This window comes from Micromonospora sp. NPDC047670 (assembly GCF_043204915.1).
Taxonomy (GTDB): domain Bacteria; phylum Actinomycetota; class Actinomycetes; order Mycobacteriales; family Micromonosporaceae; genus Micromonospora.
Genome location: NZ_JBIDDA010000001.1, coordinates 708524 through 763453, shown reverse-complemented (window position 1 = coordinate 763453; position 54930 = coordinate 708524). Strand labels below are relative to the sequence as shown.

The window sequence follows — 54930 nt, the reverse complement described above, 5'->3', positions numbered from 1 at the left end:
GCCAGGTCGGCCTCGGCGAGCTGCTGGCCCGGCTGGAGAAGCTCAAGAAGCTGCTCGCCGCCGAGGGGCTCTTCGACCGGGCCCGCAAGCGCCGGCCGCCGTTCCTGCCCAACCGGATCGGGCTGATCACCGGCCGCGCGTCGGCCGCCGAGCGGGACGTGCTGACCAACGCCCGCCGGCGCTGGCCGGCCGTGGAGTTCCGCACGGTCAACGTGGCCGTGCAGGGGCCGAGCGCGGTCCCGCAGATCGTCGACGCGCTCAAGGTGCTGGACGCCGACCCGACCATCGACGTGATCATCATCGCCCGGGGCGGCGGCGGCATCGAGGACCTGCTCCCCTTCTCCGACGAGGCGCTCTGCCGGGCGGTCTTCGCCTGCCGCACGCCGGTGGTCAGCGCGATCGGCCACGAGACGGACGCGCCGCTGGTCGACTACGTCGCCGACCTGCGCGCTTCCACGCCGACCGACGCGGCGAAGCGGGTGGTCCCGGACCTCACCGAGGAGGTGCGCCTCATCCGGCAGGCCCGGCACCGTCTGGAGCGCGCGGTGCACAACCTCGTCGACCGCGAGTCGCACCGGCTCGACGGGCTGCGCTCCCGGCCGGTGCTGGCCCGGCCGCAGGTGATGGTCGACCAGCGGGCCACCGACCTGACGGCGCTCAGCCAGCGGGCCCGGCGCTGCCTGGACCACCGGCTCGCCGCCGCCGACGACGACCTGCGGCACACCCTGGCCCGGTTGCGGGCCCTCTCGCCCGCCGCCACCCTCGACCGGGGCTACGCGATCGTCCAGCGGGCCGACGGCCACGTCGTGCGCGCGGCGTCCGAGGTGGGCAAGGGCGACGCGCTGCGGGTCCGCCTCGCCGACGGCGAGCTGGCCGCCACGGTCGACGGGTGAACGGGGTACGCAAGCGGATGTGGTGGGATGGCAGCGATGACTGACGAGAACAAGGACGAGCGCCTCAGCTACGAGCAGGCCCGCGCCGAGCTGGCGTCGGTGGTCGAGCGGCTGGAGGCGGGCGGCACGACGCTGGAGGAGTCGCTGGCGCTCTGGGAGCGCGGCGAGAAGCTGGCCGGGATCTGCCAGCGCTGGCTGGACGGCGCCCGGGCCCGGATCGACGCCGCCCGGCAGGAGTCTGCTTCTTGACGTCCGCGCCGGGCGGGCCGGGGACGCCGAACGGGGCGGCCGGAGCCGCCCCGCGCCCGCGTCGACCGCGTCAGTTGAACAGGTTGTAGAGCTCGGCCGGCGCCTCGACCACCTGGTCCGCCGGCGGCTTCCGCGCCGCGGTGGCGCTGCCGTAGTCCGAGTAGGTGATCCGGATGTCCTGGGCCTTCGTCTGGCCGGCGGCCGGGATCTGGATGACCATCTCGCTCAGCCGCCCCTGCGGGTCGAGCTTCGCGGTGAAGGGCACCGACTTCGCCTGCGCCCCGAGGGCCGTGATCACCGTCGGGTCCACCGAGCCCGCCTCCGCCGCCTTCGACACGTCGATGGTGCCGGCGTACGCGCCCTCGCCCGTCTGCCGTACCTCCGTGATGCCCTGGGTCAGCACCTCGCTGCCGGCCGGGTCGACCTTGTCGAAGTCGAAGCCCAGGTTCCGGTTGCCCTTGATCCGGGTCTGGTCCAGGTGCTGGTACTTGCCGAGGTTCAGCTTCTGCACGCCCGGCAGGCTGCCGGCGGTCGTGCCGCCGAGGTCCACCTTCACCCAGCTGTCCGGCTTGTAGTGGACGAGGTCGAGCTTCATGAACAGGTCGTCGGTCGGCTTGCCGACCGTCACCCGCATCTCGGCGCTCTGGCTGGGCTCGTGCACCTGCCCCTCGGCGGTGGAGCCGGCGCCGGACATGGTGAACCGGAAGTTGCCGTTGCTGATCTCGCGGGTGGAGGCCAGCAACGCCTGCTTGGCGTCACCGGGGACCGGGGTCGCGGCACCGGAGGGTGCCGCGGTGCCGGACGCCGAGACGGTCGGGGAGGCGGACGATCCCGCCTCCGGGGTCCCGGTGGCGTTGCAGGCGGCCAGACCGGGAGTGAACAGCGCGGCGGCCACCAGGCCGGCGCTCAGGCGTCGAACAGTCATGCGTGTCTCCCACGTGGGTCACCCGACGCACCTGGCGGCGGCCGGAAACCGGGCGACGCACCACGCCGGCTGCGTCGCACGGGCCCCGGTTGCCGGGGCGGCCGGCCGGGCCCGCCCCCCTGTTGTTCCCTGCCGTCGCGTCGCACAATCACCGTTCTGTCCGGTTGCCCCGGTCGGCTGACCCGGAACGCGAAAACGGGCGGCCGGAGCCGCCCGTTTCCCGTCGTGCCGCTCGTTACTTGAGCATCTCGTACGTCGAGGCCGGGGCCTCGACCACCTTGTCCGCGGAGGGCTTCTGCGGGGTGGTGGCGTTGCCGTAGTCGGCGTAGGTGACCGTGATGTCGTGGGCCTTGGTGTCACCGGCCGCCGGGACCGAGATGACCAGCTCGGTGAGCCGGCCCTGGGCGTCCAGCTTGGCGGTGAAGGGCAGCGACTTGGCCTGCGCGCCGAGCGCCTTGACCAGGTCGGAGTCCAGGGCCGCCGAGTCGTCGCCCACGGCGGACGCGTCCAGCTTGCCGGCGTAGGTGCCCTCGCCGGTCTTCTGCACCTCGGTGATGCCCTTGGCGAGCGCCGCGCTGCCGGCCGGGTCCACGTCCTTCATGTTGAGGCCGAGCTCGCCGGCGTCCTTGACCTTGGACTGGTCGAGGTGCTGGTACTTGTCCTTCATCTTGTCCGCGCCCGATATCATCGCCCCCAGGTCGCCGAGTTCCAGCTTCACCCAGCTGTCCGGCTCGATGTAGATCATCTCCATGCCGAAGGTCGAGCCGGAGCCGTCGTCGACCTTCATCGTGAACTCGGCGCTGTTGCTGGGCTTGTGCACCGAGCCCTTGCCGCTGATGCCGCCACCGGAGATGGTGAAGTTGAAGTTCCCCTTCTCGATCTCCTTGGTGGAGGCGAGCACCGCCTCCTTCGGGTCGGCGGGGATGGCGTCGGCGGCCGACGCTGCCGAGCCGGCGGCGGCCGGCTCGGCAGCGTCCGACTTGCAGGCGGCCAGGCCGGGAACGAGCAGGGTGGCGGCAAGCACGCCGACGCTCCACCGTCGAATGTTCACAGTCGTCTCTCTTCGCAGAACGTAAGCACCGGGCCGACCACGGGCCGCCGGGCAGTGAGCCGGGGCAGCGTAGCCGATCCGGCCGACATCCGGGGGGTGCCTGGGAGCGGTCAGCGGATCGATCCGGCGAGGTGCCGCAGCTCGTTGTCCCGGGCGTCACCGACGACGATCACCGTGCGGTTCGGTTCGAGCAGCACCAGCGCCTGCTCGTTGGGCCGCCCGGTGTACCGCTGCCAGGTGCGGCCGCCCAGGTCGGTCTGCCCCTGCGGCTGCCCCTCGGCCGTCAGCTCGGTCGGCAGCAGCCGCTCCGGCGGCACGCTGCTCTGCACCAGCTGGGCACCCCGCCCCTCGGGGGTCACGTAGCCGAGGCGCAGGCTCGCCCCGCCCTCGACGGTCTGGAAGTTCGCGCTGACCGTCTGCCACCCGTCGCCGAGCTCCACCGGCTCGCTGACCGGGAAGGCGTTGGCGGCCCGGGCCGACTCGACGGCGGGCGCCGGGTCGACCGTGACCGGCTGGTCGCCGCCGAGGAACCCCCGGTGGAAGGCGAGCAGCAGGGCGATCGGGACCAGCAGGATGAGCAGCGAGAGCGCCATGTCCTTCGGCGACCGCTCCGACTTGCGGGCGTCGACCGCGGGCGGCGGCGCGGGCAGCTCGCCCGTCTCCGCCGCGCCGTCGGCCGGCACGCGCCCCGCCGCGCCGGCGGGTTCCACCAGCGCCGGCTCCCCCTCGGGTACGGCGGCGGCCGGGGTCGGGGCGGCCGGCGGCTGGCCGTCCGGCGGGGTCTGGTCGGCGGGTACGCGATCGGCAGGCTGTGCGGGTTCCACCCCGCCATCTTCCCGCACCGCCCGACCGGCCGTATCCGGGCCATCACCGCCCCGGCCCGGCGCCCGGTCAGCCATCGTGTGAGGATCAGCGACACACCCGGCAGCGGCGACGCCGCATCCTGCCGCCCCGCAACGTCGCGAGGAGGAGCCGTCATGACGAACACCACCAGGACGCGGATCCCACAGGATCTCGACCGCAACCTCGCCCTCGACCTGGTCCGGGTCACCGAGGCCGCGGCGATGGCCGCCGGCCGCTGGGTCGGCCGGGGTGACAAGGAGGGCGGCGACGGCGCCGCCGTCGACGCGATGCGCAAGTTGATCAACTCGATCCCGATGCGGGGCGTCGTGGTCATCGGCGAGGGCGAGAAGGACAACGCCCCGATGCTCTTCAACGGCGAGGAGGTCGGCGACGGCACCGGGCCGGAGGTGGACGTCGCGGTCGACCCGATCGACGGGACCACGCTGATGAGCAAGGGCATGCCGAACGCCCTGGCCGTGCTCGCGGTCGCCGAGCGCGGGGCGATGTTCGACCCGAGCGCCGTGTTCTACATGGAGAAGCTCGCGGTCGGCCCGGCCTACGCGGACGTGGTGGACATCAACGCCGGGGTGGCCGACAACCTGCGCCGCATCGCCAGGGTCAAGGGCACCGACATCTCCGAGGTGACGGTCTGCGTGCTGGACCGGTCCCGGCACGACGACCTGGTCGCGCAGATCCGGCGCGCCGGGGCCGGCATCCGCTTCATCTCCGACGGCGACATCGCGGGCGCCATCGCCGCCGCCCGCGGCGAGTCGGACGTCGACGTGCTGATGGGCATCGGCGGCACCCCGGAGGGGATCACCGCGGCCTGCGCCCTCAAGTGCATGGGCGGGGTGATGCAGGCCAAGCTCTGGCCGCGCGACGCGGAGGAGCGGGAGAAGGCGCTCGCCGCCGGGCACGACCTGGACCGGGTGCTGACCACCGACGACCTCGTCACCGGCGACAACTGCTTCTTCGTGGCGACCGGGGTCACCTCCGGCGACCTGCTGCGCGGCGTCCGCTACCGGGCCGGTGGGGCGTACACGCAGTCGATCGTGATGCGCTCGAAGAGCGGCACCATCCGCGTAATCGACTCGTACCACCGGCTGGAGAAGCTGGCCCTCTACTCGGCGGTGGACTTCGACGGTCGTCCCCTGGCAGAGCAGGAGTGACCGTCACCGGGACGCCGGCCCCGCCGACTCCGTCGGCGACGCGCCGGATCGCCGGCGTGGGCCTCGCGACCGCCTCCGGGGTCGCCGTGGCCGTGCAGTCCCGGATCAACGGCGAGCTGGGCGTACGCCTGGCCGACGGGATCGCCGCCGCGGTGGTCTCGTTCGGCGTGGGCCTGCTCGTGCTGCTGGTGCTGGTCCCCGCCACCCCGGGTGGGCGGCGGGGCCTGGTCGCCCTGCGTGCCGCGCTCGCCGACGGCGCGCTGCGCCCGTGGCAGTGCCTCGGCGGGGTCTGCGGCGCGTTCCTGGTGGCCACCCAGGGGCTGACCATCGGCACCCTGGGTGTGGCGGTCTTCACGGTGGCGGTGGTCGCCGGCCAGTCCGGCAGCAGCCTGGCCGTCGACCGGGCCGGGGTCGGCCCGAACGGACGCCAGCCGGTCACCGCCCAGCGGCTGGCGGGCGCGGCGCTGACCGTGGTCGCGGTCCTGCTGGCCGTCGGCGACCGGCTCGGCGACCCGGGCACCCTCGGGCTGGCGCTGTTGCCGCTGCTCGCCGGGGTGGCCATCGCCTGGCAGCAGGCGGTCAACGGCCGTGTCCGGATGGCCTCCGGCAGCGCCCTGACGGCCACGCTGGTCAACTTCGCCGTCGGGATGGCGGCCCTGCTGGCGACCTTCGCCGTTGACGTCGCGGTCCGCGGCTGGCCGGCGGGCGACCTGCCGACCGAGCCGTGGCTCTATTTCGGCGGCCCGATCGGGATCGTGTTCATCGCGGTCGCCGCCGCGATCGTCCGGTTCACCGGCGTGCTGTTGCTCGGCCTGGCCAGCATCGCCGGTCAGATCGTCGGCGCCGTGCTGCTGGACGTGCTGCTGCCCACGACGGCCTCCCACCCGAGCGTCACCACCCTGCTCGGCGCGGCGCTGACCATGGTCGCGGTCCTCGTCGCCGCCCTGGCCCCGCCCGCGCCCCGCCGGCCGGGTCACCCGGCCTGAGGCGTCCCACCGCCGGCCACCCGGCCGTCGCGCCGCATGCCGTCGCGCCGCGTGCCGTCGCCCCCGTCGCGCCGCGTGCCGTCGTGCCGGAAGGCTGTCGCGCCGCATCGTGGTCGTGCCCCGCCGCCGGGGTCAGGGGGTTCGCGCCGGCCGGGTGGCGGGGGCGCGGAGGGCCGCGACGGTTTCGGCGAGGACGTCGTCGAGGGGGGTCGGGTCGATGCCGAAGGTGACGGTGGCGGCGGTGGAGTCCAGCACGAACGGCCGGTCGAACTGGTAGGCCACCTCCCGCATCTCCCTGGCCGTCGGGTCGAACAGCCCGCCCAGCCACAGCACCAGCCCGGGCATCCGGGCGAGCTTCGGCGCGGGCGCCCCGGCGAGCGTCGCCGCGCGGACGGCCAGCTCGCGGATCGGGACGGCCGGCGTCGTCGGCACGTGCCAGGCCCGGCCCCAGCCGCGCTCGTCGGTGGCCGCGGCCACCAGCGTGCGGGCCACGTCGCCCACGTACGTCCAGCTGTGCGGCGCGTCGAGGTCCGCCGGCACGAGCGCGCGCCGGCCCGCCACGACCCGGGGCAGCACCAACATGCTCACCAGCGACTGGGCGCCGGCGCCCAGGTAGTCCGAGCCCCGCACCTCGGTGATTCGGGCCCGGCCCGCCCCGTGGGCGGCGAGCGCGTCGGCCCACATCCGCACCCGCACCTGCCCCTTCACGCTGCTCGGCCGCAGCGGCGTCGCCTCGGTCATCGGGGCGTCGACGGGACCGTAGCCGTAGAGGTTGCCGACCGTGGCGAGCACCGCCCCGCTTCGCTCGGCGGCGGCGAGCAGTGCGGCCGCCAGCGGCGGCCAGTCGGTGCTCCACCGGTGGTAGGCGGGGTTGGCGCAGTTGTAGAGCGCCGCCGCGCCGGTGGTCGCCGCGGCCAGCCGGTCGGCGTCGGTGGCGTCCGCGGCGATCCGCTCGACCGCCGGGTGCTCCGGCCCGCTGCCCCGGCGGGTGACCAGCCGCACCCGCTCGCCCCGATCGGCGAGGAGGCGGGCGGTGGCGGTGCCGACGGGGCCGGCGCCGACGATCACGTGCAGTGCCATCAGGGGTCACCTTTTCAGGGCGGCGATACGTTTCGAGAGCGGTGCTCTCGTTCGACACCAGCATGCACCCACCGCCACGCCCGCGTCAAGAGCAGCGCTCTCGATTTTGATCTGCGCTCTCGTTCGTGGCAGGGTGGGGGCATGGCTGCACCCTCGATCCGCGCCCGGGTCCGCGCCGAGATGATCGACGAGATCAAGGCCGTCGCGCGGCGCCACCTCGCGACCGACGGCGCCAACCTGTCCCTGCGCGCGGTCGCCCGGGACATGGGCATGGTCTCGTCGGCGATCTACCGCTACTTCCCCAGCCGCGACGACCTGCTGACCGCGCTGATCATCGAGGCGTACGACGCGCTCGGGGACGCCGTGGAGGCGGCCGACGCCGGCCGCGACCGCCTCGACCTGCGCGGGCGCTGGCACGCCGTCTGCCGCGCGGCCCGGGAGTGGGCGCTCACCCACCCCGCCGAGTACGCCCTGCTCTACGGCAGCCCCGTGCCCGGCTACGCCGCGCCGGCCGACACCATCGGCCCCGCCCAACGACCTCCACTGGCCCTGGTCGGCATCCTCCGCGACGGGTACGCCGCCGGCCGGATCGACCCGCCGCCCGCCAGCGAGCCGCCCGAGCCGCTCCGGGCCGACCTCGCGGACCTGGGCGGGACCCTGGGCGGCGGGCTGCCCGAGGCGTTGCTCGCCCGGGGCATGGCCGGCTGGACGCAGCTCTTCGGGCTCATCAGCTTCGAGCTGTTCGGCCGGATCAACGACGCGCTGCCGCACCGGGACGCCTACTTCGACCACCAGACGGCACTGATGGCCGACCTGATCGGCCTCCCCCGGGCGGCCTGACGCACGGGCTTGACGGCGTCAGCGCGGCGGCCCGGCGGGGGGCGGCGGCTGGGGCGGACCGGCCGGGGCGGGTGCTCCCACCAACCGGGCCGCCCGCCAGCCCAGCAGCAGCCCCGGCACCGTGGCCGCCACGGCGAGCAGCAGCGCGGTGCGGGTGTACGCGGGGCGGCCGTAGAGCCAGCCGACCAGCGGCAACGCGGTCAGCGCCAGGGTCAGGGCGGCGGCCAGCAGCACCTCCAGGGCCCACCGACCTCGCGCGCCCCGCAGCCCGCCCAGCGCCCAGGCGGACAGCAGCAGCACGCCGAACAGGAACACGAGCGACGCGACGAGACCAAGTTCCGCGATGACCAGCTCGCGCGTCCAGACCATGGCCAGCGGCGCCCAGGCGACGACGGCGGGCACGGCCAGGACGCTCGGCAGCCAGGGCCCCGCGCCGGCAGGCAGCCGCGCCCGCACCGCCGACACGGCCAGCACGAGCGCCGCCAGCGTGAGCCCCACGAGCAGGGCCAGCAGCGGATCGTCGCCCCGGTCCGCCGGGGTGCTGCGGCCCAGCGCCGGCGGGCGTCCGCCGAACGGGTACCCGCCCACCCGGGCGTCGACGAAGCCGAGCCGTTCCCAGGTCCCGTCCGGCCGACGGATGGCGAAGCCGTCCCGGCCGTTGGCCACCAGCACGACGTGCCGGCCGTCGCCATTGTCCCACACGGTCAGCTCCTGCGCGGCGATGCGCTCCCCGCGCGGCCCCGGGTCCGGGTACTGGCGGCGCAGCACGGCGCGCTGCGCCTCCGTGGCCGCCCAGGCCGGTCGCCAGCTCCGCCCCGCGTCGTCGCTCTGCTGCACGGCGAGCCGGCCGGGGATCAGCCGGTAGCAGCGCGTCGGCGTGGCGGTCGAGCAGCCCCGGCTGACCGGTCCGGCCGCCGACCCCTTCCTGCCCTTCAACGCCTCGGCCTCGCCCCGCGTCGGGTCGCGCCACGTCGCCCCCGCGTCGTCGCTCACCCGCCAGGAGGGCGCGCTGTCGAATGCCCGGTCGGCGTAGCTGTGGCCGATGCCGGCCGCCAACCGTTCGTCGAGGACCGCCGCCCGGACGGCGTCGGGGTAGTGGACGGCGCTGGTCGCCGCCACCGCCAGCGTCGCCGCCGGCAGCAGCACCAGCAGGCGGACCAGCCGGGCGGAGCGCCGCCGCACCGGCTCCCGCCGCGACCGTGACCAGGTCCAGCCCGCGAGGGCCAGCGCCGGCAGGGCGAGCAGGTCCGTGCGGTCCGCCCGCACCAGCGACGGCCCGCTGACGGCGCTCCAGAGCGCCGAGGCGCCGGCGGCGGCGTACCCGCTGGACTTGACGGCGGTGAAGCCGGCGGCGACGAGACCGAGCCCGACCGCGACGGCGGTACGGGCCGGCAACCGCGGTGCCAGCAGGGTGAGCAGCACCGCGACCAGCGGCGGCGCGAGGACCAGTCCGGCGACGTCGCTGAGCTTTCCGGTCAGCGGGCCCGGAAAGGCAGCCTTGAGCAGGTGGTCGTTCACCACGAGCAGGACGAGGGCGGCGACCGTCGCGGGGTGCCCCAGCCAGGCCAGGGTCGCCGGCGCACCGTCGCGGTGCGGGGCCGGGTCGCTCATCGACCCACCGTCGCAACAATTGATCTCGATCCGGCCACGGCCGGGGCAGCATCCGGTACCGGTGCGTCAGGTGCCGTCCGAGGAGTGCCCGGGGAACAGGTGCGCGCTCGGGTCGATGGCCACCGCGGCATTGTTCACCGCCGTGGCGGCCTCGCCGAAGCCGGTGGCGATCAGGCGCACCTTGCCCGGGTACTCGGTGATGTCCCCGGCCGCGAAGACCCGGGGCAGGTTCGTCGCCATCGCGCTGTCGACCACGATGTGCCGGCGGTCCAGCCGCAGCCCCCACTCGGCCAGCGGGCCGAGGTCGGCGGTGAAGCCGAGGGCCGCGACCACCGTGTCCACCGGCAGCAGCTCGACGGCGCCGCCGCGTACGGTGATCTCGGCGCCGGTCACCGCGCCGTCGCCGTGCAGCCCGGTCACCTCGGCGTTGACGATCACCCGCACCGGCAGGTCCAGCACCCGGGCGACGGTGGCCGCGTGGGCGCGGAACTTCTCCCGCCGGTGCGCCAACGTCACCGAGCGGGCCAGGGGCTGGAGGGTCGCCGCCCAGTCGAAGGCGGAGTCCCCGCCGCCGACGATCAGCACGTCCCGGCCGGCCAGCTCCGTCGGCTGGGGCACGAAGTAGACGATCCCGGTGCCGACGAAGTGCTCCGCCACCGGCAACGGGCGGGGTGTGAAGCTGCCCAGCCCACCGGTGACGATCACCGCTCCGCAGCCGAGCTGCTCGCCGCCGGCGAGGCCGAGCACCGGCCGCCCGTCGGCGTACGAGAGCTTCTCCGCGCGGGTGCCGAGCAGGTAGAGCGGGTCGAAGGGCGCCGCCTGGGCGACGAGGTTGGCGACCAGGTCCCGCCCCTTGACCGCCGGGAAGCCGGCCACGTCGTGGATCAGCTTCTCCGGGTACATGGCGGTGATCTGGCCGCCGGGCTCGGGCAGCGCGTCGACGACCGCCACGGAGAGCCCGCGGAACCCGGCGTAGTACGCCGCGAAGAGCCCGGCCGGGCCGGCCCCGATCACCGCGACATCGACCTCGCGCATGGGCGTACCGTCGCTTTCCGCTCACGGATCAACGCGTGCTGATCCCGACGGTAGGGCCGTGGGCGGGCCCGGGCAAGGATGTCCCACCAGGCCGTACAGCGCCGGCGCGTCGGCGCTCAGGGCAGGGTGAGGGTGGACTCCGAGCGGTACGGGCCGCCGAGGTCGTCCCGGCGGCGGCGGAAGACGATGGCGGCGACCGCCCCGCCGAGCAGCCCGAACAGGTGCCCCTGCCAGGAGATCCGCTCGTCGGTGGGCAGGATGCCGACCAGTTGCCAGCCGTAGAGCAGGCCGACCAGCAGGAAGACCGCGAAGTTCCACCAGCTCCGCTCGACGATGCCCCGCATGAGCAGGATGCCCAGGTAACCGAAGATGACGCCGCTCGCGCCCACCACCACCGAGTTGGACGAGCCGGTGAACCACACCCCCAACCCGCTGACCAGGACGATGACGAGCGTCGACCAGAGGAACCGGCGGGCGCCGGCGGCGAGCACGAAGGTGCCGAGCAGGATCAGCGGGATGCTGTTGCTGTAGAGGTGGTCGAAGCCGTGGTGCAGGAACGGCGAGAAGAACACCCCGTCGAGCCCGTCGATGCGCTTCGGGATGATCCCGGCGGCGGTGTCGAAGCCCGCCGCCAGCCCCTGGTCGAGGGCCTCGATGAGGAACAGGAACGGCACCACCGCGCACATGGCGACGAAGGCCCGGCCGAGGGCGGCGTAGAACGCCTCGGTGCCGAACCGGTGGGGGTCGCCGCTTCCCGGGTGCAGGGTCACCCGTCAAGAGCTATCAGGTGACGGCCCGTGCCGCCACCTCTGCGCCGATCCGCGCAACGACACGACTGGCGACGCGCGGGGACACGACGGGCGACGCGCGGGGACACGACGGGCGACGCGCGGGGACACGACGGGCGACCGCGCGGGGACACGACGGGCGACCGCGCGGGGCACGACGGGCGACCCGGGCACGGATCGACGGGCGATCCGGGTGGGGAAAGACGTCGGCGGGGTGTGTGGACGCCCACACACCCCGCCGAGGTCGGTCGGTCAGTACCAGCCCACGTCCTGCGAGTGGGCCCAGGCCTTGCAGGGCGAGCCGTAGCGGCCCTCGATGTAGCCGAGGCCCCACTTGATCTGCGTCGCCGGGTTGGTCTGCCAGTCGTCGGCGACCGAGCCCATCTTGCTGCCCGGCAGCGCCTGCGGGATGCCGTACGCCCCGGAGGAGGGGTTGCGGGCCTTGTGGTTCCAGCCGCTCTCCTTGTTCCACAGCTTGTCCAGGCAGGGGAACTGGTCCATCCCGAAGCCGGCCTTCACCATGAGCGCGCAGCCGACCTCGCGGTTGCCGCTGTACTCGGCGCAGGACGCCGGGATCGGCCCGTCGTACGGCTTGCTCTCGGCGGCCTTCTCCGCGGCGGCCCTGGCGGCGTCCTCGCGGGCCTTCTTCCGCGACGCGGCGGCGGCCTCGGCCTCGCGGGCCCGCTTGGCGGCCTCCTTGGCCGCGGCGGCGGCGCGCAGCTTCGCCTGGTATTCGGCGGCCCGCTGCTTCGCGGACTGCAGCTGGTGGGCGGCGTGCCGTTCGCGCTGGTAGTCCAGCTCGGCCTGCTCGACGGCCACACTCGCCTGCGAGGTCAGGCCCTGTTGCTGGGTCTGGCGGTCTTCGCCCAGGTACACACCGCCGGCAACGCCCACGGAGAGCAGCGCGACAGCGGCAGTGCGGGCGCCGAACCGGCTCCACAGCCGACTCACGAAGTGGTCCCTTCGTCGGGGGCAAGGACACGGCACGGGGCACCCCTGCCTGAGGGGGAGGGCCCGAGCCGCGAGCGCCCCGACCCTGTGCCGGTCGCAGCCGACGTACCGGGGTGGGAGATGTCGGTGTGACGAACGATCACCAACGATCTCGTCGGTACGTGGGCGCTCGTTGGACACCATCGCGCACGGTGAGGCCGATGGGAAACCAAGGAGCCCGAATGTGACTTCCGTCACTCAAATTATCCGGACAAAGCATCACATAGCGGTCATCAGTGCGGGATGTCCTCCAGCAGATCGGTCACCATCGCAGCGATCGGCGACCGCTCCGAACGGCTGAGGGTGACGTGGGCGAAGAGCGGGTGGCCCTTGAGCGCCTCGATCACGGCGGTCACCCCGTCGTGCCGGCCGACGCGCAGATTGTCCCGCTGGGCCACGTCGTGGGTCAGCACCACCCGGGAGCCCTGGCCGATCCGGGAGAGCACCGTCAGCAGCACGCCGCGCTCCAGGGACTGCGCCTCGTCCACGATCACGAAGGCGTCGTGCAGGCTCCGCCCCCGGATGTGGGTCAGCGGCAGCACCTCCAGCAGCCCGCGCGAGGTGACCTCCTCCAGCACGTTCTCGTGCACCACCGCGCCGAGGGTGTCGAAGACCGCCTGCGCCCAGGGCGACATCTTCTCCGACTCGGAGCCGGGCAGGTAGCCCAGTTCCTGCCCGCCGACGGCGTAGAGCGGGCGGAAGACCACCACCTTCTTGTGCCGGCGGCGCTCCATCACCGCCTCCAGCCCGGCGCAGAGGGCCAGCGCCGACTTGCCGGTCCCGGCCCGCCCGCCCAGCGAGACGATGCCGACCGACTCGTCCAGCAGCAGATCGAGGGCGATCCGCTGCTCGGCCGAGCGGCCGTGCACCCCGAACGCCTCCCGGTCGCCGCGGACCAGCCGCACCGTCTTGTCGGGCAGCACCCGGCCGAGCGCCGAGCCGCGCGCCGAGTGCAGCACCAGGCCGGTGTGGCAGGGCAGCCCGGCGGCGGCGTCCAGGTCGAGCGTCTCGCCGGCGTAGAGCCGGCCGATCTGCTCCTCCGCCAGCTCCAGCTCGGCCATCCCCGTCCAGGTGGGGTCGCTAGCTTGGCCGTGCCGGTACTCGTCGGCCCGCAGGCCCACCGAGGCGGCCTTGACCCGCAGCGGCATGTCCTTGCTGACCAGGGTCACCTCCCGCCCCTCGGCGGCGAGGTTCAGCGCGACGGAGAGGATCCGCGCGTCGTTGGAGTCGGTGCGGAAGCCCGGCGGCAGCACGCCGTCGTCGGAGTGGTTGAGCTCCACCCGCAGCGTGCCGCCGGAGTCGTTGGCCGGCACCGGACGGTCGAGCCGCCCGTGCCGGACCCGCAGCTCGTCCAGCATGCGCAGGGACTGCCGGGCGAACCAGCCCAGCTCCGGGTGGTGTCGCTTGCCCTCCAGCTCGGAGATGACCACGAGGGGCAGGACCACCTCGTGCTCGGCGAAGCGGTGGAAGGCCGCCGGGTCGGAGAGGAGCACCGAGGTGTCCAGGACGAACGCCTGGCCGGCTGGTCGGGGCTCCTCGGCGTCGACCGGAGCGGCGGACGCGCCGCGGCGGCTCCGGGTGGTGCGGCGGGTCGTGGCAGTCGCGGCCGTGGTCTGGTCGGCCCCGGCGGTCGTACGGCGAGTCGTCACAGGCCTGCTCCGACGGATGGGCACCCGCCACCCGTGTTCCGCCTCCTCCGGTGCCCGGGGACACGGGGTCGGATGCGGAACCCCGTGTGCGAGGTCGCAGATCCGGGCGGGCCGGCTGGCCCGGGAGAACCCCGTGCCATGCCTAGACGCTAGCGGCGTCGGACCCTGCGGGCTAGAGGGCGATCGTGGAACTCCGGGGACCGGCTCGTTAACGGGCGGCGGCGGAACCGGCCGGGATGCATGCCCCCTGCGCGCATCCCGGCCGGTGGGACCACCGTCACCGGTCTGACGTGGTCCCGACGGTGCGTGTCCGCCGCGGACGACGCACCGCGCCCTGGGTACCGGCCGACGGGGCCTCGGGATCCCCGTCGACCGGGCTCAACCGGTCCGCCGGACCAGGGTGCCGGTCGGGTGCCGCCCGGCCACCGGGGCGGCCGGCGCCGCGAACGACGAGCCGGTGTACGTGGTGCCGGGCCGGACCACCGTGCCGGTGACCCGGGTGGTGGCCGTGGTCGGCGGCGGGCCGGCCAGCGCGGAGGCGATGGCCGCCTGGGCGTCGCGGCGGCGGCGGTTCCAGGCGCCCCGGTCGCCGTCGAAGTAGCCCTGCCGGTAGCCGAACCGGTAGCCGATCCGGTAGCTGAGCTGACCGTGCAGCCGGCCGGCGGCGTAGCTCGTGGCCGCGAGGACGAGGACGAGGAAGACCGCGAGGAAGGGGCTCATTCGGCGGCTCCGGTGCGCCGCGGGTGCCCGGTCACCGCTCCTCCGGCTCGACCGGGGTGGGATCGGCGACCAGCAGCCGGTCCAGGTCGTCCGTGCTGACCTCCTCGACCAGCTCGACGCTGATCCGGCAGCCGTCCAGGACGACCTCGGCCACCGAGGACCGCCGGATCTCCCCGCCGGCGTCGTACACGCGGACGCTGAGTTCCGGGCAGCCGAGGTGGGTACGCCAGGCGTCCCACTCGGCGCGGTCACCGACGCTGAGCGACAGGTAACGGCAGCCTCGGGCGAGGTAGAGGCGCCAGGGCGCGCTCAGACCCGCGGCCACTCCCTGCGCGACCAGACCGAAGGCCTGGGCTCGGGTGGCGAGCTCGGTCACCACACCCCCCTCGCGCCGGGGGCGTGACGCATGTGAGCACTGATCGTCTCATGCACGTGACACACCGTAGATTGTCTCATGGACGTGACAGTATCAGCTTTTCGTCTGATTACTCCCGCCTCTACGGGCATCTATTCTGCCCAGGTGACACCCCTCAGGAGCGGTGCCGGATCGTTTACCGGCACGCCGACAACCGCGTCACGTCCGCGTGACAACAGCGTGCCGGGGCGGGCACCGACGGCCGGCTGGTCGTACCGTCACGACGTGACCGAGACGGCCAACGCACGGAAGATCGCCTTCGCCACCTTCGTCCGTCGGGCGCTCGACGAGGCCCGGGCCACCCGGGCCTGGAGCGGCACCGAGGTCTCCCGTCGCACCGGTGTTTCCCGGCAGACCATCAACCGCTGGGTCCGGGGCGACTGGGCCAGCGACCCGGAGGCCGAACGCGTCGTGGCGTTCTGCGAGGGGCTCGGGCTCAACCCGGCGACCGCCTTCGCCGCGCTGGGCTGGGACCGGACGGCGACGCCCCGCAGCGCCCCCACCCCGCCGCCGATGGACCCCGACGTGGAGGCGCTGCTGCGCCGCCTCGTCGACCCCGACGTCTCCGACGCGGAAAAGTTCCACATCCGGGAGACCATCCGTTACCTCGCATATCGCCCCACCCTGCCGGTGGATGTCCGAAAACGGGGTAAACAGGCCGGCTAGTTCCTCAGATGGCGAAAGAACGGCAGGTCAGACTCATTCGTTTCGCTCCGGGGCCGGAACGGGCGCGCTAGCGTCCGTATTCGTACTGCTTGGGCTCGTCGTCGGCGGGGGGACGGGACAAGGCCGAACCCAGCCCTGCGGGACAGAAGGAGGGGTCTGTCCATGACCCTGAAGTGGATGGCAGTCGTCATCGCCACCGTGTCGGTGACACTGGGCGTGACCGGAAACGTGGTGACCCTGGCGGTCAACGGCGGGCAGCTTCCCCTGCTCGTCAACCTCCTCGCGCTCACCACCACCGGCACCGCGGTCGTCCTGGCGGTGATGGCCGAACTGCACGATCGGCTGAACGACCGGATCAGCGCGCTCGCCGACTTCCTGGTGAACCGCCTCAAGGAGATCGAGGAGCACACCGGCGACCGCAACACCGGGTTCGTGGAGGGCTACCTGCTCAGCCACGGCCAGGAGGCGGCCGTCGTGCCGTTCGGGCGACGGGGACGGGGAGCCGCCGAACGCTGACCCGCCAGGCCCGCCCTCCGCTGCCCGCCGGACGCCACCGCTCGGCCGGGGAATGAGCCGACCCGACCGGGGTACGCTGACGCGCGTGCCGCCGTTGAACCTGGGCAACCAGCAGCCGAAGACCCCGTTGGACGCCGACCGTGCCTGGCGGACGACCGCCGGGCGGGCGGCCGCGACGGTGCTCTTCTTCGACTTCGACGGCACCCTGGCGCCGGTCGACGACGACCCCACCGCGGTCCGGCCCGCGCCGAAGGTGCTCGCCGCGATCGAGGCGCTCGCCCCCGTCGTACGGCGGGTCGCGATCGTCTCCGCGCGACCGGTGGAGTTCCTCCGCGACCACCTCGGCGGGCTCGCCGGGATCGACCTGTACGGCCTCTACGGCCTGGAACACAGCCACTCGGGCGGGGAGACGGTGACCGAGCCGGCGGCCCTGCCGTGGGTGCCCACCATGGCGGAGCTGGCCGAGCAGGCCCGGGCCGAGCTGCCCGAGGGCGCGCTGGTGGAGTACAAGAGGCTCTCCGTGGCGCTGCACTGGCGCACGTCGCCGCAGCTCGGCGGGGCCGTGGAGCAGTGGGGCCGGGCCCAGGCCGAGCGCCTCGGGCTCAAGGTCCAGGCCGGGCGCATGGTGCTGGAGCTCAAGCCGCCGGTCGACCGGGACAAGGGCATGGTGATCGACGAGGTGGTCCGGGACGCCGAGGGCGCCTGGTACTTCGGCGACGACGTCTCCGACATCAAGGCGTTCGCCGCGCTGCGGGCCCGGGCCGCCGGCGATCCGCACTTCTTCGGGGTCTGCGTCGCCGTCGCCAACCCGGAGACCGGCCACGAGGTCGCCGAGGCCGCCGACCTGACGCTGGACTCCCCGGCCGCCCTGGGCGACTTCCTCACCGACGCCACCCGCCACCTGGCCTGACGGGCTCCCGACCGGCCGCGCCGGGCCGGGGTCAGACGCCGTAGCGGCGCTGGCGGTTGGCGTAGGAGCGCAGGGCGCGCAGGAAGTCGATGTGCCGGAAGTCCGGCCAGTTCAGCTCGCAGAAGTAGAACTCCGAGTGCGCCGACTGCCAGAGCATGAAGCCGGAGAGGCGCTGCTCGCCGCTGGTGCGGATGACCAGGTCCGGGTCGGGCTGGCCGCGGGTGTAGAGGTGCTCGGCGATGTGCTCGACGTCCAGCACCTCGGCCAGCTCCTCGATGGTGCCGCCCGAGGCGGCGTGCTCCAGCAGCAGCGAACGCACGGCGTCGGTGATCTCCCGCCGGCCGCCGTAGCCGACCGCGATGTTGACCTCCGCCCCGCCGCTGCGCTCGCGGGTGCGTTCCTCGGCGGCCTTGAGCGCCGCGGCGGTCGACGCCGGGAGCAGGTCGAGCGCGCCGACCATGCGCAGCCGCCAGGGATTGCCCTCCTCGGCCAGCTCGACCACGAGATCCTCGATGATCTTGAGCAGCGGGTCGAGCTCCTTGGCCGGCCGGCGCAGGTTGTCGGTGGCCAGGAGGTAGAGCGTGACGTGCCCGATGCCGGCCTGGTCGCACCAGCCCAGCACATGCTTGATCTTGGCGGCGCCGACCCGGTGACCGTCGTTCGGGTCGACGTAGCCCATCTCCCGGGCCCACCTGCGGTTGCCGTCGCACATCACGCCGACGTGCCGGGGCACCGGCTTGCCCGCGAGCTTGGCCGTCAGCCGACGCTCGTACACCGAGTAGATCAGGTCCCGCAGAGTCATCACCTTGCAGCGTAGCGACCTGCCCCGCGGATCACCGCCTCGGATGGCGATCCCACGCCGGTAGACCGATGCCGATCATGCCCAGCGTGCGGGCGTCGAGCCGCCCGTCGCCCAGCCCCAGCTCGACGACGGTGCGGTAGACCCGCTCGTCCCGGCGGGCCGCCCGGACCGCCGCGTCGACCACCCGCCGGCGCCGGGCCAGCCACGCCGCGAACGAGCTGTGCCGCAGGTGCGCGCCGAGCCGACGGCGCAGCGCCGCCGCGTACCGCCCGGCGGCCTGCTCGGGCGGGCCGGCGGCCGCCGCGCCGGCCAGCGCGCCGGAGAGCAGGGCGTAGAAGATCCCCTCGCCCGTGAACGGGTTGATCAGCGAGAGCGCGTCGCCGGCCAGCAGCACCCGGCCGCGCCCCGGCGAGGGCCGGTGCGTGGACAGCGGCAGGTGATGGGCCCGCAGGTCGGTCACCGTGGCGAGGTCCGTGCCGGGCAGCAGCGCCCCGAGCCGGTCGACCAGGTGGGCCCGCGTCAGCGGCTCGCCCCGCAGCACCTCCCCGTACCCCACGTTCGCCCGACCGTCGCCGATCGGGAACGACCAGGCGTACGCCGGCCAGCGCGGGGCCGACGTGACGATGTGCTGCTCGGGCGGGCCGGGCAGCGCCGGGGCGTAGCCGCGGATGGCGAGCGCCAGGTGGCGGTCGGGATTCGCCCGGTGCCCGAGCGCCCGCCGGACGACGGACCCCGCGCCGTCGGCGCCGACCACCGCCCGCGCGGCGACGTCCCCGTCGAGCACCACCCGGTCGGCCCGGACGTCGACCCGGCGCACCACGTGCCGGCGCAGCCGCGCGCCGGCCGCGACCGCCGCCGCCACCAGCCGGGCGTCGAAGACCGTCCGGGGCACGGTGTACGCCGGCCGGGGCAGCGCCCGGGCCACCGTGCCGCCGCCCGGCCCGACCAGGCGCAGCGCCGGCAGCGGCGCGTACCCGGCCACCGCCTCGGGCACCCCCAGCTCGTCGAGCACGTCCAGCGCGTGCGCCGCGATGCCGTCCCCGCACGCCTTGTCCCGCGGAAAGTCGCAGCGGTCCAGCAGCAGCACGCTCGCCCCCGCCCGCCGGGCCGCCAGCGCGGCGGCCGACCCGGCCGGCCCGGCCCCGACCACCACCACGTCGAACTCGTCGCTCACCGCGTCGTCTCCCTCCGCAGCGCCTCCCGGCCATCCTGCCGCCGCTCCGGCCCGCCACGCCGGCACCTCACCGGCACGTCGGTCGATTCCTTGCCGATCGCCCCCGATGGCGTCCGACGGCGCGCTGCCGAGCCCACCGCCGACCGGCCCCGCGGCACACCCACCCCGCCGGCCCGCCGTCATGCCCGAGATCCGCGACAACGTCAGGGAAGTTGTCCCCTCCCGGTGGAGGGAGGCCGCTCTTCCCTGACGTTGCGCGGCTCAAGGGCGGCCGAGGGCGGATCAGGCACGTGCGAGGGCGGATCAGGCGCGAGCGAGGGTGGTCCCGACGACGCCGGCGGCCCCTGTGGCACCGGCGGGTCGCGTCAGGTGGGGGCCGGGGCGGCGCGCTCGGCGCGGACCGCGCGCCACAGGCCGTAGAGCGTCAGAGCGGCGGCGGCGAGCAGCGGGCCGCCGTCGCGGACCAGCCCGTCGACGCCGAGCAGCCACCAGCACAGCGGCAGGTCGACGGCGAGCACGGCGGCGGTGACCGTCACCAACAGGGTGCGCGCCCAGCCCCTGCCGCGCATCAGGAAGGCGGTGCAGAACAGCACCGCGTAGCTGGTCGCGATGCCGGCGGCGAACCAGAACAGCACGGCGGGCACCGCGGTCAGCCGGTCGTCCAGCACGGCGCCGCCGGCGACCAGGGCCGGAACCAGCATCAGCGGGCTGTAGGTGAACGCGGCGACCCGGCTGGTGAGCAGCCAGCCGTTGACCTCCGGCCGGCGGGGCGGGGCCTCCCGCCAGGAGATGCCGCCGCGGTCGATGACCAGCCGGGGCCGGTGGCGGACCAGGTGCCCGGACACCGCGGGCGAGCGGTGGAGCAGCCAGATCACGGCCGCGCAGAGTGCGGTGAGCAGGGCGAACCCGAGCAGCCCGGGCAACGGCGGCACCCCCTGCCGGGGCACGATCAACCGCCCGACGGCGAACACGGTGGTCACCGCGAGGATCAACCCGAACGGCCGGGCCACCGTCCGGCCGCGACGGACGTGCCCGATCAGCAGCAGGAAGCCGAGCGAACGGAGCATCGCCCAGCCGGTGCGTACGGCCAGCCCGAAGCCCTGCTCCGGGGCGTACCACCAGTTGAGCAGCTCGACCACGACGGTGGCCGCCGCGGTCAGCGCGAGCAGCGTCGTCAGCGCCCGGACGGCGGACGGCCGCCGGACCTGGGTCTCGGCGGCCGTCCTCATGGGATCCGATGATGCCCGGTGCGGGCGTCCGTCACACCTGTCGTCAGCGCTGCGGCGCCGCGTCGAGCCGGGCGCGCAGCGCGTCCAGCTCGGCCCAGAGCACGCCCGGCAGCTTGTCGCCGAACTTCTCGAACCACTCGGTGACCAGCGGCAGCTCGTTGCGCCACTCCTCCGGGTCGACCTTCAGCGCGATCCGGACGTCCTCCGGGGTCATGTCCAGGCCCTCGACGTCGAGCGCGTCCTGCGCCGGGACCATGCCGATCGGGGTCTCCACCGCCTCGGCGCGCCCCTCGAGCCGCTCGATGATCCACTTGAGCACGCGGGAGTTCTCGCCGAAGCCGGGCCAGAGGAAGTTGCCCTCCGGGTCCTTGCGGAACCAGTTGACGTAGTAGATCTTGGGCAGCTTGGACTCGTCGCCGTCGGCGCCCTTGCCCATCTCGATCCAGTGCCGGAAGTAGTCACCGGCGTGATAGCCGATGAACGGCAGCATCGCCATCGGGTCGCGCCGCACGACACCGACGGCGCCGGAGGCGGCGGCGGTCGTCTCGGAGGAGAGCGTCGCGCCCATGTAGACGCCGTGCACCCAGTCGCGGGCCTCGGTCACCAGCGGGATGGTGTCCCGGCGGCGGCCACCGAACAGGATCGCGTCGATCGGCACGCCGTTCGGGTCGTAGTAGTCCTCGGCGAGGATGGGGCACTGGGTGATCGGGGTGCAGAACCGGCTGTTCGCGTGCGAGGAGAGGCTGTCGCTCTCCGGCGTCCAGTCGTTGCCCTTCCAGTCGATCAGGTGCGCCGGCGGCTCGCCCATGCCCTCCCACCAGATGTCGCCGTCGTCGGTCAGGGCCACGTTGGTGAAGATGGAGTTGCCGCGGTCCAGCGTCCGCATCGCGTTGGCGTTGGTCTTCCAGTCCGTGCCGGGCGCGACGCCGAAGAGGCCGTACTCGGGGTTGACCGCGTAGAGGCGGCCGTCGGGGCCGAAGCGCATCCAGGCGATGTCGTCGCCGATGGTCTCGACCTTCCAGCCCGGAATGGTCGGCTCCAGCATGGCGAGGTTGGTCTTGCCGCAGGCGGACGGGAAGGCGCCGGCGATGTGGTAGACCTTGCCCTCCGGCGAGGTGATCTTGAGGATCAGCATGTGCTCGGCGAGCCAGCCCTCGTCGCGGCCCATCACGCTGGCGATCCGCAGCGAGTAGCACTTCTTGCCCAGCAGCGAGTTGCCGCCGTAGCCGGAGCCGAAGGACCAGATCTCCCGGGTCTCGGGGAAGTGCGAGATGTACTTGGTCTCGTTGCACGGCCACGCCACGTCCTGCTGGCCGGGGGCGAGCGGGGCGCCGATCGAGTGCAGCGCGTGGACGAAGTCCGCGTCGTCGCCCATGGCCTCGAGCACCTTCGCGCCCATCCGGGTCATGATGCGCATGGAGGCGACCACGTACGGGCTGTCCGTGATCTCGACGCCGAACATGGGGCTCTCGGCCTCGACCGGGCCCATGCAGAACGGGATGACGTACATGGTGCGTCCGCGCATGCAGCCGCGGTACAGCTCCGTCATCGTCCGCTTCATCTCGGCCGGCGCCATCCAGTTGTTGGTGGGGCCGGCGTCCGCCTCGTCGACGGAGCAGATGAAGGTGCGCTCCTCGACCCGGGCCACGTCCGTCGGGTCGGTACGCGCGTAGAACGAGTTGGGCTTCTTCTCCGGGTTGAGCCGGATCAGGGTGCCCGCTTCGACGAGCTCATCGGTGAGGCGACGCCACTCCTCGTCGGACCCGTCCACCCAGACGACACGGTCGGGGGTGGTCAGTTCAGCGACCTCACGGACCCAGGCGAGCAGTTTGGGGTGGGACGTCGGGGCCTGATCGATACCCCGAACGGTAGCCGGAGCAACCATGACACATCTCCTTGGTGGTCGACGCTGACCGATCTATGGGATGCACGAGTCTTGACGGCGCTGTGCGTCCTTAACGGCGCGGTGCGTCGCCCTTCGTGGAAACCTGGGATTGGCCTCAGCGTAAACCGGGTGACGTCGCCAGTCAGTGGGACTGGTTGTGAAGAACTGCACAAGGTGCGGTCACGCTGCGGCATCACGAGCTAATACCCGCTTTCGCGCGCAGTTTCACGCAAATCCTGTGGGAACTCTCGCCGGCCGAGCCGCCGCGTCCCGCCGACGAACTCGCGAACCGCCCCCGGCCGCGCACCGGAACTCGTTACGCTCTGTCCACAGCCGCACACCCGCCGGGGCGGCTCGTCGTTGCTACCCGTGCGGGATGCCCCCAGCCGGTAGGCTCGGCGTCGTGGCCGCGACGATGACCGGGGAGCCAGGCTCCCGGCAGACCCGCTCGGGTCTGGTCCACGCACTGGTCGAGCGTTTCGGCCACCTCGTCCGCGAGTTGAGCAAGTTCGCCACCGTGGGCGGGATCGCCTTTCTGATCGACTTCGCGCTCTTCAACTACCTGACGAGCGTGCGGGGCGTCGAGCAGGTGACGGCGAAGACCATCTCCACGCTCGTCGCGGCGACCGTCGCGTTCGTCGGCAACCGGTTCTGGACGTGGCGGCACCGCAAGCGCTCCAACCCGGCCCGCGAGTACGCGCTGTTCTTCTTCTTCAACGGCGTCGGCCTGGGGATCGCGGTGGCCTGCCTGGCGATCAGCCGCTACGGCCTCGGCAGCATCTGGCCCGAGGTGTTCCAGACCCCGCTGGCCGACAACATCGCGAGCTACATCGTCGGCACCGGGCTCGGCACGCTCTTCCGATTCTGGTCCTACCGGCGGTTCGTCTTCGTGGAAGCGGGAACCCCAGCCGTTCCGGAAGTGAAGCACGACCGAGACCACGGGGCGTGACCTGCCGCCCACCTCGTCCGGCCGGAGCCTGCCGGCCCCGCCCACTGCCCTAAGGTGTTCCGCATGCGTCTTGTCCGTCTGCTGCCTGAGCGCTGGCAGAAGTTCATCCACGAGGCGCTCAAATTCGGGATCGTCGGCGGCATCAACACCGTCATCAATTACGCGGTGTTCAATGCGCTGGCACTGACCGTTTTTGTCGACGGCCAACTGAAGGCGACGGTCATCGCCACCATCGTGGCGACGATCACGTCGTACCTGATGAATCGTCACTGGACGTACCGCGACCGCCCGAAATCGGCGATGCGGCGCGAATACGCCCTGTTCTTCCTTTTCAACGGAGCCGGCCTGCTCATCGAGCTGGGTGTCCTCGCCGCCGCCAAGTACGGCCTGGGCATGACCAGCCTGCTGGCCCTGAACGTGGCGAAGACCGCCGGCGTGCTGCTCGCGACCCTCTTCCGGTTCTGGTCCTACCGGACGTTCGTGTTCCAACCGGCGCCGGCCCACGCCGCCGAGACCTGGCACAGCATCCCGCGCGACGAGTGGGACACCATGGCCGAGATGGACCCGGTGGCCGACCTGGCCGAGTCCATCTCCGAGCTGGAGGAGGCCCAGCCACCGCCGGGCACCGAACGGCGCGGCCCGGCCCCCGCGCCGGCGACCGGCCAGGGCGCGCCGCTCCAGGGCCGCCCCGTGCCGCTCGACGCCGGCCTCGGCGGCTCCCTCGACCGGGAGCTGGAAGCCGAACTGGCCGCCGAACTCCAGGCCAGCACCCGCCGCACCCCGCGCCGCTGACCCGCTCCGGGGCGGACGGGTGCGGGGGCTCAGGCGGTGGGGTCGCGCAGCGGCTTCCCCTCGTTCATGTCCGCCAGGATGTCGCGCATCTCGGTCTCGCCGAGCGAGTGCTTGTCGTGGTGTGCCTCGACCAGCTCGTAGAGCTTGGTCTGGACCTGGCCGACCCGCGGCACGTCGTGCAGGACCGACTGCCCGCGCTCGCCGGCCGACTCGATGGTCAGCGTCCCGCAGCCGAGCAGCCGCTCGACGAACCGCTGGTTCATCGCGTGGTCGTTGATCCGGGTGAGCGGGATGTCCCGCCGGTCCCGGGAGAGCACCCCCTGCTGGAGCAGCACCCGCTCGTTCGTGAAGAGGTAGTGGGTGGTCCGCCAGACCAGGAACGGCCAGAGCGCCAACCAGAGCACCGCGAGCAGGGCCAGGCCGCCGATGACGGCGAGCGCGACCGAGCCGCCCCCGCCGGACGGCAGCAGCACCACGCCGGCCACGACCGCCGCGACGGCGAGCACGAGCACCGCCACCGGCCGGATCAGCGCCTTCCAGTGCGGGTGCAGGTGCAGCACGACGTGCTCGTCCTCGGTGAGCACGTCCTCCGGAAATGCCACACGAACCTCCTCGCGTCCACGATGTCCGCGATGACGCTAGCGGCTCCCACCGCCTCGCCGCCTCCGCCGCAAGGCCCGTGTCGCGGGGAACCTCGCCGGCGCCGACCGGGCCGTCGGTCGGGGAACCCCCTGGCGCCGACTCGCCCGCCGGCGGGCGGGCGGTCGGGGTCCGCCTCCCCGGGGCGACCTGGTCACCCCAAGGACCGTCGTCACGGTCACGCGCCGGCCTGCCGGAGCAGGACGGCACCACCGATGACCGCTGCGGAGCAGGCCAGCTCCACAGTCTGCATGGCGTGCAAACGAAGCGAATTTTGCATGTGCATGTAGATTATTGTCAGGTCGCGTTCCAACCCGGCCGGTCGGGCCGGCGGACGAAGGAGGGCTGATGGCCACCACAGCGAGCACCGGCAGTGCACGCCCCACGGCCGCGTCCGACGCCGCGAGGTGGGACCAGGTCACCGCCCTGTACGCCCACGTCGAGCACCGGCTCGCCACCGCGTTGCAGCGCGCGCACGGACTGGGCCTGTCCGAGTACCGCGCGCTCGCCCACCTCGTCGAGGCGCCGGACGGCGAGCTGCGCATGCAGGACCTGGCCGCCAGGATCGGCCTCAACCAGAGCTCGGTGACCCGTCTGGTCGGGCGGCTCATAACGGCCGGCTTCGCGTACCGCGACCTCTGCCCGGACGACAGGCGCGGCATCTACACCGTCGTCACCGACGCCGGCCGCACGCGCCACGACCAGGCACGCGGCACGTACGAGCAGACGCTGACCGACGCGCTGGAGGAGATGGCGCAGTCCTCCGGGCCACAGGCCGCCCTCGTCTCGGCGCTCCGGACGGTCGACTGACCTCGGGCTCGGCGCCGCCGACGACGGGTGCCGGCCCTCGGCAGGACGGTGGGACGGCCGATCCTCGGCAGCCCGCCGAGCTACCGCAGGTGCAGGACGTCCCCGGCCGCCACCCGGTGCTCGCCGCCCGACGTCCGCACCACCAGCCGCCCGTCCGGATCGATCCCGGTGGCGGAGCCGACCAACTCACCGCCGCCGGGCAGCAGCACCCGCACCTGCCGGCCCACCGTGTCGCACGACCGCACGTACGCCTCGTGCAGCCCACACTCCCGCACGTCCGCGCCCACGGCCCGCCACTGGTCGTACCAGTCGGCGAGCGCGCGCAGCAGGGCCCGCAGCAGCGGGTCCCGGTCCGTGACCGACGCGCCGGACAGTTGCAGCGAGGTGGCCGGCAGCCCGCCCGGGTTCTCCGGCAGTTCGTGGGCGCGCAGCGTCACGTTCAGCCCGATACCGAGCACGATCGCGGGCGGCCGCGCCGGATCCGCCGCCGGTATCGCCTCGGCCAGGATCCCGCCGCACTTGCGGCCGTCGACGAGCAGGTCGTTCGGCCACTTGAGGCTGGCGTCCAGCTCGGCGAGCCGGGTCACCGCCTCGACCAGCGCCACGCCGGCGAGCAGCGGCAGCCAGCCGTACCCGGCGGGGGGCGCCGGCGGCCAGGCGCGGTCGGCGACGGCCTCGCCCGGCCGCAGCAGCACGCTGGTCGCGATGCCCGCCCGGGCCGGCGACTGCCAGACCCGCCCGCGCCGGCCGCGCCCGGCGGTCTGCCGCTCGGCGATGACGACGAGGCCCTCCGGCTCGCCGGCCCGGGCCGCCTCGGCCGCGTCCGCGTTGGTGGAGCCGGTCTCGGCGCGCAGTTCCAGCCGGGTCCACGGGCCGTGCGGGGCGACCAGCGCGCGCCGCAGCCGCGCCGCCGACAGTGGCGGGCGGTCCAGATCGGTGTACGGCGAGCCCGGCATCCCGCCAGCCTACGGTGCACGGCGCCGGCCACCGCCCGGGCACCGCGCGGCCGGCGGCGGCCCGGTTGAGGCGAACTGCACAGCCGCGCCGGCCTGAACCATCGTTATATTCCCTGGGTGACTACCGAGACCGGGATCAACATCCACAGCACCGCGGGCAAGCTGGCGGACCTGGAGCGACGGGTCGACGAGGCGGTGCACGCCGGGTCGGCGCGCGCGGTCGAGAAGCAGCACGCGAGGGGCAAGAAGACCGCTCGTGAGCGGATCGAGATGCTGCTCGACGAGGGCTCCTTCGTCGAGCTGGACGAGCTGGCCCGGCACCGGTCCACCAACTTCGGCCTGGAGAAGACCCGCCCGTACGGCGACGGCGTCATCACCGGCTACGGCACCATCGACGGCCGGCAGGTCTGCGTCTTCGCGCAGGACTTCACGGTCTTCGGCGGCTCCCTCGGCGAGGTCTTCGGGGAGAAGATCGTCAAGGTGATGGACCTGGCCATGAAGATCGGCTGCCCGGTCATCGGCATCAACGACTCCGGCGGCGCCCGGATCCAGGAGGGCGTGGCCTCGCTCGGCCTCTACGGCGAGATCTTCTTCCGCAACGTGCGGGCCAGCGGCGTCATCCCGCAGATCTCCCTGATCATGGGCCCGTGCGCGGGCGGCGCGGTCTACTCCCCCGCGGTCACCGACTTCACCGTGATGGTGGACCAGACGTCGCACATGTTCATCACCGGCCCGGACGTCATCAAGACGGTCACCGGCGAGGACGTGGCGATGGAGGAGCTGGGCGGCGCCCGTACGCACAACTCCCGCAGCGGCAACGCGCACTACCTCGCCACGGACGAGGAGGACGCGATCGAGTACGTCAAGGCGCTGCTGTCGTACCTGCCGTCGAACAACCTCGACGAGCCGGTGGTCTACGAGGCCCCCGCCGACCTCGACGTCTCGGACGAGGACCGGGAGCTGGACACCCTGATCCCCGACTCGGCGAACCAGCCGTACGACATGCACCGGGTGATCGAGCACGTCCTCGACGACGGCGAGTTCCTGGAGGTCCAGCCGCTCTACGCGCAGAACCTGATCATCGGCTACGGCCGGGTCGAGGGGCGCCCCGTCGGTGTGGTCGCCAACCAGCCGATGCACTTCGCCGGCACCTTGGACATCGCCGCCTCCGAGAAGGCCGCCCGGTTCGTGCGCACCTGCGACGCGTTCAACATCCCGGTGCTGACCTTCGTGGACGTCCCCGGCTTCCTGCCCGGCACCGGCCAGGAGTGGGACGGCATCATCCGCCGGGGCGCCAAGCTCATCTACGCGTACGCCGAGGCCACCGTCCCGAAGGTCACCGTCATCACCCGCAAGGCCTACGGCGGGGCGTACGACGTGATGGGCTCCAAGCACCTCGGCGCGGACCTGAACTTCGCCTGGCCGACGGCGCAGATCGCGGTGATGGGCGCGCAGGGCGCGGTGAACATCCTCTACCGCTCGGAGCTGGCCGCCGCCGAGGACCCCGCCGCCGTACGCGCCGAGAAGATCGCCGAGTACGAGGACACCCTCGCCAACCCGTACATCGCGGCCGAACGCGGCTACGTCGACAGCGTCATCCCGCCGCACGAGACCCGCGCCCAGATCGTCCGCGCCCTGCGGGTGCTGCGCACGAAGCGCGAGACGCTGCCTCCGAAGAAGCACGGCAACATCCCCCTCTGACCCACCCGGCGCGCCCGCGCCACGCCGCCCCGGCGCCGTTGCCGCGTCGTGCGCCACGCCGCCCCGGCGCCGTTGCCCGCGTCGTGCCCGCGCAACTTCGGGGAAGTTGTCCCCTTCCGGCGGAGGGAGGCCACTCCTTCCCTGAAGTTGCGCGGGCCGAGGGCGGGTCGGGGCGGGGCGAGTCGGGGGCGGGGCGGGTCGCGGGGTCAGCAGCGGGGGTTGGCGGTGGCGCACATGCGGGCGGCGGCCACCGTGGCGAGACGGCGCAGCTCGGTCTCGCTGCCGCCCCCGCCGAGGCTGAGGACCGTGACCAGGTCACCCACCCGCACCACCGCGGTGCTCGTCGGCGCCGGGGCACCGCCTGGCTCCCGTCCGACGGTCAGGTGCCGGGGCGCCGACGTGCTGTGCCGCAGCAGCGCGGCCTGGGAGCCGGCGAAGTCGCGTTCGACGACGTCCCACCGGTGCGCCGCACCCGCCTCGGCGACCACCCGCCCCCGCCGATCGGTCTGGCCGTGGCGCTGCCACTCCACGCACGGGGTCAACCGGCGGGCGAGGTCGTCCACGACCATCGGGGCGGCTGCGGGATCCACCCGGTACAGGCCCTGGGTGAGCAGCACGTCTTCGGGCTGCGGGACGGCGCCCGCCGGCCGGGCACGCAGCACTGTCTGCGACCGCGAGTAGCGGGACTCCACCCACTCGACCCTGGCCCCCCTGTTGCGCAGGCAAGCCTCCAGCGCGACGTCGATCCGGACCCGTTCGCCGAGACCGGCCTCGACCAGCGGTGGCGCGGTCGTCGCCGGCAGGTCCGCCGGCTGGAGCAGCGCCTCCGTGGGCACCTCGTTCCCGCCGGGCGCGGTGCCGACCGTCGCCGGGCCCGGCGACGTGGCCGGGCGGTGCCACCAGTCGCCGGCGCCGGCAACGGCGCCGGCGACGAGGAACACGACGGCCGCCGCCGCTGCGGCCGTACGCCTGCTGCGCCGGCGTGCCCGCGCGCGGATCTCGGCGGGCTCCGGCCAGCGGACGTCGCGCAGGTCCCGGTGCAGCCGTTCGACGAACCTCGTGTCGTCACGCATCGGCGGCCTCCTCCAGGTCAGAGACGGCGAGCAGCCCGGCGAGCGCGGCACGCCCCCGGGAGAGTCGGGCCTTGACCGTGCCCACGGGGGCGGCGGTCTGCCGGGCCACCTCGGCCACCGGCATGCCGACGAGGTAGTACAGGGCGATGGCGGTGCGCTGCTCCTCCGGCAGCCGGCGCAACGCGGCGACCACGTCGACGGTGTCGGGATCCGGGCCGGGCACGGTCTCGGTGCCGCCGTGCCGCAGGTAGGCGCGGGCCCGGCTGCGCAGGCTGCGCCAGCGGCTGACCGCGATCCGGCTGGCCACCACCCGCACCCACGCCTCCGGCTCCTCGTACGCGCTCACGGTCGACCAGCGCTGCCAGGCGCGCACGTACGCCTCCTGCACGGCGTCCTGCGCCTCGGCGAGGTCACCGGTGAGCACGTAGACGAAGCCCAGCAGCCGTTGCCGGCTGCCCCGGTAGAACTCGTCGAAGCCGTCGACGTCCGGCACCTGCTACCTCCCCCGTGGCGGTCGCAGGGGACACGCGCCGGCCGGTGCGACAGGTTGCCGGGTCAACCGATCAATTTCTCCAGCTCGGCCAGCCGGAACCCGCCGGCCGGGATCCGTTCCCGCAACGCGCGGCGAACGGCGAGCTGGACGGCGGCGTTGACGGGGGTGGGCACCCCGTGCAGCCGGCCGAGCAGCACGATCTCGCCGTTGAGGTGGTCGGCCTCGGCCGATCCCGCGCCCCGGGCGAGGCTCTGCCAGGTGGAGCTGCCGGCCCGCTCCTCCCCGCCGACCGGCCGGTAGCTGACGAGGTCACCCCGCTCGGCCGCCTCCTCCTCGGTGGTGGTGTGCGCGACGCCGGCCGCGGCGAGCACGGCGATGCCCTCGGCCCGGGCCTGTCGCCGCAGCGCGTCCGGGACCTCCCGGCCGAGCAGCGCCTGGAGGCCGTTGCCGAGGTTGGCGAGCAGCTTGCCGTACTTCCAGCGCATCACGTCGTCGCGAACCGGGGCGACGAAGCCGGCGGCGGTCAGGTCGGCGGCGACCGCGCGGTCGGTGGCGTCCGAGCCGGACGGGTAGCGGCCGAGGTGCAGCATGCCGGGGTGCGGGTGGCCGTTGGCGACCACCACGCCCGGGTCGAGGTGGGTGGCGGGCAGCCAGACGCAGACGCCGTGCACGTCGGCGAAGAGCCGCAGGGCGGTCCGCTCGTTGGACACCCCGTTCTGCGCGGCGAAGAGCGGCAGCCGGTGGGCGGCCGTACCGCCACCAGCCACCGGCGCGTCCGCCCACGCCGCCAGCGCGGCGGCGGTGTCCTGCGACTTGACGGTCAGGACCAGGACGGTGTCGGCGGGCAGCGGGTCGTCGCCCGGCCCGTCGACGGCCGGACCGCGCCAGGTCACCTCGCCGTCGGGCTGGCGCAGGGTCAGGCCCCGCCGCCGGATCGCGTCCAGGTGCGCGCCGCGGGCGACCAGGGTCACGTCGTGGCCGGCCTGCCCCAGCCGTACGCCGATGGCGCCGCCGACCGCCCCCGCTCCGATGATCATGTATCGCATGGGCCCATTCTGCCCGCCCGCGCCGCCGCCCCCCGGGCCACGACGAGGCGGGCGGCCCGACGCGCGGCGGCCCGGTGGCCAAGGCGGATGCCTCCGGGCCCGCCGGTCCCGTCCGCGCGCTCCCGCCGGTGGCCGGAAATTGACCTGCCGCCGACGGGCGGCGCGGGCAGCATGGCGGGATGACCCTCGACCGCGCCGTCCGCCCCTACCGCCCGGACGACTGGCCGGCGATCGCCCGCATCCACGACGCCGCCCGGATGGACGAGTTGCGCTGCTCGGTCGGCGTCGCCGCGTTCCGGTCCCTGGCCGACACCGCCGAGGGCGAGGGCCTCTTCGACGGCGAGGTGTGGGTGGCCGTGCACGCCGGCGAGGTCGTCGGGTTCGTGGCGCTGGCCGACGCCGAGGTCACCTGGCTGTACGTGGATCCGTCGCACTACCGGCAGGGGCACGGGCGGGCGCTGCTGCGGCACGCCCTCGAAGCGGCGGGCGACGTCGCCGTCGAGACGACCGTGCTGGCGGGCAACGACGGCGCGCTCGCGCTCTACCTCGCCGAGGGCTTCCGGCTGGCGGAGACGAAGACCGGCCGCCTGGCCGGCAACGAGGAGTTCCCCGCGACGGGGCACATCCTGCTCCGCCCGGCTCCGGCCTGACCGCTTCCGTCCGCCCCGTGCGACGCCGACCCGACCCAGCCCGCACGCCGACACCCCTCGACTCGGAGCGCCGGGCCGGCGACCGCCCGGCTCCGGGCGTGAGGCCGGCGACCGCCCCGCTGAGGTGTCAGGCCGATGCTGGCTCAGCTCAGGGCGTCAGGCCGGCGCTGGCTCGGCTCAGGGCGTCAGGCCGGCGTCGGCGAGGATCGGGCCGGCGAGCAGCAGCGCACCGGCGGCGAGGGCGACCAGGTTGGCCAGGGCGAAGACGGTGACCCAGAAGAACGCGGGCAGCGGGGTGAGCCCGGCGAGCTGGTCGGCGTCGGACGCGGGCATCCGGCCCCGCGAGCGCAGCCGCTGGAGCTCCACCACCGGCCGTACGCCGCCGAGCAGCAGGAACCACACCCCGGTGTACGCGAACGCGGCCTGCACCTGCGGCGTGGCGTACCAGGACACGGCGAGCACCACCCCGCCGGTGACCAGCAGCGAGAGCACACCGAACGCGTTGCGGACCATCACCAGCATGGCGAGCAGCAGCGCCACGGCGACCCAGAGCAGCAGGGTGATCCGGTTGCCGCCGAGCAGCCACGCGCCGGCCAGCCCGACCAGCGGCGGGGCGACGTAGCCGGCGAGCAGGGTCAGGACCATCCCCGGGCCGGTCGGTCGGCCGGCGGACAACGTCAGCCCCGAGGTGTCCGAGTGCAGCCGGATGCCGTGCAGCCGGCGGCCGGTGAGCAGGGCGGCGAGCGCGTGCCCGCCCTCGTGGGCGATCGTGACGGCGTTGCGGGCGATCCGCCAGGGCAGCCGGGTGGAGACGACCGCCAGCGCGACGGCGGCGGTCAGCAGCACCAGCAGCGGCGGCGGGTCCGGCTGCGCCGCGAAGAGCCTGTCCCAGAGACCGCCGAGCCCGTCGATCGACACCATGGGGCGCGAGCCTACCGGCCCCGCCCTGTGTCGCCGCGCCCTCCTCGGGTCCGTATCGGGGCAGGCTGATCCGTCGGCGACAGGAGCGGGGGTGGACGCCCGCGGTCGCCGAGGCGGTGGACGTCCGGTCCGGCGTCGACCGCCTCGTCAGCACCGGTCCCGCGCCGTCGCGCTGACCGGCACGCACCTGCGACCGCCGGGGCGCCAAGGGCCCGCACCGAGCGTGACCCCGACGGCACCGTACGCGCGTCGGATGCGCCCGGCACACATACGACACCCAGCATCTATGTAGATATCTTTAGCGCCTCTTGTGATCGAGGGCATTTACCTCCAAAGATGGATGTCAATTCCCATCGGCGTCCTTGGAGGCATCCATGACCCGTACCAGAACATCCCTGCGGCGGCTGCTCGCCACCGGCCTCGCCACCGTCGCCACCGCAGCGGCGGCGCTCGTCGCCACCGCGACCCCGGCGGCGGCCGCCACCACGCCCGGCATCGACGTCTCGCACTACCAGGGCGCCATCAACTGGACGAGCGTGCGCAACGCGGGCATCCAGTTCGCCTTCATCAAGGCCACCGAGGGAACGAGCTACAAGGACCCGAGGTTCAACACGAACTACGTGGCCGCCTACAACGCCGGCGTCATCCGCGGGGCCTACCACTTCGCCCGGCCCAACATCTCCTCCGGGGCCACCCAGGCGAACTACCTGGCCTCGAACGGCGGCGCCTGGTCCGCCGACAGCCGCACCCTCCCCGCCGCGTTGGACCTCGAGGCCAACCCGTACGCCGGCGGCTACTGCTACGGCCTCAGCACGGCCGGCATGCGGAACTGGGTCCAGGACTTCCTCAACACCTACCGCGCGCGCACCGGCCGCTACGCGGTCATCTACACCACCACGAGCTGGTGGAACCAGTGCACCGGCAGCTGGACCGCGCCGTGGGCCAACCACCCGCTCTGGGTGGCCCGCTGGTCCAGCACGGTCGGCACCCTGCCGGCCGGCGCGCCGTTCTGGAGCTTCTGGCAGTACACCGACCGCGGCAGCGTCGCGGGGATCAGCGGCGCCGTCGACCGCAACTACTGGAACGGCGACCGGACCCGGCTGATCGCACTGGCCAACAACACCTGAGGCTGAGCCCGGAGAGGCGCTTGGCGGCAGCGGGATCGGCTGTCACCGTACGGTCGACAACTGGTCCGGCTGCCGCCACGCCACCGTCACGGGCGTCAGGCCCGCCGTTCGGCCTGCGGGCGTCAGGCCCGCCGTCGGGCCGCCACCGGAACGGTCACCGCGTTGTCGCGAGCGAGCCCGCCACGGCGCGTGACCCGCCAGGCAGCCACTCCAGCGAGGGTGACGGTGACGACGCTGAGCAGCGCGAACAGTACCGGCAGGCCGGCGCTGACGAGCAGCAGGACGATGTCGCCGAGGGCCACGAGCATCCACAGTGCCACCCGAGGCCGCGCGTCCTTCAGTCGGTAACCCATGTCGTACCTCCTTCCGTCGTGCGGAAGAGGTACCCCGTACGAGGGAAGGCCATGCGAATCAATCTCGCGGCGGCACGAATCCCGCGGGTCAGTCCTGGCGGTCGGGCTTGAAGCCCTTCGCGATCCGGTCGAAGTTGGCCAGGTTGGCCTGCCAGTCCTTTGCGGCGACCTCCCAGCGCAGGGCGTAACCCCGGTTGCTGGCGGTGACGAAGCCCCGGTTGCGGACGTGGATCCGGGTGCCGTCGCGGGTCTCCAGCCACTCCCAGTCCGCGCAGGTCTTCCAGAAGTCGCAGCGCTCGATGCTGAGGTACTGGTAGTTGCCGACGATATTCTTGCGGTGGGGCTCCTGCTGCTTCCAATCGGCGTACGCGTCCGCCTTCGGCCGGGCGGTCCACTGCACCAGCAACTTGCCCACCCCGTTGGACTGGTTGAAGACGACCGTGTCGCCGTTCGGCTGCCGCCGCACCCAGCCCTCCGGCAGCGGCAGCGCGAAGCCGGCGGGGTCCTTGTGCAGCTTCCAGCCCGCCGGCAACGCGTCCGGGTCCGTGGAGGGGCTGACCGACGGGGTCGGGCTCGGCGCGGCGCTCGTGGGCGGGGCCGGCGCGGAGGACTGCGGCGACGCCTGCGAGGCGGCGGTGGTCGGGTCGGCCTGCGGGGTGCCGCCGCCGTCCTCGCCGTCGCCGCTGGTCAGCATCGGCACGATCACCACCAGGCCGAGCAGCAGCAGCGCCACCAGCACGCCGATCAGCACGTTGCGCCGGGTGTTGTTCGGCTTCGTGAGCTCGGACGGCACCACCGTGGCGCGGCCGGACGGCGGGCTCACCGGCGCGGGCATCACCGAGGTGGGGTTCACCGGCCCGCGGGGTTCGGGGCTCACCGGCTCGGTCTTCGGGTCGCCGTCCGCCGGGTTCGGCGCCTCGACCTTCGCCGTCGGGGCGCTGTCGGAGGTGGCCGGCGCGACCTTGGCGGTCGGGGCGAGATCCGAGGAGACCGCGGCGGACGCGCCGTCAGACACGGCGGCGACTCCCGCGGCCGCGGCCCCGGCGGTCTCGTGCGGCGTACGGGGCGCCGGCGGGCTGACCGGCTTGGCGGACGGCGCCTCGGCCGGTCGCGGCGCCGGCACCAGCGGCGGGCGCGGCTCGCGCGGGCCGTTCGGCCCCGGCCGACGTACGCCGTCGAGCAGCGGGATGGTGCGGGTCCGCTTGCCGCCGGCGCGGCGCAGCAGCTTCTCCGCCACCTCGGCGGTGATCCGCTCGTTCGGGTCCTTGCGCAGCAGGCCGTTGAGCACCGGCTTGAGCGGGCCGGCGTTCTTCGGCGGCGGGGGTGCCTCGGTGGCGAGCGCCGCCAGGGTGGCGATCGCCGACGGCCGGGCGTACGGCGACTTGCCCTCGACCGCGGCGTAGAGGGTGGCGCCCAGCGACCAGAGATCGGCCTCCGGCCCGGCGGTGCCGTCACGGGCCCGCTCCGGCGCGATGTACGCGGGCGAGCCGAGCACCATGCCCGTGCGGGTCACGTTCGGGTCGCCGGGGATCGTGGCGAGACCGAAATCGGTCAACACCACCCGGCCGTCGTTGCCGAGCAGCACGTTGCCGGGCTTGACGTCGCGGTGCATCACGCCGGCCTTGTGCGCCGCCTTGAGTGCGCCCAGCACGCCGAGGCCGATCTCGACGGCGCGCGCCGGCGGCACCGGGCCGTCCTCGGCGAGGGTGTCCTGCAGCGACTTCGACGCCACGTATTCCATGACGATCCACGGGTCGCCGTCGGTGCGCAGCACGTCGAAGATGCGGACCACGTTGATGTGGTTGAGCCGGGCGATGGCCCGGGCCTCACGCAGCGACCGCTCCCGCATCTCGCGGCGCTCGTCGTCGGTGAGGCTGGGCGGCGGAACCAGCTCCTTGATCGCCACGTCCCGGTGCAGCACCTCGTCGCGCGCCTTCCACACCCGACCCATGCCACCCTGACCGAGCGGCGAAATGAGCCGGTATCGGTCAGCGACGAGTTGGGGCAGCGCGTTCGACATCGCCCAGACGGTACCCGGCGGGCACGACGCTCACACCGCCGGCACGCCACTGCGCGGTTCAGGTCAGCCTCCGCGCCGCGTACGCTGGCGCCATGTCTACCGAAGAGCCGCTGTTCCGGGTCGTCCGCGGGGTGCCCACCGCTGAGGAACTGGCCGCGCTGGTGGGCGCGATCGTCGTCCGGTCCCGGCCGGCCGCCGCCCCCTCGCCGGTCGCCGCGTCCGCGTGGTCGCGCAGCGGCCGCCCGGCCGCCGCGACGCCCGTGGCCGGTCCTGGCGCCTGGCGGGCGTCGGGCCTGCCCCGCTGACCCTTTCCCGGTACGGATCACCGCAGCTCGCCGCGCCTACCCACCCGCGGACGGCCCGAGAGTGCGGGGTTGGGGCTGCCGACATCGCCGGAGACCCATTAACCTCACTCAGGGAAACGGCGCAGTGACGGGTAGGGAGGGCCGATGATCCCCGAGGAGGACCGTCCAGCGTCCTGGCTCCGCGGTTACGGCGGCATCGAGGCGGACATCCGGCAGTTACGCGAGTTCGCCGACAAGCTCCGAGCCGAGGTCGAACGAAACTACGCCCCCCACCTGTCGTACATCGCCGAGGACATGCGGGCTCCGGTGCCCAACCCGGCCGACGCCTTCATCGAGTTGGTCGACTTCCTGCGCACACACCACGAGACGCAGCAGGCCACCGCCGAGATCGTCTGGGGCGTCCGCGACGCCACCGGCCACCTGGCCGTCGCCGCCGGCACGGTGGCCAGCCGCTACACCGACTCCGACGCCTTCTCGTCCGCCCGCGTGGCCGACGTCGAGCGGGCGCTCGCCAACCCGGCGGCCGCCGCGCCGCGCGGCCCGTCACCCGTGTTGCGCGATCCCACCGGGCCGGAGACCGGACCGGGTTCGGGGCCGGTGGTGCTGCCGTGATCGAGCGGGGCAGCGGCCGCACGTCCGGCCTGACCGACTGGCGCCTGATGGACGTGGCCAGCATGTGGGCCTGCCTCCAGGACCACGACACCACCAACCACTGGAAGCAGGTCGCCGGTTGGCGCAAGGTCTGCGACCTCGCCCGGACCCACCTGAGCCGGCTCCAGGAATACCGCCGCGGGCTGGCGGAGGCATGGAACCCGGAGACCAACGAGGCCGCCCGGGCGTACGTCCGCGAACTCGACGACCTGATCGACAAGGTGCAGCGCACGCACGACGCGGCCGCCACCAACTACACCGCGCTCTCCGCCGCGACACAGGCCATCGGGACCACCCGGGCCCAGCTCAAGAAGATCTACGACGAGTACGCCGTCAAGCTCCAGGAGAAGCGGACGTACGAGGCGACGCTCGCCGACCCCAAGGCGGCCATGGGCAGCCGGGTCCCCGACCGCCCGGTGACCGACGCCGACCTGGAACGGCTCAACGTCCAGGCTCGCGGCATCATGTACGGCCTCAGCGGCGAACTCCAACACGCCCAAGTAATGCTCCAAAAGCCGCCAGCCGGCCGTCCTCCGATTCAGTCGGAGAAGCCGGACGTGTATGGGAGCGGCGGCGGCGCACCGGTCATACCGCCAATCGTCCCGGTGCCGCTGCCGACCACTTCCACATCGACGACGCCTCGTCCAGCGCCCGTTGTTCGACAGGTACCTACTCCGGTAACTCCAGCCGTCGGACCGGTACTTGGCGGGGCAGGTACCGGTTTGGCGCCAGCGCCCCCCAGCCCTGCGTTGCCGCAGGCGCCGTCAACCACACCGTCGCCGAGCTCAGGAACGCCACCAACGATTCCGCCGTCACCTGGTAGCCGCCCAGGCACGCCTCGTCCACTGCCAGGACAGCCCGGACACAGCGGGCGGCCCGCTTCAGGAGGAGTCAACAGCCTACCCAGCGCATCGCCTCGACCCATGCCTCCTGGCGGCCTCATCGGCGGAGCCTCAGGGATGGGACTTGGACAGCCCGGCACCAGCAACTCGCAGCCTCGCAGAGTCAATCCGATCGGCGGCGTGATCGGCGGCGGAGGCGCAGGCACCGCACCAACGGGGGCTGCCGGCTCCCGTCCTGGCAGCGGCCGGGGCTCTGGAGCTTTGCACGGGATACCGCCACTGGGAGGGGCCCCTGGCCCGGCCAATCTAGGAAGCGCAGGGAGCACAACCGGTGTAGGCGGAGTTCCGTGCCGGCCTCAACGTCGTGACAGCCATAGGGCAGACGTCCGACGCTGGGATCCCGACGAACCCTGGGCAACGGATCAGGGAGTCGCGCCGGTGGTTCGGCCGCCGGATGAGGAGGGGCCCATCGACCCTGGCCCTGCCATCGGCTTCAATCGGTGAAGCCAGATCCCGCCCGCGCGGGCCTTGCGGTTGCAATTGTCGCGGCAACGGCATTGAGCTTAGCCATGCCTCCCAATATGGTTTCGGCCCACGCTGCACCTAGACCCAATGGCGCCGACCGAATCCGCAGCGACCAATGGCACTTGACGTATCTGAAGATCACTGAAGCGCATCAACTAACGCAGGGCGCGGGGGTAATGGTCGCTGTCCCTGACACCGGAGTGGACCCACATCCCGACTTACGCGACAACCTACTCCCGGGAATAGATCTTATTCCAGGTGGTAGCGGTGACGGCCGGCGCGATCGGGACAGCCATGGAACCTCGATGGCGGGTCTGATCGCCGCGCACGGACAGGGTGGGAGAATAGGAGCACTCGGTATAGCACCGAAGGCAAAAATTCTGCCGATATTTGACTCGCCGCCTAACGGCGAAGGCGAGCCCGACGCGCTAGCACAAGGCATCGAATACGCCGTTTCCAAAGGTGCAGATGTAATCAATATCTCGTCTGTCGGCGCGAGCAGTGCCCGACTCCGCCGTGCTATCGATAGCGCCTTGGCCTCAGATTTGGTGATAGTTGCTGGAGTCGGAAACCGGCCTCGGAATCAGGCAGTTGGCTTTCCTGCAAGACACCCAGGCGTCATCGCCGTCGGGGGCATCGATCGCACCGGCAAACGTGCAACTCTCTCGGTTACCGGAGCCGAGGTCGATGTAGCTGCTCCCGCTGTCGATATCTATAGCACCAGCTACGACGGGAAGTACTCGAAGGGCGCCGGAACATCTGGCGCTACCGCGATCGTGGCAGGCGCGGTGGCGCTGATTAGGTCGAAGTACCCGGACCTGTCAGCGTCGGAGGTGGCGCATCGGCTTGTCGCTACCGCCGTCGACAAGGGACCACCTGGACGGGACGACGAGTACGGGTACGGGGTCATCGACCTCGTGGCCGCGTTGACGGCGGACGTACCTCCGCTGGGTTTCGGGTCGGCGACGGCGAGCGCTCCGACCCACGCCTCCTCGACCACGACAGCGGTCGCGGAACCTGACGGCGAAAGCGACGACGGGGCGACCGCTCGCGGCCTGGTCACCCTCGGCGTGATCGTGGCCGCTGGTGGGACATGGGCGCTGATCGCCCGCAGGCGTCGCCGAGGTGACGACCCCCCACCCCGCGTGAGCCGTTGACCGGTAACGTCGGCGACGTGTCCGAATCCATGCCGCTCCGCCTCGTGCTCGCCTCGGCGAGCCCCGCCCGCCGCAAGATCCTCCAGGCCGCCGGGATCGAACCGGACGTGCTCGTCAGCGGCGTCGACGAGTCCCAGGTGGTCACCGAGCGGGCCGAGGAGCTCTGCCTGGAACTGGCCCGGTTGAAGGCGCAGGCGGTGCTCACCCGGCTGCGGCCGACCGACGGCCAGCGGACGCTGGTGATCGGGTGCGATTCGGTGCTGGCCTTCGACGGGGAGATCCTCGGCAAGCCGGCGGACGCGGCGGACGCCACCCGGCGCTGGGGGCGGATGCGGGGGCGCAGCGGCGTGCTGCACAGCGGGCACTGCCTCATCGACATCGTGGCGGGGCGTCGGGCCGAGGCGGTCGCCTCCACCGTCGTCCACTTCGCCGACGTCAGCGAAGACGAGATCGCCACGTACGTGGGCACCGGCGAGCCGCTCGCGGTGGCCGGCGCCTTCACGATCGACGGGCTGGGCGGGCCGTTCGTGGAGCGGATCGAGGGCGACCCGAGCACCGTCATCGGGCTCTCGCTGCCCATGCTGCGCCGCCTGCTGTCCGAGTTGGACCTGCGGATCACTGATCTGTGGACGAAGGTCGCGCCCGGCAACCAGTCGGTCGAACCGCTCGGCTAGCGTCCGTTCATGACCACGAAGTCGATCCCGCTCACGTCGGAACTGCACGCGTACCTGGTGGCGCACGGTTCGCCACCGGACGAGATCATGCGGGACCTGGCCGAGGAGACCCGCGCCGCCCTGCCGGACGACGCGCAGATGCAGGTCGCGCCGGAGCAGGCCGCCTTCCTGACCTTCCTCACCCGGCTGCTCGGCGTGCGGCAGGCCGTGGAGGTGGGCACCTTCACCGGGCTCTCGTCGTTGGCGATCGCCCGGGGGCTGCCCGAGGGCGGGCGGCTGACCTGCTTCGACATCTCGGAGGAGTTCACGGGCATCGCCCGGCGCTACTGGGCCCGCGCCGGCGTGCAGGACCGGATCGAGCTGCGCATCGGCCCGGCCGGCGACACGCTGCGCGAACTGCCCCACGAGCGTCACCTGGACTTCGCGTTCATCGACGCCGACAAGACGGGCTACCCGATCTACTGGTCGGAGCTGGTGCCCCGGATGCGTCCCGGCGGAGTGATCGCCGTCGACAACGTGCTGCGCGGAGGCCGGGTGATCGCCCCGCAGAACGCCGACGACCGGGCCATCGCCGCGTTCAACGACGAGGTGCTCGCCGACGTCCGGGTGGACGCGGTGATGCTCCCGATCGCCGACGGCCTGACCCTGGCCCGGGTGCACTGACGGCCACCGGAAGGTGCCCCGCGCGATCTTGGTAGGAAACGGCCCCTGGAGGGGCCGTTTCCTACCAGGATCCGAGTTAGGCGGGGGCCGGGGCGCGGACCTCGGCGGGAGCCGGGCGCAGGGCTCGGCCCAGGCGGGCGGCGAGCAGCGCGGCCGCGGCGATGAAGCCCGGCAGCAGCAGGAACGCCAGGTGGGGCCCCACTCCGTCCGCCACCCAGCCGAGGGCGACCGGTGCGATCCCGAAGCCGACCCCCATCGAGTACGACGCCCAGCCGGCCGCCCGGTCCGCGGCCGGCCCGGCGACGGCGAGCGCGATCGAGATGGCCAGCGGGTAGTGCAGCGCGTTGCCGAGGCCGAGCACCACGAGGCCGGTGACGGCGAGCCAGCCGACCGGGGCGACCCAGAACAGCGCGAAGCCGAGCAGCGACACGCCCAGCGCGGCCAGCAGCAGCGGCACCGGCCGGTACCGCAGGGCGATCCGGCCGCCGGCGAGCCGGCCGACGAACATGCCGCAGACGATCGCGGCGACTGCGGCCGAGGCCGTGCCGGCCGCCATTCCGGCGTGCGAGCGCAGCACGTCGGCGGTCCAGAGGGAGAGGCACACCTCGATCGAGCCGGTGACCGCCATCAGCACCCAGGCGATCCAGTAGGCCGAGGGCAGCCGCCGGGCGGCCGTCCCGGCGGGAACAGCCCGATTCGAGCCTACGTCGGCCGGGTCGCCGGCCGGTGATCCACCGGGAGCCGCGGCAGCGGGGGCGGCCTCCGGCAGGCGTACGCGGAAGGTCAGGGCGGCGAGCGCGACCAGCGCGATCAGGCCGGCCTCGACGGCCATCACCGGCCGCCAGCCCCACCCGGCGTCGACGCTGGCGCCGATGACCAGCGGCGCGAGGATGCCCATGCCGGCGCAGGCGGCGTTGGCCTCCGTCAGCGCGGCCGGCGCGGCGGCGCCGTGCCGGGCGGTGAGCACGACGGACACGCCGCTGATCACCATCATGCCGAAGGTGGCGACCACCGCGACGGCGGTGATCGTGGCGGGCAGGGCACGCAGGGTGCCGAGGGCGGCGACGCCGCACGCCACCCCGGCCAGCCCGACCCAGACGGCGCGACCGCGGCCGACCCGGCGGGCCAGCGGCGCGAAGAGCGCCCCGCCGGCCAGCGCGCCGACGGCGATGCCGGTGCTGTGCAGGCCGGCGACGGCGGCCGAGGTGCCCTGTTCGTCGCGGAGCAGCGGCACGACCGGCCCGAACCCGTAGAGGAAGAAGCCCCACAGCCCGAGCTGGGCGTAGGTCAGCCAGGTGATCCGGTCACGGGTGAGGCGGGGCACCGGCCTTACGGTACAAGTGTCCGGCCGGCGCCCCGCTCGGGTGAGAGGCAGGTCTCCCAGGGGGCGGGAAGGGCCTCCCGCACCGCAGGCGTCGACCTCAGCGGACGGTGCGGGCGAACTGTCGGGCCGCCCAGAAGACGCCGGCCGCGGCGAGCACCGCGATGATGGTCAGCCCCTGCCAGACCTTGTCGTCGCCGAGGTCGCCGGCGAAGAGGGCCCGGGTGCCGTCGACGGCCCAGGAGAAGGGGTTCCACTCGGCGACGCCCTGGAGCCAGCCGGGCGCGAACGTGAGCGGCAGCAGGATGCCGGAGAGCAGCAGCACCGGCTGCGCCACGGTGTTCATCAGCGGGGCCAGCGCGTCCTCGCTCTTGACCTTGAGCGCGACGCCGTAGGAGACGGCCGAGGTCATCAGCGCGATCAGGGCGAGCATGAGGTACGCCAGAAGCAGGTCGACGATGAAGACGCGCAGGTCGAACAGGAGCGCGAGCAGGGTGATGATGACCGCCTGCACGATAAGCGACACCACGTCCCGCAGGGAGCGGCCGAGCAGCAGGGCCAGCCGGCTGACCGGGGTGACCCGGGAGCGTTCGATGACCCCGGCGCGCAGCTCGGCGATCAGGCCGAAGCCCTGGAACAGGCCGCCGAAGATGGCCAGCAGCACCAGCAGGCCGGGCACGAAGATCTTGTAGGCCTCGGCCTGGGTGGGCGCGTTCAGCGCCGGCTTGAGCAGCGGGGCGAAGAGCAGCAGGTACATCACCGGCTGGAAGACGCCGACGAAGACCCAGACGGGGTTGCGCAGCAGGAGTTGGAGCTGGCGCTGGAAGATCAGCCAGGTGTCACGGGCGAGTTTCATGAGGTCTCTCCGGTCTGGGGTCAGGACTCGCGCAGCGAGCGGCCGGTCTTGGTGAGGAAGACGTCGTCGAGGCTGGGCCGGTGCAGCTCGATGGAGTTGAGCGCGAGGCCCCCGGTGTCGACGCGCCGCAGGATCTGCGGGATGGCGGTGGCGCCCTCGTCGACGTAGAGCCGCAGGCCGCCCTCGTCGGCGGTCTCCAGCTTGTTGACGTACGGCTCGCTGTCGAGCAGCTGCGCGGCCTGCGGGGTGGCCGCGGCGTCCAGCCCGACCAGCACCACGTCGCCGGAGATCTCGCGCTTCAGGTCCGCCGGGGTGCCCTCCGCGACGACCTCGCCGTGATCCATGATCGCGATCCGGTCGCAAAGCGCGTCGGCCTCGTCCAGGTAGTGCGTGGTGATGAAGACGGTCATCCCGTCGGCGCGCAGCCGGCGGATCTCGTCCCACATGTGCGCGCGGCTCTGCGGGTCGAGGCCGCTGGTGGGCTCGTCCAGGAAGACGATCTTCGGCTCGTGGATGATGCCGAGGGCGATCTCCACCCGCCGCCGCTGGCCGCCGGAGTAGGTCTTGCACTTGCGGTCGGCGTACTCGGTGAGCTGGAAGGCGTCGAGGGCGAGGGCGGCCCGCCGGTGCGCCTCGGCCTTGCCGATGCCGTACATCCGGGCCTGGAGGACCAGCTCCTCGCGGGCGGTGGACTCGTCCCAGGTGCTGCCGCCCTGGGCGACGTAGCCGATGCGGCGGCGCACCTCGGCCGGGTCCTTGCGCAGGTCGGCGCCGGCGATCGTGGCCTCGCCGCCGTCGGGCTCGATCAGCGTGGCCAGCATCCGCAGGGTGGTGGTCTTGCCGGCGCCGTTGGGGCCGAGGAACCCGAAGATCTCCCCCTCGGCGACCTGCAGGTTGACGCCGCGCACCGCGTCGACGGTCTTCGTCTGGCGACCCTCACGGGAGCGGAACGACTTCCGCAACCCTCTGGTCTCGATCATCTCTGCTCCTGGTCGTCGGGGCCGGCGCGACCGGCCGCCTGCCTGTCCCGTGGAGACGACGCCGGACGGCGTGCTCCCCCGTGCGTCGCGAGCAGGCTAACGCGATATAGCTTTTATGGTCAACGTTGATTAATCGGCGTCCGGCCGTGGCGGCAGCCGCTTCTCCCAGCCCTCCCAGCCCTGCGCCCGCTCCAATCCGTCAGGCAGGTACGACACCCCCGACTCGATCCGCTCCGCGATGCGCTCGCACCAGAAGATCTCCGCCTCCGACCGGGCCGTCCAGAGCTCGAACATCCACCCCACGTGCACCGGCTTGGTGTCACGCATCCAGTCAGAACTCAACGAGGCACGCATCCACTCGACACCGGCGCGCAGCAGGTTCGCCCGGTTGCGCAGGGCCGCCGCCGCCTCCTCGCGCGGCAGCGCGGGCAGGAAGGAGAACGCCGCCGCGAAGGGGTCCGGCGGCTCGTGCAACCGCCACCAGAGCCCGCGCAGCAACCTCTCGAACTCCTCCTCCCCCTCCGGGGTCACCTCGTACGTGGTGCGGGCCGGGCGGGCGCCCACCTGCTCGGTGGCCACCTCGCGCAGCAGCCCCTCCTCGGTGAGCTTGCGCAGGGCGTGGTAGATCGAGCCGGGTTGCACGTTGGCCCACTTGTCGGCGTTCCAGCTGAGCAGTTCGCGGCGCACGTCGTAGCCGTGCACGGGCTGCATCCACCGCACCAGCCCGAGGATCATCATTCGCGTGGCAGACACCGGAAGAGCGTAATAGGCAAACTTGACTAAGGCTCGGCGGAACAGTGCGGCATCCCACACTGAGCGATCGTTAGGGTCCTCAGGGTGGCCGATACACTCCCGGTCAGTAACCTCCCGGGAGGAGCCCCCAAGGTGCGCAAGGTACTCATCGCCAACCGCGGCGAGATCGCCGTCCGCGTCATCCGCGCCTGCCGCGACGCCGGTCTGGGCAGCGTCGCCGTCTACGCGGACTCCGACCGGGACGCCCTGCACGCCACGCTGGCCGACGAGGCGTACGCGCTCGGCGGGGACACCGCCGCCGAGTCGTACCTGCGCATCGACAAGCTGCTGGAGGTCGCCGCCAAGGCCGACGCCGACGCGGTGCACCCCGGCTACGGCTTCCTCTCCGAGAACGCCGACTTCGCCCAGGCCGTCATCGACGCCGGGCTGACCTGGATCGGCCCCACCCCCCAGGCGATCCGCGACCTCGGCGACAAGGTGACCGCCCGGCACATCGCCCAGCGCGCCGGCGCTCCCCTGGTGCCCGGCACCCCCGACCCGGTGGCCAACCCGGACGAGGTGATGGCGTTCGCCGTCGACCACGGCCTGCCGGTCGCCATCAAGGCCGCCTTCGGCGGCGGCGGGCGCGGGCTCAAGGTGGCCCGCACGATGGAGGAGATCCCGCACCTGTTCGAGTCGGCCACCCGCGAGGCGGTCGCCGCGTTCGGCCGGGGCGAGTGCTTCGTCGAGCGCTACCTGGACAAGCCGCGCCACGTCGAGGCGCAGGTGCTGGCCGACCAGCACGGCAACGTGATCGTGGTCGGCACCCGGGACTGCTCGCTCCAGCGTCGCCACCAGAAGCTGGTCGAGGAGGCCCCCGCGCCGTTCCTCACCGACGCGCAGCGCGCCCAGATCCACATCAGCGCCAAGGCGATCTGCCGGGAGGCCGGCTACCACGGCGCCGGCACGGTGGAATACCTGGTCGGGGCCGACGGCACCATCTCCTTCCTGGAGGTCAACACCCGCCTCCAGGTCGAGCACCCGGTCACCGAGGAGACCGCCGGCATCGACCTGGTCCGCGAGCAGTTCCGCATCGCCGACGGCGAGAAGCTGCGGTTCACCGAGGACCCGACGCCGCGCGGGCACTCCATCGAGTTCCGGATCAACGGCGAGGACCCGGGCCGCAACTTCCTGCCCGCCCCCGGCACGGTCACCGCGCTGCGGCTGCCCACCGGCCCCGGCGTCCGGGTGGACACCGGCATCTCGGCCGGCGACGTGATCGGCGGCAACTTCGACTCGCTGCTGGCCAAGGTCATCATCACCGGCGAGACGCGTACCGAGGCGCTGGAGCGGGCCCGCCGGGCGCTGGACGAGATGGTCGTCGAGGGCATGGCCACCGCGCTGCCGTTCCACCGGCTGGTCGTCCGGGACGAGGCGTTCACCGCCGAGCCGTTCACCGTGCACACCAGGTGGATCGAGACCGAGTTCGACAACACCGTGCCGCCGTTCGCCGCCGCCGCCGGCGCCGCCGAGGCGCCGGCCGAGCGCGAGACCGTCGTGGTCGAGGTGGGCGGCAAGCGCCTGGAGGTGGTGTTGCCCGCCGGCCTCGGCGGGGGTACGACCGCCGCCGCGCCCGCCGCCCGCAAGTCGGCCCGCCGGGGCGGCGGGACCAAGGCCGGGGCCGCCGTCAGCGGCGACGCGCTCACCTCGCCGATGCAGGGCACGATCGTCAAGATCGCGGTGGCCGACGGGGACACCGTCGCCGAGGGCGACCTGGTGGTGGTGCTGGAGGCGATGAAGATGGAGCAGCCGCTGCACGCGCACAAGGCGGGCACGGTCAGCGGCCTGGCCGCCGAGGTCGGCGCCGTGATCAGTGCCGGCGCGGCGATCTGCACCATCGCCTGACCCCGGCCGGGGCCACCGCCCGTTCGCCGGAACCGGCCGCGCTCGCCCGATCGCCGGCCCCGGCAGGGGCCACCGCCCGATCGCCGGCCCCGACGGCGCTCGCCCGATCGCCGGCCCCGACGGCGCTCGCCGATCTCTGACCGGGCGCAGCGCCCCGCCGGCTCGCTGCCCGGCCGGCGCGCGCGTCAGCGCAGCTCGGTGGCGGCGACGGCCCGGACGGCGGCGGTCAGCGCGTCCAGCGTGGTGGACTCCACCCGCCAGTGCTGCCAGTACAGCGGCCGGTCCAGGTGGCGCCCGGCGCCGAGGTCGACGCAGCGGCCGGCCGCGATGTCGGCACGGGCGAAGCGCTCGGGGACCATCCCCCACCCCAGCCCCAGCCGCACGGCCTCGTTGAACCCGTCGAAGGACGGCACGTAGTGAACGGGCGGATCGATCCGGCGCCGGGTCACGGTGCGGGCGAACCGGTGCTGGAGCTGGTCCTTGCGGTCGAACGCCATCATCGGCGCCGCCGCGAGGGCCGCATCGGTGAGACCGTCGGGAAAGTGGCGGGCCGCGAACTCGGTCCGGGCCAGCGCGACGTACCGCATCGCGCCCAGCCGCTCCACCCGGCAGCCCTGGACGGCCTCGCGCTGCGCGGTCACCGCCGCCATCGCGGTGCCGTCGCGGATCAGCTCCGCCGTGTGGTCCTCGTCGTCGCGGCGAACGTCGAACAGGAGCGCCAGCCCGGCGGGCAGCCGCGCCAGCGCGCCGACGAACCAGGTGCCGAGCGAGTCCCCGTTCGCCACGACGGTCACCCGGGTGGGGGCGGCGCCGCCCGTCGTCGGCGGGCGGGCCGCGTCCAACGCCTCCCGCTCCAGCAGGGCCACCTGCCCGGCCAGCCGCAGCAGCGGCCGGCCCGCGTCGGTGGCCTGGCACGGCTTCGTCCGGCGGACCAGCACCTGCCCGACGGCCTGTTCCAACGCCTTCATCCGCTGGCTGACGGCCGACGGGGTGACGTGCAGGGCGTGCGCGGCGGCCTCGAAGCTGCCCTCGCGGACCACCGCGGCGAACGTCCGGAGCTGCGTGGTGTCGAGCATGATGAAGCCCAGCTTATCCGCCATCAGAATCTTTAGCTGGGCTGCATCCGCGGAGCCCCGTAGCGTCGACCCGTGCCCGAGATCCTCAGCAGCTCCGTGACCGGTTCCGCCGCCGCCGGCTTCTCCCTCGCCATCGCGCTGATCGCCGCCATCGGCGCGCAGAACGCCTTCGTCCTGCGGCAGGGCCTGCGCCGCGAGCACGTGGCGCCCGTGGTCGTCGTCTGCGCCGCCTCCGACGCGCTGCTCATCTCCGTCGGCATCGCCGGGATGGGCACCGCCACGGCGGATCACCCCACCGCCCTGGCCGCCGTCCGCTGGCTGGGCGCCGCATTCCTGCTCGGGTACGCCGTGCTGGCCGCACGCCGCGCGCTGCGCCCGGGCGGGCTCTCGCCCGCCGACCGGCCCCCGGCCACGCTCGGGGCGACGGTGCTGGCCTGCCTCGCCTTCACCTACCTCAACCCGCACGTGTACCTCGACACCGTGCTCCTGCTCGGCGGGGTGGCCCGCCAGCACCCGCACCACTGGGTCTTCGGCGCGGGCGCGGCGCTGGCCAGCGTGGTCTGGTTCACCGCCCTGGGCGCCGCCGCCCACCGGCTCGCGCCCGTGCTGGCCCGCCCGGCGGCGTGGCGGGTGGTCGACGGGGTGGTCGCTCTCGTGATGGCCGCGATCGCGGCGGGGCTGGTGCTGGGCTGACGGGGGTGACGCCGCGCACCGCCCGGCCGGGGGTGTTTTCCGCGACCACCGGGGGTGCGGGCGCCGCGGGGCGGGAATGATGGCGGGGTGCGGTTCCTACACGGCGCGGTTCCCGCGCACGACCTGACCTACAACGACGTCTTCATGGCGCCGGCCCGCTCCGAGGTGGGCTCGCGGCTCGACGTCGACCTGGCCACCGGCGACGGCACCGGCACCACCATTCCGCTGGTCGTGTCCAACATGACCGCGGTGTCCGGCCGGCGGATGGCCGAGACCGTGGCCCGGCGCGGCGCGATCGCGGTCATCCCGCAGGACATCCCGATCGAGGTGGTGGCGAACGTCGTCGCCTGGGTCAAGCGGCGCCACCTGGTGCACGACACCGCGATCACGCTCGGCCCGACCGACACCGTCGGCGACGCCATCCACCTGCTGCCGAAGCGGTCGCACGGCGCCGTCGTGGTGATCGACCACGAGAGCCGGCCGCTGGGCGTGGTGACCGAGGCGGACACCGTGGGCGTCGACCGCTTCGCCCAGCTCCGGCACGTGATGTCCACCGAGCTGCACACCGTGCCGGCGGACGCCGACCCGCGTACCGGCTTCGACCGGCTCTCGGCCGGCCGGCGGCGGCTCGCCCCGGTGGTCGACGCCGAGGGCCGACTCGTCGGGGTGCTGACCCGGCAGGGCGCGCTGCGGGCCACCCTCTACAAGCCGGCGGTGGACGACCGGGGGCGGCTGCGCATCGCCGCCGCCGTCGGCATCAACGGCGACGTGACCGGAAAGGCTGCGGCGCTGCTGGAAGCCGGGGTGGACACCCTGGTCGTGGACACCGCGCACGGCCACCAGGAGCGGATGATCACGGCGCTGCGGGCGGTCCGCGCGCTGGACCCGGCGGTCCCGGTCGCGGCCGGCAACGTGGTGACCGCCGAGGGCGTACGCGACCTGGTGGAGGCGGGCGCCGACATCGTCAAGGTGGGCGTCGGGCCCGGCGCGATGTGCACCACCCGGATGATGACCGGGGTGGGCCGGCCACAGTTCTCCGCCGTGCTCGACTGCGCCGCGGCGGCCCGCCAGCTCGGCCGGCACGTCTGGGCCGACGGCGGCGTACGCCACCCGCGGGACGTGGCGCTGGCCCTGGCCGCCGGCGCGTCGAACGTGATGATCGGCTCCTGGTTCGCCGGCACCTACGAGTCCCCCGGCGACCTCTACACCGACGCCGACGGCCGGCGCTACAAGGAGAGCTTCGGCATGGCCTCGGCGCGGGCGGTCAGCGCGCGCACGGCCGACGACAGCGCGTACGACCGGGCCCGCAAGGCCGTCTTCGAGGAGGGCATCTCCTCGGCCCGGATGTACCTCGACCCGGCCCGCCCCGGCGTGGAGGACCTGATCGACGAGATCATCGCCGGGGTGCGCAGCTCCTTCACCTACGCCGGCGCGCGGGACCTGGCGGAGTTCCACGAGCGGGCCGTGGTCGGCGTGCAGAGCACGGCCGGCTACACCGAGGGGATGCCGCTGCCGACGAGTTGGTGAGACGCCCTCGCCGGCGGGTGAACCGGGCGGTCCGCCCGCCGTCGGGCGTCACGACTTCGGGAATAGGCGGCGGATGACCGCGCGGGCCGCCGCCCGGGGGTCGTCGCCGACCCGCTCCGGCAGCGCGCCGGCGAGCCAGAGCGTGGCGAAGCCGTGCACGATCGACCAGGCGGCGAGCGCGTCGCCCTGCGGATCCGCCGCCGTCGGCCGCTCCTCGGGCAGCCCGGCGACGCCGGCGCGCAGCGCGTCCCCGGCCCGCTGGCGGGCCGCCACCAGCTCCTCGGCGTCGCCCCGGTAGAGGTCCGGGCGGAACATCACCTCGAAGTGCGCCCGGTGGCCGACCGCGAAGTCGACGTACGCGACGCCGCTGCCGAGCAGGTCGTCCGCGCCGCGCAGCGCCTCGGCGAGCAGTTCGAAGCCCTCCGCGGCGAGGGCGGTCAGCAGCCCCGCCTTGTCGCCGAAGTGGTGCGCCGGGGCGGCGTGCGAGACGCCCGCCCGCCGGGCCAGGTCGCGCAGGCTCAGCGCCGCCGGCCCGGACTCCTCGATCACCTGCACCGCCGCGGCGAGCAGGGCGCGACGCAGGTCGCCGTGGTGGTAGCCGCGCGTTCCGGTCATGCCCCGATCCTATCTTGCCATTGACAAGATGACACCTCGGCGGGCAATCTTGTCGGCGACAAGTTTCCCATCGAGGAGGTATCCCATGGCTCCGCTGATCGCGCTCGTGGTCGGCACCGCGCTCGCCCGGCTGGCCGGCCTGGCCGGCGTGGCCGCCCTCGACGGCTGGCACCCCGCGCTGCGGGTGGGGCTGGCGCTGATGTTCGTCGTGACCGGCGCCGCGCACTTCGCCCCTGCCTACCGGCGGGACATGATCGCGATGGTGCCGCCCGCCCTGCCCCGGCCGGACCTGTTGGTCGCGCTCACCGGGGTGCTGGAACTGGTGGGCGCGGTCGGGCTGCTGGTGCCGGCCACCGCCCGCTGGGCCGCGGCCGGGCTCGCGCTGCTGATGCTGGCCATGTTCCCGGCGAACGTCTCGGCCGCCCGGCGCCGGCTGACCCTGGGCGGCAAGCCGGTGACCCCCCTCGGCCCGCGCACGGTGGAGCAGGTCTTCTTCGTCGCCGTGGCCGCCGCCATTTCGTTTGGCCCCTGACGATCAGGAGGCTAATGTGTCGGCATGGAACTGATCCAGCTGCGAGACGTGCCCCTCGGGCGCCTTCTCGTGGTCGCCGGACACGTCACCGGGCAGCGGTGGAACCGCTACCTCGCCGAGGAACACGGGCTCACCCAGGCCGGGATGGCGACCCTGATGACCCTCGCCGAGCACGGCGAGCTGCCGCACCGCGCGGTGGCCGAGCAGTGTTTCGTCCGGCCGGCCACCCTCACCGGCATCGTCGACACCCTCGAACGCGACGGCCTGGTCGAACGGCAGCGCGACGACACCGACCGGCGCAGCGTCCGGCTCGCGATCACCCCGGCCGGCCGGGCCCGGGTCGACGCGCTGACCGCCCTGATCCGCTCCGGACGCCCGCTGACCTCGGTCGACGCCGACCCGGCGAAGGAGGCGGTGATCCGGGAGTTCCTCCTGGAGGTCATCGGCAGCGGCGACGCCGGCAGGCCGGAAGGAATTCCGACATGCTGATCCGGCTGCTGCGCACGCACCTACGCCCCTACCACCGGCCGCTGGCGGCGGTGGTGCTGCTCCAGTTCGTCGGCACGATGGCGTCGCTCTACCTGCCCAGCCTCAACGCCGACATCATCGACCTCGGCGTGGCCCGGGGCGACACCGGCTACATCATGCGCACCGGCGGATGGATGCTCGCGGTCAGCCTGGTCCAGATCGTCTGCTCCGTCGCCGCCGTCTACCTCGGCGCGCGGACCGCGATGGGCTTCGGCCGGGACGTGCGGGCGGCGGTGTTCGGGCACGTGAACCGCTTCTCGGCGCGGGAGGTGGCCCGCTTCGGCGCGCCCTCGCTGATCACTCGCAACACCAACGACGTGCAGCAGGTGCAGATGCTCGTGCTGATGAGCTGCACCATGCTGGTCGCCGCGCCGATCATGAGCGTCGGCGGCGTGGTGATGGCGCTGCGCGAGGATCTCGGCCTCTCCTGGCTGATGCTGGTCAGCGTGCCGGTGCTGGCCGTCGCCCTGGGGCTGATCATCCGGCGGATGGTGCCGGGCTTCCGGCTCATGCAGACCCGCATCGACACGGTCAACCGGGTGCTGCGCGAGCAGATCACCGGCATCCGGGTGGTCCGGGCGTTCGTCCGGGAGCCGTACGAGACGGAGCGCTTCGCCACCGCGAACGCCGACCTCACCGCGACCGCCCTGCGCACCGGCCGCCTGATGGCGTTGATCTTCCCCGTGGTGATGCTGGTGCTCAACGTCTCCAGCGTCGCGGTGCTCTGGTTCGGCGCCCAGCGGGTCGACGCCGGGGCGATCCAGGTCGGCGCCCTCACCGCCTTCCTGCAATACCTGATGCAGATCCTGATGGCCGTCATGATGGCCACCTTCATGCTGATGATGGTGCCGCGGGCCGCGGTCTGCGCGGAGCGGATCGTCGAGGTGCTGGACACCGACTCCTCCGTGGTGCCGGCGCCCCGCCCGGTGACCGAGGTGTCCGCCCGCGGCGAGCTGGAGCTGCGCGGGGTGCGGTTCCAGTATCCGGGAGCGGCCGCGCCGGTGCTGCGGGACGTCTCGTTCCGCGTGACGCCCGGAACGACCACGGCGGTCATCGGCAGCACCGGCTCGGGCAAGACCACCCTGCTGTCGCTCGTCCCCCGGCTGGTCGACGTCACCGCCGGCGCGGTGCTGGTCGACGGCGTCGACGTACGCGACCTGGCGCCGGACGAGCTGTGGCGCCGGATCGGGCTGGTGCCGCAGCGGCCGTACCTGTTCACCGGCACGGTGGCGAGCAACCTGCGCTACGGCAACCCCGACGCGACCGACGCGGAGCTGTGGGAGGCGCTGGAGATCGCCCAGGCGCGGGACTTCGTCGAGGCGATGCCCGACCAGCTGGCGTCGCCGATCGCGCAGGGCGGCACGAACGTCTCCGGCGGGCAGCGTCAACGGCTGGCGATCGCCCGGGCCCTGGTGCGCCGGCCCGAGATCTACCTCTTCGACGACTCGTTCTCCGCGCTCGACCTCGGCACCGACGCGCGGCTGCGGGCGGCGCTGCGCCCCGTCACGGAGGACGCCGCCGTGGTGATCGTGGCGCAGCGGGTCTCCACCATCGTCGGCGCCGACCAGATCATCGTGCTCGAGGACGGAGGCGTGGTCGGGATGGGCCGACACGACGAGCTGTTGGAGACCTGCCCGACGTACGCCGAGATCGTGGCGTCCCAGAACACGACGGAGGTGGCGGCGTGAGCAAGCGAAGCGAGCGAACCGTCAGGCACAGCAGCGTGGCGCCTCGCGGTGCCGCCGAGCGGAGCGAGGTGGCGGCGTGAGCGCCGTACCACAGCAGAAGCCGGCCGCCGAGGCGCCGACGCCCAGGCGGCTGCCGCCCGGCGGGCAGCGCGGCGGGCCACCGTGGGGTGGCGCCGGGATGCCTGCGGAGCGGTCGATGAACTTCGGGCCCTCGGCCCGGCGGCTGCTGCGCCGGCTGCGGCCGGACCGCCTCCCGCTGGTCGCCGTGATCGCGCTGGCCGTGGCCAGCGTCGGGCTCAGCGTGATCGGGCCGAAGGTGCTCGGGCACGCCACCGACCTGATCTTCACCGGCGTGATCGGCCGGCAGTTGCCGGCGGGCACCACCGCCGACCAGGCGGTGGCCGCCGCCCGGGCGGCCGGCAACGACAGCTTCGCCGACATGCTCGCGCGGATGGACGTCGTGCCCGGCGTGGGCATCGACTTCGCCGCGCTGGCGCGGGTGCTGCTGCTGGCGCTCGGGCTCTACCTGGCGGCCAGCGCGCTGATGTGGTGGCAGGGCTGGCTGCTCAACGGCGTGGTGCAGCGCACCGTGCTGCGGCTGCGGGCGGACGTGGAGGACAAGCTCAACCGGCTGCCGCTGCCCTACTTCGACCGGCAGCCCCGCGGCGAGCTGCTCAGCCGGGTCACCAACGACATCGACAACATCTCGACCAGCCTCCAGCAGACGCTGAGCCAGCTCCTCACCTCGCTGCTCACCGTGGTCGGCGTGCTGGCCATGATGTTCTGGATCTCGCCGCTGCTGGCCCTGGTGGCACTGGTCGCGGTGCCGGTGTCGGTGGTCGTCACCGGCGTCATCGCCAAGCGTTCGCAGCAGCAGTTCATCGCCCAGTGGACGCACACCGGCGAGCTGAACGGCCAGATCGAGGAGGCGTTCACCGGCCACGAGCTGGTCAAGGTCTTCGGCCGCCAGCGCGAGGTGGAGGCCGCCTTCACCGCCAAGAACGAGGAGCTGTTCCGGGCCAGCTTCGGCGCCCAGTTCGTCTCCGGGATCATCATGCCGGCGATGATGTTCGTCGGGAACCTCAGCTACGTGGCGATCGCCGTGGTCGGCGGCCTGCGGGTGGCGTCGGGCTCGATGAGCCTCGGCGACGTGCAGGCGTTCATCCAGTACAGCCGGCAGTTCACCCAGCCGCTCACCCAGGTGGCCTCGATGGCGAACCTGCTCCAGTCGGGGGTGGCCTCCGCCGAGCGGGTCTTCGCCGTGCTCGACGCCGAGGAGCAGAGCCCCGACCCGGCCGCGCCGGCCCGGGTGCGCGACCCGCGCGGCCGGGTCGAGTTCGAGCACGTCTCCTTCCGGTACGCCCCGGACAAGCCGCTCATCGAGGACCTGTCGCTGGTCGCCGAGCCCGGGCACACCGTGGCCATCGTCGGGCCGACCGGCGCCGGCAAGACCACCCTGGTCAACCTGGTCATGCGCTTCTACGAGCTGAACGCCGGCCGGATCACGCTCGACGGGGTGGACGTCACGACCATGCGCCGCGACGACCTGCGCGGCCGGATCGGCATGGTCCTCCAGGACACCTGGCTCTTCGGCGGCACCATTCGCGACAACATCGCGTACGGCCGACCGGGCGCGACCGAGGAGGAGATCCTGGCCGCGGCCCGGGCGACGTTCGTGGACCGGTTCGTGCGCAGCCTCCCCGA

The 54930-nt window shown here is 73.3% G+C and carries 55 protein-coding genes and 1 pseudogene (2 of these 56 only partly in view); 27 read left to right on the top strand and 29 right to left on the bottom strand.

What is annotated here, in order from left to right; all coding sequences use genetic code 11:
- Together xseA and ACGF7U_RS03675 are read left to right on the top strand one after the other, a co-directional pair.
- Positions 1–893, top strand: the 3' portion of a protein-coding gene (xseA, locus tag ACGF7U_RS03680) for an exodeoxyribonuclease VII large subunit (RefSeq protein ID WP_393102519.1). 328 nt of this gene lie to the left of the window's left edge; the window shows 893 of its 1221 coding nt (coding positions 329–1221); its start codon lies beyond the left edge, outside the window; its stop codon occupies positions 891–893.
- 36 nt (positions 894–929) lie between these two features.
- Positions 930–1142 (top strand): exodeoxyribonuclease VII small subunit, encoded by a 213-nt coding sequence (locus tag ACGF7U_RS03675; protein ID WP_393102517.1) that lies wholly within the window; start codon positions 930–932, stop codon positions 1140–1142.
- Between the two features lie 70 nt (positions 1143–1212).
- Here ACGF7U_RS03675 and ACGF7U_RS03670 read toward each other — a convergent pair whose 3' ends face one another.
- The 3 genes from ACGF7U_RS03670 to ACGF7U_RS03660 form a co-directional block, all read right to left on the bottom strand.
- The gene (locus ACGF7U_RS03670) at positions 1213–2067 is read right to left on the bottom strand and encodes a hypothetical protein (RefSeq protein ID WP_393102515.1); all 855 of its coding nucleotides are present in this window, start codon (positions 2065–2067) and stop codon (positions 1213–1215) included.
- Between the two features lie 235 nt (positions 2068–2302).
- Positions 2303–3118 (bottom strand): hypothetical protein, encoded by an 816-nt coding sequence (locus ACGF7U_RS03665; RefSeq protein WP_393102513.1) that lies wholly within the window; start codon positions 3116–3118, stop codon positions 2303–2305.
- A gap of 110 nt (positions 3119–3228) precedes the next feature.
- Positions 3229–3942 (bottom strand): DUF4245 domain-containing protein, encoded by a 714-nt coding sequence (locus ACGF7U_RS03660; protein ID WP_393102511.1) that lies wholly within the window; start codon positions 3940–3942, stop codon positions 3229–3231.
- A gap of 153 nt (positions 3943–4095) precedes the next feature.
- Between ACGF7U_RS03660 and glpX the strand changes: the two genes are divergently transcribed.
- Together glpX and ACGF7U_RS03650 are read left to right on the top strand one after the other, a co-directional pair.
- Positions 4096–5130 carry a class II fructose-bisphosphatase gene (gene glpX / locus ACGF7U_RS03655; RefSeq protein WP_393102509.1) on the top strand — a complete coding sequence of 345 codons (1035 nt, stop codon included), beginning with the start codon at positions 4096–4098 and terminating at the stop codon, positions 5128–5130.
- Positions 5127–6116, top strand: coding sequence for a DMT family transporter (locus tag ACGF7U_RS03650; protein WP_393102507.1), 990 nt, complete (start codon positions 5127–5129; stop codon positions 6114–6116). The genes glpX and ACGF7U_RS03650 overlap by 4 nt, the downstream gene beginning before the upstream one ends.
- A 132-nt stretch (positions 6117–6248) precedes the next feature.
- Here the strand turns inward: ACGF7U_RS03650 and ACGF7U_RS03645 are convergent, their stop codons facing one another.
- The gene (locus tag ACGF7U_RS03645; protein ID WP_393102505.1) at positions 6249–7196 is read right to left on the bottom strand and encodes an NAD-dependent epimerase/dehydratase family protein; all 948 of its coding nucleotides are present in this window, start codon (positions 7194–7196) and stop codon (positions 6249–6251) included.
- Between the two features lie 141 nt (positions 7197–7337).
- On the opposite strand from ACGF7U_RS03645, the gene ACGF7U_RS03640 reads away from it, so the two are divergent.
- Positions 7338–8036: a TetR/AcrR family transcriptional regulator gene (locus tag ACGF7U_RS03640; protein ID WP_393102503.1), complete on the top strand. Its 699-nt coding sequence runs from the start codon at positions 7338–7340 to the stop codon at positions 8034–8036.
- Between the two features lie 18 nt (positions 8037–8054).
- Here the strand turns inward: ACGF7U_RS03640 and ACGF7U_RS03635 are convergent, their stop codons facing one another.
- From ACGF7U_RS03635 to ACGF7U_RS03605, 7 genes are all read right to left on the bottom strand, one after another.
- Positions 8055–9647 (bottom strand): hypothetical protein, encoded by a 1593-nt coding sequence (locus tag ACGF7U_RS03635; protein ID WP_393102501.1) that lies wholly within the window; start codon positions 9645–9647, stop codon positions 8055–8057.
- Positions 9648–9713: 66 nt separating this feature from the next.
- Complete coding sequence (locus tag ACGF7U_RS03630; RefSeq protein ID WP_393102499.1) at positions 9714–10682, bottom strand: NAD(P)/FAD-dependent oxidoreductase; 969 nt, start codon at positions 10680–10682, stop codon at positions 9714–9716.
- A gap of 116 nt (positions 10683–10798) precedes the next feature.
- Positions 10799–11452 carry a rhomboid family intramembrane serine protease gene (locus ACGF7U_RS03625; protein WP_393102498.1) on the bottom strand — a complete coding sequence of 218 codons (654 nt, stop codon included), beginning with the start codon at positions 11450–11452 and terminating at the stop codon, positions 10799–10801.
- 270 nt (positions 11453–11722) lie between these two features.
- Entirely contained in the window at positions 11723–12421 is a 699-nt protein-coding gene (locus ACGF7U_RS03620) for a lytic transglycosylase domain-containing protein (RefSeq protein WP_393102497.1), read from the bottom strand.
- Between the two features lie 272 nt (positions 12422–12693).
- Positions 12694–14109, bottom strand: a complete 1416-nt coding sequence (locus ACGF7U_RS03615; RefSeq protein WP_393102496.1) for a PhoH family protein — start codon at positions 14107–14109, stop codon at positions 12694–12696.
- 378 nt (positions 14110–14487) lie between these two features.
- Positions 14488–14829: a hypothetical protein gene (locus ACGF7U_RS03610; protein ID WP_393102495.1), complete on the bottom strand. Its 342-nt coding sequence runs from the start codon at positions 14827–14829 to the stop codon at positions 14488–14490.
- Between the two features lie 31 nt (positions 14830–14860).
- Positions 14861–15205, bottom strand: a complete 345-nt coding sequence (locus tag ACGF7U_RS03605; protein WP_393102494.1) for a hypothetical protein — start codon at positions 15203–15205, stop codon at positions 14861–14863.
- 264 nt (positions 15206–15469) lie between these two features.
- Between ACGF7U_RS03605 and ACGF7U_RS03600 the strand changes: the two genes are divergently transcribed.
- From ACGF7U_RS03600 to otsB, 3 genes are all read left to right on the top strand, one after another.
- Positions 15470–15910, top strand: coding sequence for an XRE family transcriptional regulator (locus ACGF7U_RS03600; RefSeq protein WP_393102493.1), 441 nt, complete (start codon positions 15470–15472; stop codon positions 15908–15910).
- A 162-nt stretch (positions 15911–16072) separates the two neighbouring features.
- A complete protein-coding gene (locus tag ACGF7U_RS03595; protein ID WP_393102492.1) occupies positions 16073–16426 on the top strand; it encodes a hypothetical protein in 354 nt (117 codons plus the stop codon).
- Between the two features lie 85 nt (positions 16427–16511).
- Positions 16512–17336, top strand: coding sequence for a trehalose-phosphatase (gene otsB, locus ACGF7U_RS03590; protein ID WP_393102491.1), 825 nt, complete (start codon positions 16512–16514; stop codon positions 17334–17336).
- A gap of 31 nt (positions 17337–17367) precedes the next feature.
- Here the strand turns inward: otsB and ACGF7U_RS03585 are convergent, their stop codons facing one another.
- From ACGF7U_RS03585 to ACGF7U_RS03570, 4 genes are all read right to left on the bottom strand, one after another.
- Positions 17368–18138, bottom strand: a complete 771-nt coding sequence (locus ACGF7U_RS03585) for an isoprenyl transferase (RefSeq protein WP_393102490.1) — start codon at positions 18136–18138, stop codon at positions 17368–17370.
- Positions 18139–18169: 31 nt separating this feature from the next.
- Complete coding sequence (locus ACGF7U_RS03580; RefSeq protein WP_393102489.1) at positions 18170–19312, bottom strand: geranylgeranyl reductase family protein; 1143 nt, start codon at positions 19310–19312, stop codon at positions 18170–18172.
- A gap of 365 nt (positions 19313–19677) precedes the next feature.
- Positions 19678–20541 (bottom strand): hypothetical protein, encoded by an 864-nt coding sequence (locus ACGF7U_RS03575; protein WP_393102488.1) that lies wholly within the window; start codon positions 20539–20541, stop codon positions 19678–19680.
- Between the two features lie 43 nt (positions 20542–20584).
- Entirely contained in the window at positions 20585–22426 is a 1842-nt protein-coding gene (locus ACGF7U_RS03570) for a phosphoenolpyruvate carboxykinase (GTP) (RefSeq protein ID WP_393102487.1), read from the bottom strand.
- A 157-nt stretch (positions 22427–22583) separates the two neighbouring features.
- Between ACGF7U_RS03570 and ACGF7U_RS03565 the strand changes: the two are divergent.
- From ACGF7U_RS03565 to ACGF7U_RS03555, 3 genes and pseudogenes are all read left to right on the top strand, one after another.
- Positions 22584–22668 (top strand): annotated as a pseudogene (locus tag ACGF7U_RS03565) (GtrA family protein); the annotation flags it as partial.
- A gap of 173 nt (positions 22669–22841) precedes the next feature.
- Positions 22842–23375, top strand: a complete 534-nt coding sequence (locus ACGF7U_RS03560; RefSeq protein ID WP_393102932.1) for a GtrA family protein — start codon at positions 22842–22844, stop codon at positions 23373–23375.
- 63 nt (positions 23376–23438) lie between these two features.
- Positions 23439–24167: a GtrA family protein gene (locus tag ACGF7U_RS03555; protein ID WP_393102930.1), complete on the top strand. Its 729-nt coding sequence runs from the start codon at positions 23439–23441 to the stop codon at positions 24165–24167.
- Positions 24168–24196: 29 nt separating this feature from the next.
- On the opposite strand, the gene ACGF7U_RS03550 is transcribed toward ACGF7U_RS03555, so the two are convergent.
- Entirely contained in the window at positions 24197–24769 is a 573-nt protein-coding gene (locus tag ACGF7U_RS03550) for a PH domain-containing protein (protein WP_393102486.1), read from the bottom strand.
- 385 nt (positions 24770–25154) lie between these two features.
- On the opposite strand from ACGF7U_RS03550, the gene ACGF7U_RS03545 reads away from it, so the two are divergent.
- Complete coding sequence (locus ACGF7U_RS03545; RefSeq protein WP_393102485.1) at positions 25155–25616, top strand: MarR family winged helix-turn-helix transcriptional regulator; 462 nt, start codon at positions 25155–25157, stop codon at positions 25614–25616.
- 80 nt (positions 25617–25696) lie between these two features.
- On the opposite strand, the gene ACGF7U_RS03540 is transcribed toward ACGF7U_RS03545, so the two are convergent.
- On the bottom strand, positions 25697–26572 hold the full coding sequence (locus tag ACGF7U_RS03540; RefSeq protein ID WP_393102484.1) for a biotin--[acetyl-CoA-carboxylase] ligase: 876 nt from the start codon (positions 26570–26572) through the stop codon (positions 25697–25699).
- Between the two features lie 117 nt (positions 26573–26689).
- On the opposite strand from ACGF7U_RS03540, the gene ACGF7U_RS03535 reads away from it, so the two are divergent.
- On the top strand, positions 26690–28273 hold the full coding sequence (locus ACGF7U_RS03535) for an acyl-CoA carboxylase subunit beta (protein WP_393102483.1): 1584 nt from the start codon (positions 26690–26692) through the stop codon (positions 28271–28273).
- Positions 28274–28479: 206 nt separating this feature from the next.
- On the opposite strand, the gene ACGF7U_RS03530 is transcribed toward ACGF7U_RS03535, so the two are convergent.
- The 3 genes from ACGF7U_RS03530 to ACGF7U_RS03520 all read right to left on the bottom strand — a co-directional run bounded on the left by ACGF7U_RS03530 (position 28480) and on the right by ACGF7U_RS03520 (position 30885).
- Positions 28480–29346 carry a hypothetical protein gene (locus tag ACGF7U_RS03530; protein WP_393102482.1) on the bottom strand — a complete coding sequence of 289 codons (867 nt, stop codon included), beginning with the start codon at positions 29344–29346 and terminating at the stop codon, positions 28480–28482.
- The gene (locus tag ACGF7U_RS03525) at positions 29339–29839 is read right to left on the bottom strand and encodes a SigE family RNA polymerase sigma factor (RefSeq protein WP_393102481.1); all 501 of its coding nucleotides are present in this window, start codon (positions 29837–29839) and stop codon (positions 29339–29341) included. The genes ACGF7U_RS03530 and ACGF7U_RS03525 overlap by 8 nt, the downstream gene beginning before the upstream one ends.
- Before the next feature lie 62 nt (positions 29840–29901).
- The gene (locus ACGF7U_RS03520; RefSeq protein ID WP_393102480.1) at positions 29902–30885 is read right to left on the bottom strand and encodes a ketopantoate reductase family protein; all 984 of its coding nucleotides are present in this window, start codon (positions 30883–30885) and stop codon (positions 29902–29904) included.
- Between the two features lie 179 nt (positions 30886–31064).
- Here ACGF7U_RS03520 and ACGF7U_RS03515 point away from each other — a divergent pair, with 179 nt between their 5' ends.
- Positions 31065–31535 (top strand): GNAT family N-acetyltransferase, encoded by a 471-nt coding sequence (locus tag ACGF7U_RS03515; RefSeq protein ID WP_393102479.1) that lies wholly within the window; start codon positions 31065–31067, stop codon positions 31533–31535.
- A gap of 177 nt (positions 31536–31712) precedes the next feature.
- On the opposite strand, the gene ACGF7U_RS03510 is transcribed toward ACGF7U_RS03515, so the two are convergent.
- Positions 31713–32456, bottom strand: a complete 744-nt coding sequence (locus tag ACGF7U_RS03510) for a M50 family metallopeptidase (protein ID WP_393102478.1) — start codon at positions 32454–32456, stop codon at positions 31713–31715.
- A 374-nt stretch (positions 32457–32830) separates the two neighbouring features.
- Here ACGF7U_RS03510 and ACGF7U_RS03505 point away from each other — a divergent pair, with 374 nt between their 5' ends.
- Positions 32831–33583, top strand: a complete 753-nt coding sequence (locus tag ACGF7U_RS03505) for a GH25 family lysozyme (protein WP_393102477.1) — start codon at positions 32831–32833, stop codon at positions 33581–33583.
- Positions 33584–33705: 122 nt separating this feature from the next.
- Here ACGF7U_RS03505 and ACGF7U_RS03500 read toward each other — a convergent pair whose 3' ends face one another.
- Entirely contained in the window at positions 33706–33936 is a 231-nt protein-coding gene (locus tag ACGF7U_RS03500; protein ID WP_393102476.1) for a hypothetical protein, read from the bottom strand.
- Between the two features lie 88 nt (positions 33937–34024).
- Positions 34025–35956, bottom strand: a complete 1932-nt coding sequence (locus ACGF7U_RS03495) for a protein kinase (RefSeq protein ID WP_393102475.1) — start codon at positions 35954–35956, stop codon at positions 34025–34027.
- A 92-nt stretch (positions 35957–36048) separates the two neighbouring features.
- Here ACGF7U_RS03495 and ACGF7U_RS03490 point away from each other — a divergent pair, with 92 nt between their 5' ends.
- From ACGF7U_RS03490 to ACGF7U_RS03470, 5 genes are all read left to right on the top strand, one after another.
- Positions 36049–36261: an acyl-CoA carboxylase subunit epsilon gene (locus ACGF7U_RS03490; RefSeq protein ID WP_393102474.1), complete on the top strand. Its 213-nt coding sequence runs from the start codon at positions 36049–36051 to the stop codon at positions 36259–36261.
- Positions 36262–36405: 144 nt separating this feature from the next.
- Positions 36406–36873 (top strand): hypothetical protein, encoded by a 468-nt coding sequence (locus tag ACGF7U_RS03485; RefSeq protein ID WP_393102473.1) that lies wholly within the window; start codon positions 36406–36408, stop codon positions 36871–36873.
- Positions 36874–38323: 1450 nt separating this feature from the next.
- Entirely contained in the window at positions 38324–39436 is a 1113-nt protein-coding gene (mycP, locus tag ACGF7U_RS03480; RefSeq protein ID WP_393102928.1) for a type VII secretion-associated serine protease mycosin, read from the top strand.
- Positions 39437–39453: 17 nt separating this feature from the next.
- Positions 39454–40110, top strand: a complete 657-nt coding sequence (locus ACGF7U_RS03475) for a Maf family protein (RefSeq protein ID WP_393102472.1) — start codon at positions 39454–39456, stop codon at positions 40108–40110.
- Positions 40111–40119: 9 nt separating this feature from the next.
- Positions 40120–40773, top strand: coding sequence for an O-methyltransferase (locus ACGF7U_RS03470; RefSeq protein WP_393102471.1), 654 nt, complete (start codon positions 40120–40122; stop codon positions 40771–40773).
- A 76-nt stretch (positions 40774–40849) separates the two neighbouring features.
- On the opposite strand, the gene ACGF7U_RS03465 is transcribed toward ACGF7U_RS03470, so the two are convergent.
- The 4 genes from ACGF7U_RS03465 to ACGF7U_RS03450 all read right to left on the bottom strand — a co-directional run bounded on the left by ACGF7U_RS03465 (position 40850) and on the right by ACGF7U_RS03450 (position 44668).
- Complete coding sequence (locus ACGF7U_RS03465; protein WP_393102470.1) at positions 40850–42097, bottom strand: MFS transporter; 1248 nt, start codon at positions 42095–42097, stop codon at positions 40850–40852.
- A 97-nt stretch (positions 42098–42194) separates the two neighbouring features.
- Complete coding sequence (locus ACGF7U_RS03460; RefSeq protein ID WP_393102469.1) at positions 42195–42950, bottom strand: ABC transporter permease; 756 nt, start codon at positions 42948–42950, stop codon at positions 42195–42197.
- Positions 42951–42970: 20 nt separating this feature from the next.
- The gene (locus ACGF7U_RS03455) at positions 42971–43930 is read right to left on the bottom strand and encodes an ATP-binding cassette domain-containing protein (protein WP_393102468.1); all 960 of its coding nucleotides are present in this window, start codon (positions 43928–43930) and stop codon (positions 42971–42973) included.
- Positions 43931–44059: 129 nt separating this feature from the next.
- Positions 44060–44668 (bottom strand): PadR family transcriptional regulator, encoded by a 609-nt coding sequence (locus ACGF7U_RS03450; RefSeq protein ID WP_393102926.1) that lies wholly within the window; start codon positions 44666–44668, stop codon positions 44060–44062.
- A gap of 147 nt (positions 44669–44815) precedes the next feature.
- On the opposite strand from ACGF7U_RS03450, the gene ACGF7U_RS03445 reads away from it, so the two are divergent.
- Positions 44816–46567 (top strand): acetyl/propionyl/methylcrotonyl-CoA carboxylase subunit alpha, encoded by a 1752-nt coding sequence (locus ACGF7U_RS03445; RefSeq protein WP_393102467.1) that lies wholly within the window; start codon positions 44816–44818, stop codon positions 46565–46567.
- A gap of 185 nt (positions 46568–46752) precedes the next feature.
- Here ACGF7U_RS03445 and ACGF7U_RS03440 read toward each other — a convergent pair whose 3' ends face one another.
- The gene (locus ACGF7U_RS03440; RefSeq protein WP_393102923.1) at positions 46753–47643 is read right to left on the bottom strand and encodes a LysR family transcriptional regulator ArgP; all 891 of its coding nucleotides are present in this window, start codon (positions 47641–47643) and stop codon (positions 46753–46755) included.
- Positions 47644–47739: 96 nt separating this feature from the next.
- Between ACGF7U_RS03440 and ACGF7U_RS03435 the strand changes: the two genes are divergently transcribed.
- Together ACGF7U_RS03435 and ACGF7U_RS03430 are read left to right on the top strand one after the other, a co-directional pair.
- Complete coding sequence (locus tag ACGF7U_RS03435) at positions 47740–48336, top strand: LysE/ArgO family amino acid transporter (protein WP_393102921.1); 597 nt, start codon at positions 47740–47742, stop codon at positions 48334–48336.
- 87 nt (positions 48337–48423) lie between these two features.
- Positions 48424–49863 carry a GuaB1 family IMP dehydrogenase-related protein gene (locus tag ACGF7U_RS03430; protein WP_393102466.1) on the top strand — a complete coding sequence of 480 codons (1440 nt, stop codon included), beginning with the start codon at positions 48424–48426 and terminating at the stop codon, positions 49861–49863.
- A 48-nt stretch (positions 49864–49911) separates the two neighbouring features.
- Here the strand turns inward: ACGF7U_RS03430 and ACGF7U_RS03425 are convergent, their stop codons facing one another.
- Positions 49912–50478, bottom strand: coding sequence for a TetR/AcrR family transcriptional regulator (locus tag ACGF7U_RS03425; RefSeq protein ID WP_393102465.1), 567 nt, complete (start codon positions 50476–50478; stop codon positions 49912–49914).
- Between the two features lie 85 nt (positions 50479–50563).
- Between ACGF7U_RS03425 and ACGF7U_RS03420 the strand changes: the two genes are divergently transcribed.
- The 4 genes from ACGF7U_RS03420 to ACGF7U_RS03405 form a co-directional block, all read left to right on the top strand.
- On the top strand, positions 50564–51010 hold the full coding sequence (locus tag ACGF7U_RS03420; RefSeq protein WP_393102464.1) for a DoxX family membrane protein: 447 nt from the start codon (positions 50564–50566) through the stop codon (positions 51008–51010).
- A gap of 24 nt (positions 51011–51034) precedes the next feature.
- A complete protein-coding gene (locus ACGF7U_RS03415; protein WP_393102463.1) occupies positions 51035–51499 on the top strand; it encodes a MarR family winged helix-turn-helix transcriptional regulator in 465 nt (154 codons plus the stop codon).
- On the top strand, positions 51493–53226 hold the full coding sequence (locus ACGF7U_RS03410; RefSeq protein WP_393102462.1) for an ABC transporter ATP-binding protein: 1734 nt from the start codon (positions 51493–51495) through the stop codon (positions 53224–53226). Before ACGF7U_RS03415 ends, ACGF7U_RS03410 begins: the two co-directional genes overlap by 7 nt.
- A 76-nt stretch (positions 53227–53302) precedes the next feature.
- Positions 53303–54930, top strand: partial view of an ABC transporter ATP-binding protein gene (locus tag ACGF7U_RS03405; RefSeq protein WP_393102461.1) — the 5' portion only. It continues 379 nt past the right edge of the window; only the first 1628 of its 2007 coding nucleotides appear in the window; it begins with the start codon at positions 53303–53305; the stop codon falls past the right edge of the window.

Excerpts from the sequence above, each read along its gene's own strand:
- ACGF7U_RS03675 (WP_393102517.1), top strand. The coding sequence starts at position 930 with ATGACTGACGAGAACAAGGACGAGCGCCTCAGCTACGAGCAGGCCCGC.
- ACGF7U_RS03670 (WP_393102515.1), bottom strand. The coding sequence starts at position 2,067 with ATGACTGTTCGACGCCTGAGCGCCGGCCTGGTGGCCGCCGCGCTGTTC.
- glpX (WP_393102509.1), top strand. The coding sequence starts at position 4,096 with ATGACGAACACCACCAGGACGCGGATCCCACAGGATCTCGACCGCAAC.
- ACGF7U_RS03645 (WP_393102505.1), bottom strand. The coding sequence starts at position 7,196 with ATGGCACTGCACGTGATCGTCGGCGCCGGCCCCGTCGGCACCGCCACC.
- ACGF7U_RS03640 (WP_393102503.1), top strand. The coding sequence starts at position 7,338 with ATGGCTGCACCCTCGATCCGCGCCCGGGTCCGCGCCGAGATGATCGAC.
- ACGF7U_RS03635 (WP_393102501.1), bottom strand. The coding sequence starts at position 9,647 with ATGAGCGACCCGGCCCCGCACCGCGACGGTGCGCCGGCGACCCTGGCC.
- ACGF7U_RS03630 (WP_393102499.1), bottom strand. The coding sequence starts at position 10,682 with ATGCGCGAGGTCGATGTCGCGGTGATCGGGGCCGGCCCGGCCGGGCTC.
- ACGF7U_RS03610 (WP_393102495.1), bottom strand. The coding sequence starts at position 14,829 with ATGAGCCCCTTCCTCGCGGTCTTCCTCGTCCTCGTCCTCGCGGCCACG.
- ACGF7U_RS03595 (WP_393102492.1), top strand. The coding sequence starts at position 16,073 with ATGACCCTGAAGTGGATGGCAGTCGTCATCGCCACCGTGTCGGTGACA.
- ACGF7U_RS03585 (WP_393102490.1), bottom strand. The coding sequence starts at position 18,138 with ATGACTCTGCGGGACCTGATCTACTCGGTGTACGAGCGTCGGCTGACG.
- ACGF7U_RS03575 (WP_393102488.1), bottom strand. The coding sequence starts at position 20,541 with ATGAGGACGGCCGCCGAGACCCAGGTCCGGCGGCCGTCCGCCGTCCGG.
- ACGF7U_RS03570 (WP_393102487.1), bottom strand. The coding sequence starts at position 22,426 with ATGGTTGCTCCGGCTACCGTTCGGGGTATCGATCAGGCCCCGACGTCC.
- ACGF7U_RS03560 (WP_393102932.1), top strand. The coding sequence starts at position 22,842 with ATGACCGGGGAGCCAGGCTCCCGGCAGACCCGCTCGGGTCTGGTCCAC.
- ACGF7U_RS03555 (WP_393102930.1), top strand. The coding sequence starts at position 23,439 with ATGCGTCTTGTCCGTCTGCTGCCTGAGCGCTGGCAGAAGTTCATCCAC.
- ACGF7U_RS03545 (WP_393102485.1), top strand. The coding sequence starts at position 25,155 with ATGGCCACCACAGCGAGCACCGGCAGTGCACGCCCCACGGCCGCGTCC.
- ACGF7U_RS03540 (WP_393102484.1), bottom strand. The coding sequence starts at position 26,572 with ATGCCGGGCTCGCCGTACACCGATCTGGACCGCCCGCCACTGTCGGCG.
- ACGF7U_RS03530 (WP_393102482.1), bottom strand. The coding sequence starts at position 29,346 with ATGCGTGACGACACGAGGTTCGTCGAACGGCTGCACCGGGACCTGCGC.
- ACGF7U_RS03520 (WP_393102480.1), bottom strand. The coding sequence starts at position 30,885 with ATGCGATACATGATCATCGGAGCGGGGGCGGTCGGCGGCGCCATCGGC.
- ACGF7U_RS03515 (WP_393102479.1), top strand. The coding sequence starts at position 31,065 with ATGACCCTCGACCGCGCCGTCCGCCCCTACCGCCCGGACGACTGGCCG.
- ACGF7U_RS03510 (WP_393102478.1), bottom strand. The coding sequence starts at position 32,456 with ATGGTGTCGATCGACGGGCTCGGCGGTCTCTGGGACAGGCTCTTCGCG.
- ACGF7U_RS03505 (WP_393102477.1), top strand. The coding sequence starts at position 32,831 with ATGACCCGTACCAGAACATCCCTGCGGCGGCTGCTCGCCACCGGCCTC.
- ACGF7U_RS03500 (WP_393102476.1), bottom strand. The coding sequence starts at position 33,936 with ATGGGTTACCGACTGAAGGACGCGCGGCCTCGGGTGGCACTGTGGATG.
- ACGF7U_RS03495 (WP_393102475.1), bottom strand. The coding sequence starts at position 35,956 with ATGTCGAACGCGCTGCCCCAACTCGTCGCTGACCGATACCGGCTCATT.
- ACGF7U_RS03490 (WP_393102474.1), top strand. The coding sequence starts at position 36,049 with ATGTCTACCGAAGAGCCGCTGTTCCGGGTCGTCCGCGGGGTGCCCACC.
- ACGF7U_RS03485 (WP_393102473.1), top strand. The coding sequence starts at position 36,406 with ATGATCCCCGAGGAGGACCGTCCAGCGTCCTGGCTCCGCGGTTACGGC.
- mycP (WP_393102928.1), top strand. The coding sequence starts at position 38,324 with ATGCCTCCCAATATGGTTTCGGCCCACGCTGCACCTAGACCCAATGGC.
- ACGF7U_RS03470 (WP_393102471.1), top strand. The coding sequence starts at position 40,120 with ATGACCACGAAGTCGATCCCGCTCACGTCGGAACTGCACGCGTACCTG.
- ACGF7U_RS03460 (WP_393102469.1), bottom strand. The coding sequence starts at position 42,950 with ATGAAACTCGCCCGTGACACCTGGCTGATCTTCCAGCGCCAGCTCCAA.
- ACGF7U_RS03455 (WP_393102468.1), bottom strand. The coding sequence starts at position 43,930 with ATGATCGAGACCAGAGGGTTGCGGAAGTCGTTCCGCTCCCGTGAGGGT.
- ACGF7U_RS03450 (WP_393102926.1), bottom strand. The coding sequence starts at position 44,668 with ATGATGATCCTCGGGCTGGTGCGGTGGATGCAGCCCGTGCACGGCTAC.
- ACGF7U_RS03440 (WP_393102923.1), bottom strand. The coding sequence starts at position 47,643 with ATGCTCGACACCACGCAGCTCCGGACGTTCGCCGCGGTGGTCCGCGAG.
- ACGF7U_RS03425 (WP_393102465.1), bottom strand. The coding sequence starts at position 50,478 with ATGACCGGAACGCGCGGCTACCACCACGGCGACCTGCGTCGCGCCCTG.
- ACGF7U_RS03420 (WP_393102464.1), top strand. The coding sequence starts at position 50,564 with ATGGCTCCGCTGATCGCGCTCGTGGTCGGCACCGCGCTCGCCCGGCTG.
- ACGF7U_RS03415 (WP_393102463.1), top strand. The coding sequence starts at position 51,035 with ATGGAACTGATCCAGCTGCGAGACGTGCCCCTCGGGCGCCTTCTCGTG.
- ACGF7U_RS03410 (WP_393102462.1), top strand. The coding sequence starts at position 51,493 with ATGCTGATCCGGCTGCTGCGCACGCACCTACGCCCCTACCACCGGCCG.